This is a genomic window from Streptomyces sp. MCA2 (assembly GCF_023544705.1).
Lineage (GTDB): Bacteria > Actinomycetota > Actinomycetes > Streptomycetales > Streptomycetaceae > Streptomyces > Streptomyces decoyicus.
In genome coordinates this window covers 1-47,293 of the sequence record NZ_JAMJFM010000067.1, presented here as the reverse complement: position 1 = coordinate 47,293, position 47,293 = coordinate 1, and the positions used below count along the sequence as shown (strand labels likewise).

Here is a 47,293-nt window from a genome sequence, read left to right as displayed (position 1 = left end):
GTGTGGACTGCTGCTCAGCAGGAAGGACGTGCTTGGCGGCGATGGCCTTCGCGGTGTCCGAGTCGGGTCCGGGCTGCGGCACGAAGACGGCCTCGCGGTAGTAGCGCAGTTCCGCGATGGATTCGCGGATGTCCGCCAGCGCCCGGTGATTGCCGTTCTTGTCCGGACTGTTGAAGTAGGCCCGCGGGTACCAGCGCCGGGCCAGTTCCTTCACGGACGAGACATCGACGATCCGGTAGTGGAGATACTCCTCCAGCGTCGGCATGTCGCGCAGCAGGAAGCCACGGTCGGTGCCGACGGAGTTGCCGCACAGCGGCGCCTTCCGCGGCTCCGGCACATGCTGCTTGATGTACGCAAGCACCTGCGCCTCGGCCGCCTCCAGCGTCGTCCCGCCGTCCAGCTCCTCCAGCAGTCCGGAGGCGGTGTGCATCTGGCGCACCACTTCCGGCATGGTGCCGAGTGCCTCGGCCGGGGGGCGGATCACCACATCCACCCCGTCGCCCAGCACATTCAGCTCCGAGTCGGTGACCAGTGCGGCCACCTCGATGAGCGCGTCATTCGCCAGCGAGAGTCCGGTCATCTCGCAGTCGATCCACACCATGCGATCGTTCATACATCTCACCCTACGGGGCGCTCGCGCTGTCCGGGCAGCACGGGGCGGGCGGCTCCCCTCCCCACCGCGGTCTCCGGCATCCGGGAGGCATAGACGTCCGACTGCGGTTTGCCCGCTTCGCCCGTTTCGGCGGAGGCCAGGCCATGGCCGGCCAGCGCGGCGGCGGAGAACCGCTCCGCACCCGCCCCCAGGGCCGCCCGCTCGCGCTCCGGCCGCTCGGCACGCTCGGCCCGCTCCGGTCTGAGCGCGGGGTCGGGTGCCCCGTTCTGCGGCCGGCGGGCGCGGTAGGCCGCCCGGTAGGCGGCGGGCGAGGCGCCCAGCTGCCTGCGGAAGTGGCCGCGCAGGGCGACCGGCGAGCGGAATCCGCAGCGCCCGGCGACCTCGTCCACCGAATAGTCGGAGGTCTCCAGCAGCCGCTGGGCCTGGAGCACCCGCTGGGTGATCAGCCACTGCAACGGAGCGCTCCCCGTAAGGGACCGGAAGCGCCGGTCGAAGGTGCGGCGGCTCATGTACGCGCGCGCGGCCAGGGTCTCCACGTCGAACTGCTCGTGGAGGTGCTCCAGCGCCCAGGCGACGACCTCGGCCAGCGGGTCGGCGCCGATCTCTTCAGGTAATGACCTGTCGAGGTAGCGCTGGTGCCCCATGTCGGACGCGGTGCGCCGGGGCGGCACGACGAGCCGGCGGGCCAGCGCGTTCGCGGCGTCCGCGCCGTGGTCGGTGCGCACGATGTGCAGACACAGATCGATGCCGGCCGCCGTTCCCGCGGACGTGAGCACATCGCCGTCGTCGACGAAGAGCTCGCGGGGGTCCACATGGACGGACGGGTAACGCTTGGCGAGCGTCGGTGCGTACATCCAATGGGTCGTGGCCGGGCGGCCGTCGAGCAGTCCGGCCGCGGCGAGGACGAACGCCCCCGTGCACAACCCGACGATTCTGGCCCCTTCTTCATGCGCGCGGCGCAGCGCGTCGAGCGCAGCGGGCGGCGGGGCCTGGGTGATGGAACGCCAGGCCGGTACGACGACCGTCCCGGCACGGGAGATCGCCTCCAGCCCGTAGGGGGCGGAAAGTTCGAGCCCCCCCGGTCGTGCGCAAAGGCGCATCTTCGCCCGCGCACACAAGTAGCCGGTACCGCGGAACGCCTGCGTCTTGGCGGTCGATGCCGAAGACCGAGAGCGGAATGGAGCTCTCGAAAATGGGGCCGCCACTGAAGAGGAGCACCGCGACTATTTCGCGGCGTCGTCGGGCGGCGAGCTTGCGTGCGGCATCTGGTACGGCAGCGGAGTCCTGGCTCATGGCACTTAAGCCCCCCTCGGTCGTCTCGCCCTCTCGGTCCTGCACAGTTCCCCCGCCGTTACTACCAAGATCGAATCTACTGTGTTCCGTGAGGATGGAGTGCCAAGTTCACCACCCGCTGGTATGTCGATATGGCAACTTGGCGCGAAGCATTCGATCACGAAGCGTTCCACTCGTCGGGCCTACATGGGAAGTACGCGTCTCGGCTCTGCCCGTTCGCAGTAGGGCACAACCATGCCCAGCGGTCCTTTCCTCCCAGCTCACACCAGGGTTGAGGGGGGTTGGGGACAAGGTGCGGACCTCGGCCGGAAGTTGGCTGAAAACGGTCGCGCGCAGACTTGCAAGCGCCTCAATCGACCGGCGTACGCCCTTCGGAGTGCCGCCCGCCCCCGTGCGCCGCAGACCCCAAATAATCCCTTCTGTCCCGGTGCCTTCCGGTCTCCCGTACGCGGATCCGCGCGGCGGTCCGTTCGGATTGCCGCAGCAGGGCGTGGCAGGCGCCGGTCACCGCGGCCAGACCGGCCGCGGTGCCCGCCGCGCCGGCCCAGGAGGCGCCGCTGATGATCAATACGAAGGGCACCAGGGCGCAACTGAAGGCTCCCCAGCGCATGACATCGCTCACTGGGTCGGGTGATCTGTCGGACGGCAACGGCACCGTGTGCTCCCCTCGGACTGGCTGCTACTACAACGCCGTCGGCGATCATGGGTCACCGCGAGGGGTACGTACGGGGGCAGGCCGGGGCATTGCCATCCGCGCCACGCTCCGGCATGCTCCGGGGAACGTTCGAGGCCCCACCCCACCTCGCACGGGCGCCCCGCGTCCGTGGTGAAGTCTGGGCAGCGGGGGACTGGCGCCGTACTCTTGGGGTATCAGGTTGGGAAGATGATTCCCAGTCTTATCGTTCCTCTTTGAACTATGGCTCCCGCACCTCGAGCGAGCCAGCTCAGTCAACTGCCGGATCAAGTCAATCGCCGTTCCCCGTTCGCCCCTCCGCAAGAGGACGTCCTCGCCGAGACACCAATGGCCGGTCACGAAATCCCCGAACCCGCGGACCGCAAGCAGGTCGCCGATCCGATGGCGGACCTCGAAGCGGCGGAAAAGACGCGCCACTCCTGCGACCCCGCCTTCCGGCACGGCGTCGTGGTCGGCTTCGACGGCTCCATGTCGAGCGAGCGAGCGTTGGCGTATGCAATCGGTATGGCCCGGCGCCTCGGCTCCGGGTTGATCATCGTCCATGTGGCCAATCGGCTGCCGACGACCGTCTGGGCGGGCTGTGAGCCCCCGGTCTTCGTGGACGTGCCGGATCACCGCACCGAAGTGCTCGGCCTGGAGCTGGCCTGTGCCGACCATCTCAGCGAGGTCTCCTGGATCCTCGTCGAGCGCGGCGGCGACATCTGCCACGAGCTGGAGGAGGTCGGCCGGGAGTACGAGGCCGACGCGATCGTGGTCGGCTCCACGCACGGCATCGTCGGCCGGATCTTCGGCTCGGTGGCCGGCCGGCTGGCCCGCCGGGCGCAGCGCCCGGTGATCGTGATTCCCTGACGCTTCCTCGGAACGGCCCGACTTCCCTCGCCGCACGACCCCTTCGTGCCTCGCGCATGATCGGCTCTTCGCGGTATGCGCACAGTTGAGGGGGCGTCATGGGGATGGCGCGCAGCTGCATTTCTCCCGGCCCGCGCAGGTGAATTGTGTGCGGGGGAAGGGTAGAAAACGGTCACGTGGGCGCGCCGCGTCACGGGCCCGGCGGCCGCGCGCACGGCAACTTCGTGCTGCCGGCCGGGAGGTGACGGTTCCCGGGGCGGTGGCATCCCGCCGGCGTATGGGCGACGCCGGCCAAGGGGAGGCGGCGGCTCCGCGCGCGTATAGGTGGCACGCGCGCGGAGCCGTCTGCCTGTTTTTTGCGGCTGAACCGCCGCCGCTTTCGCGGAGGTGGCTGGGCGCCGCGGGTGTTGCTCAATTGTCGCTGCGGTGGTGGGGTGGATCACCTTGCCGTGATCCTGGGGCCCGACTCGTGCCCCGGGCGGCCACTCCACCGCGGCGACCCATGGGTTCTACTCCACCGTCACGGACTTGGCGAGGTTGCGGGGCTTGTCGATGTCCCGGCCGAGGGCCAATGCCGTGTGGTAGGCGAGCAGTTGCAGCGGGATGCCCATGAGGATCGGGTCCAGCTCGGGCTCGTTCTTCGGGACGACGATGGTGTGGTCGGCCTTCTCCTGCTCCTGGTGCGCGACGGCCAGGATGCGGCCGCTGCGGGCCTTGATCTCCTCCAGCGCGGCGCGGTTCTTCTCCAGCAGGTCGTCGTCGGGGACGATCGCGACGGTCGGCATGGCGGGCTCGATGAGGGCCAGCGGGCCGTGCTTGAGCTCCGAGGCCGGGTAGGCCTCGGCGTGGATGTAGGAGACCTCCTTGAGCTTCAGGGAGGCCTCGCGCGCCACCGGGTAGCCGCGCACCCGGCCGATGAACATCATCGACTTGGCGTCCGCGTAGAGCTCGGCCATCTTCTTGATGTCCGCCTCGGTTTCGAGGATCTCGTCGATCTGCGCGGGCAGCTTGCGCAGGCCCTCGATGATCCGCTTGCCGTCCGCGACGGACAGGTCACGGATCCGGCCGAGGTGCAGGGCGAGCAGCGCGAAGGAGACCACCATGTTGGTGAAGCACTTGGTGGAGACCACACAGACCTCGGGGCCCGCGTGCACGTAGATGCCGCCGTCGGTCTCCCGGGCGATCGCCGAGCCGACCACGTTGACCAGGCCCAGCACCCGGGCGCCCTTGCGCTTGAGCTCCTGGACGGCCGCCAGCACGTCGTAGGTCTCGCCGGACTGGGAGACCGCCACGTAGAGCGTGTCGGGGTCCACGACCGGGTTGCGGTAGCGGAACTCGGAGGCCGGCTCGGCGTCCGAGGGGATACGGGCCAGCTCCTCGATCATCTGCGCGCCGATCTGGCCCGCGTGGTACGAGGTGCCGCAGCCCAGGATCTTCACCCGGCGGACCCCGCGCGCCTCACGGGCGTCGAGGTTCAGGCCGCCGAGGTGCACGGTGGAGAAGCGGTCGTCGATCCGGCCGCGCAGCGCGCGGTCCACCGCGTCCGCCTGCTCGGAGATCTCCTTGTGCATGTAGGTGTCGTGGCCGCCCAGGTCGTACGACTCGGCCGCGTACTCGACGGTCTCCGGGGCGGACGTGGTCCGCGAGCCCTCGGTGGTGTACGTGCGGTAGTCGTCGGCCTTGAGGGTGGCCATCTCGCCGTCGTCGAGGGTGACGACCTGGCGGGTGTGCGAGACCAGGGCGGCGACGTCCGAGGAGACGAACATCTCGTGCTCGCCGATGCCGAGCACGACCGGGGAGCCGTTGCGGGCGACGACGATCCGGTCGGGGAAGTCGGCGTGCAGCACGGCGATGCCGTACGTGCCCTCGATGTGCCGCAGCGCCTCGCGGACCTTCTCCTCCAGCTTCTCGGCCGTGGACCGGCCGATGAGGTGGGCCAGCACCTCGGTGTCGGTCTCGGAGGCGAAGGCGACGCCCTCGGCGGTCAGGCGGGCGCGCAGGTCGGAGGCGTTGTCGATGATGCCGTTGTGGACGACCGCGACCTTGCCCTCGGTGTCGAGGTGCGGGTGGGCGTTCTCGTCGGTGGGGGCGCCGTGGGTGGCCCAGCGGGTGTGCGCGATGCCCGTGGTGCCCGCGAAGCGCTTCGGCACCCGGGACTCCAGCTCACGGACCCGGCCCTTGGCCTTGGCCGTCTTCAGGCCGCCCGCGGCCTTGCCGGTGCCCTTGGCGTGGATGGCGATGCCCGCCGAGTCGTAGCCGCGGTACTCCAGGCGCTGGAGGCCCTCCAGGAGCAGCGGAGCAACATCACGTTTGCCGATATAGCCGACGATCCCGCACATACAGTGACCCTCCGAGAAAACGTTGTGGCAATGGTTCGTGCCGCCCGGCGCCCCGGGCGTGGCCGTCAGCCGTAGACGAGGCGGCGCAGCTGGCGGGCCGAGAGATCGGGCGGGGCCACGGCGCGGTGCGGCAGCTCGTGGCGGATCCGTTCGAAGATCTCCTCGTTGCGCAGTCCGTGGGACTGAAGCTCCCGGTGGCGGCGGCGGACGAATTCCTCTGTCGTCTCGTCGAAGTACGCCAGCACATCGAGCACCACCCGGGCGGCCTCACCGCGCTGAAGCGGTGTGCTGCGCACCAGGTGGTCCACCAGGTCTTCGTGCGGCGCCTCAGCGCTGCGGTTACGGCGTTCGAGCACCCGTCGATATTGCGGGGCGGCGCGAAGATACGCAAGAAATCTGCCCGGTATCGGGCACGTACCCGATTTGGCGGCCGGAAAGTGGTCTAAACCTTGACCGGAATCCAGGCTCACGGTACGCATGGTCACCGTTCGGTCGCTCCATGCCATGCACGACGTCATGCACGAGGTTCGCCGAAAGGGACCGTCGATGAGACGACGCAGACTGCTGTTCTCGCTGCTGCTGGCCGCGGCGGCGGGGCTGGGGACCGCCGCCGTACCGCCCATGGGCGGGCCCGGCGCCGCCGCCCCGGCCGCCACCCCACTGGACCAGGTGATCCCCGCGCCCGCGTCCGTACGCGGCGGCGGGGAGGCGTACACCCTCGGCGAGGGCACCCGGATCCGGGTGCCGGGCGGCTCCGGCGAGGCCAAGAAGATCGCCGGGTATCTGGCGGGCCTGCTGCGGCCCGCCACCGGCCACAGCCTTCCGGTGACCACCAAGGACGGCCGGGACGGCATCGTCCTCCGGCTCGGCGGCAGCGGCACCAAGGGCCTGGGCGCCGAGGGCTACCGGCTGACCTCCGGCGGCCGCGCGGTCACGATCAGCGCCGCCCGCCCGGCCGGCCTCTTCCACGGCGTCCAGACCCTGCGCCAGCTGCTGCCTCCCGACGCGGAGCGGCAGCGCGACCGTCCCGGGCCGTGGCGGATCGCCGGGGGCACCATCGCCGACTCCCCGCGCTACGCCTACCGCGGCGCGATGCTCGATGTCTCCCGGCACTTCTTCACCGTCGCGCAGGTCAAGCGGTATATCGACCAGCTCGCCATGTACAAGATCAACAAGCTGCATCTGCACCTCTCCGACGACCAGGGCTGGCGGATCGCCCTCAAGTCCTGGCCGCGGCTGGCGACCTACGGCGGCTCCACCCAGGTCGGCGGCGGCCCCGGCGGCTACTACACCCAGGACGACTACCGCGAGATCATCCGCTATGCCGCCGCCCACTATCTGACCGTCGTCCCCGAGATCGACATGCCGGGCCACACCAACGCCGCACTGGCCTCCTACGCCCCGCTCAACTGCAACGGCCAGGCACCGCCGCTCTACACCGGCACCCAGGTCGGCTTCAGCTCGCTGTGCGTCCCCAAGAAGGAGACGTACGAGTTCGTGGACGACGTCCTGCGCGAGCTGGCGGCCCTGACGCCGGGCCGCGCACTGCACATCGGCGGTGACGAGGCGCACTCCACCAGCCATGAGGACTACGTGACCTTCATGGACAAGGTGCAGCCTGTGGTCGCCAAGTACGGCAAGAGCGTGATCGGCTGGCACCAGCTGACCGGGGCGCACCCGGCGAAGGGCGCCACAGCCCAGTACTGGGGCTACGACAAGACCGGCACGGCGGAGCGCAACCAGGTCGTCGACGCCGCCAGGAACGGCACCAAGCTGATCCTCTCGCCGGCCGACCGCGCCTACCTCGACATGAAGTACGACAAGAACACGCCGCTGGGCCTGTCCTGGGCCGGCTATGTCGGCGTCGAGCGGTCCTACGACTGGGACCCGGGCCGTTACCTCGACGGTGCGCCCGCGGAGTCCGTCCTCGGCGTCGAGGCGCCCCTGTGGTCGGAGACCCTCTCCACCTCCGCGCACATCGAGTACATGGCCTTCCCGCGGCTGCCGGGCATCGCGGAGCTGGGCTGGTCCCCGGCGTCCACGCACGACTGGGACGACTACAAGGTGCGGCTGGCGGCCCAGGGGCCGCGCTGGGACGCACTGGGCATCAACTACTACCGCTCGCCGGAAGTGCCCTGGCCGGCGGAGTGAGCGATCCGGCCGGGCGGCCGCAGCCGCCCGGCCGGGTACCTTCCTGGACCCTGTCGGCCTAGACCCCCAGCTCCCGGGCGATCAGCATCCGCTGGACCTCGCTGGTGCCCTCGCCGATCTCCAGGATCTTGGCGTCCCGCCACATCCGGGCGACCGGGTACTCGTTCATGAAGCCGTACCCGCCGTGGATCTGGGTGGCCTCGCGGGCGTTGTCCACCGCGATCTCGGAGGAGTAGAGCTTGGCGAGGGCGGCCTCCTTCTTGAAGGGCTCGCCGTGCACCAGCCGGGACGCGGCGTCGCGCCAGGCCAGCCGGGAGGTGTGGGCGCGCATCTCCATGTCGGCGAGCTTGAACTGGATGGCCTGGTTGCTGCCGATCGCGCGGCCGAAGGCCCGCCGCTCCTTGGCGTAGCGCACCGACTCGTCCACACAGCCCTGCGCGAGGCCGGTGGCCAGTGCCGCGATGGCGATCCGGCCCTCGTCGAGGATGCGCAGGAACTGGGCGTAGCCGCGGCCCTCCTCGCCCAGCAGGTTGGCGGCCGGGACCCGGACATCGGAGAACGACAGCTCGCGGGTGTCCGAGGCGCTCCAGCCGACCTTGGAGTACGGGGCACCGACCGTGAAGCCGGGGGTGCCGGACGGCACGATGATCGAGGAGATCCGCGGGGAGCCGTCGTCCTTGCGGCCGGTGACGGCGGTGACCGTGACCAGACCGGTGATGTCCGTACCGGAGTTGGTGATGAAGCACTTGCTGCCGTTGATCACCCAGTCCCCGCCGTCCCGTACGGCAGTGGTGCGGGTGGCGCCGGCGTCCGAGCCGCCGTCCGGTTCGGTGAGGCCGAAGGCGCCGAGCACCTCACCGCTGCACAGCTTGGGCAGCCACTCGCGCTTCTGCTCCTCCGTGCCGAAGTGGTAGACCGGCATGGCGCCCAGGGAGACACCGGCCTCCAGGGTGATGGCCACCGAGGAGTCGACCCGGGCCAGCTCCTCCAGGGCGATGCCGAGGGCGAGGTAGTCGCCGCCCATCCCGCCGTACTCCTCGGGGAACGGCAGGCCGAACAGGCCCATCCGGCCCATCTCCTGCACGATCTCGTACGGGAACGCATGCTGCTCGTAGTACTCGCCGATCTTCGGGGCGACGACGTCGTGCGCGAACGCCTCGACCGTACGCCGGAGTTCTTCCAGCTCGGCGGGCAGACGGTGGTCAAGGGACATGAGGGTCACTCCTGGTGGGAGAGGGCACGGAGGGTGCGCGAGGGGCTCGGCCGGCCCAGGACCTCGGCCATCCACACACTGGTGGCGGTCAGCCGGTCCAGGTCGACCCCGGTCTCGATGCCGAGGCCGTGCAGCATCCACACGAGGTCTTCGGTGGCGAGGTTGCCGGTGGCGCTCTTGGCATACGGGCAGCCGCCGAGGCCGCCCGCCGAGGCGTCGATGGTGGTGACGCCGTGCTGAAGCGCGGCGAAGGTGTTGGCGAGGGCCTGCCCGTAGGTGTCGTGGAAGTGCACACCGATACGGGAGGTGGGGATGCCGGCCTCGTTGAGGGAGGCCAGCAGGGTCTGCACATGGCCGGGGGTGGCCACGCCGATGGTGTCGCCCAGGCTCAGTTCGTCGCAGCCCAGGTCGAGCAGCGCCCGGCAGACCCGGACGGTCTGCGCGACGGGCACCGGGCCCTCCCAGGGGTCGCCGAAGCACATCGAGAGATAGCCGCGGACCTGCACCTCGGCGTCATTGGCACGCGCGACGACCGGCGCGAACATCGCCAGCGCCTCGTCGACCGTGCGGTTGAGGTTGGCCTTGGCGAAGGACTCGGTGGCGCTGCCGAACACCGCGACCCGGCGGGCGCCCAGGGCGAGCGCACGGTCCAGACCGCGTTCGTTGGGCACCAGGACGGGCAGCCGGTGCGGGTCGAGGCCGTCCAGCAGCGGGAACAGCTGCTCCGCGTCGGCCAGTTGGGGCACCCACTTGGGGTGGACGAAGCTGGTGGCCTCGACGGTCGGCAGGCCCGCGTCGGCGAGCCGGCGGATGAACTCGGCCTTGATCTCCGTGGGCACGACGGTCTGCTCGTTCTGTAGCCCGTCGCGCGCGCCGACCTCATGGATCCGTACGCGGGTGGGCAGCCCCTCCGCGGTGACCTGCATCGGCAGTCCGGCTGCGGTCATGAGGCGCTCCCCTGCTCGTCCGCGGGTGCCGTCGCGCACGCGGCGGCCTCTTCGGGGTTCTCGTGGGGGGCGATGACGGCCAGGATCTGGTCCATGGCGACGGTGGCGCCCGCGGTGACGTCGAGTTCGGTGACGGTCCCGGCGTGCGGTGCGGAGATGACGTGTTCCATCTTCATCGCCTCGACCACCAGCAGGCCCTGGCCCGCGGCCACCTCGTCGCCGACGGCCACCTTGACGACGGTGACGGTGCCCGGCATCGGGGCGGCCAGGGTGTCCGCGCCATGCGCCCCGGCGGCTCCGCGCAGCGCCGCCGCGACCGGGTCGTACGTGGTCACCTGCCAGGAGTCGCCGTCCCGGCCGAGCCAGTCGCCGTTGTGGTGGAAGGTGTGCAGCACCCCGTCGACGGTGACCCGTACGCGGTCCGGTGCGACCTGCCCGGCCGCTTGTGCACCCGGCCGTACGTCGTGGGCGACCGGGTCGTGGCCGGGGACGCGCAGCCAGTGGCGGACGGGCGCGGGCTCGCCGCCGAGGCGGAAGCCGTCCGGCGCGGCGAACGGGTCGCGCCAGCCGCCCTCGGCCACCGCCGGCTCCAGGGCGGCCTGGCGTACCGCGGCCGCCGCCGCGTACACCTCGTCCGGCACCCCGCCGTCGACCAGACCGGCCGCCTCGCGCTCCACCAGCCCGGTGTCCAGCTCGCCGGAGACCACGTCCGGGTGGGCCAGCAGCCGCCGCAGGAAACCGGCGTTGGTGGTCACCCCGAGGGTGACCGTCCCGGCCAGCGCGGCCCGCAGCCGGCGCAGCGCGCTCGCCCGGTCCGGGCCATGGGCGATGACCTTGGAGAGCATCGGGTCGTAGCGGCTGCCGACCTCCACGCCCTGGGACAGACCGGAGTCCGTGCGCAGCCCGTCGCCCTGCACCTCGTGGAGCGTCAGCACCGTGCCGCCGGTCGGCAGGAAGTCGCGGGCCGGGTCCTCGGCGCAGATCCGCGCCTCGATGGCGTGCCCGGTGAGGGTGATGTCCTCCTGGGCGAAGGGGAGATGCTCGCCGGCCGCGACCCGCAGCTGCCACTCCACCAGGTCGATACCGGTGATGAGCTCGGTCACCGGGTGCTCGACCTGGAGGCGGGTGTTCATCTCCATGAAGAAGTACGAGGCAGGGTCCTTGCCCGGGACGATGAACTCGACGGTGCCCGCGCCCCGGTAGCCGCAGGAGCGGGCCGCCTGCACGGCCGCCTCGCCCATCGCGGCGCGGGTGGCCTCGTCCAGCAGGACCGAGGGGGCCTCCTCGATGACCTTCTGGTGGCGGCGCTGGAGGGAGCACTCGCGCTCGCCGAGGTGGATGACGTTGCCGTGGCCGTCCGCCAGCACCTGGATCTCGATGTGCCGGGGCCGGTCGATCCAGCGCTCGACGAGCAGGGTGTCGTCGCCGAAGGAGGAGCGGGCCTCGCGGCGGGCGGAAGCGATCTCGTCGGCCAGCAGCGCCTCGTCGCGGACCAGCCGCATGCCCTTGCCGCCGCCGCCCGCGGACGGCTTGAGCAGCACCGGCATGCCGATCTCACGGGCCGCGGCGGCCAGTTGGCCGTCATCCAGTCCGCTGCCCGAGGAGCCGGGGACGACCGGGACGCCGGCCTCGCGCACCGTCTCCTTGGCCCGGATCTTGTCGCCCATCAGCTCGATGGCCTCGGCGGACGGGCCGATGAAGACCAGCCCGGCGTCCGCGCAGGCGCGGGCGAAGGCGGCGTTCTCGGCGAGGAAGCCGTAGCCCGGGTGGACGGCCTGCGCACCGGTCCGGGCGGCCGCGTCCAGCAGCCGCTCCACGGACAGATAGCTCTCGGCGGCCGGTGCCGGACCGATCCGTACGGCCGTGTCGGCCTCCCGGACGTGCCGGGCGTCGGCGTCCGCGTCGCTGAAGACGGCGACCGAGCGGATGCCGAGGGCGCGCAGCGTACGGATGACGCGGACCGCGATCTCGCCGCGGTTGGCGATGAGCACGGTGTCGAAATTGGTGGCCATTGCTGGGGACATCCCTCTCACATCCGGAAGACGCCGTAGCCGGGCGCTGTGCTGTCCTTCTGGGGCAGTGGCGCGTTGGCGCAGGCGGTCAGCGCCAGCCCCAGCACCTGCCGGGTCTCCAGCGGGTCGATGACCCCGTCGTCCCACAGCCGCGCGGTCGCGTAGTAGGCGTTGCCCTGGGTCTCGTACTGCTCGCGGACCGGCGCCTTGAAGGCGGCCTCGTCCTCGGCGCTCCACTCCTCGCCGTGCGCCTCCAGCTGGTCGCGCTTGACGGTGGCGAGGACGGAGGCGGCCTGTTCGCCGCCCATCACCGAGATCTTGGCGTTCGGCCACATCCACAGGAAGCGGGGGGAGTAGGCCCGGCCGCACATGGAGTAGTTGCCCGCCCCGTAGGAGCCGCCGATGACGACCGTCAGCTTGGGCACGCGGGTGCAGGCCACCGCCGTCACCATCTTCGCGCCGTGCTTGGCGATACCGCCGGCCTCGTACGAACGCCCCACCATGAAGCCGGAGATGTTCTGGAGGAACAGCAGCGGGATGCCGCGCTGGTCGCACAGCTCGATGAAGTGGGCGCCCTTCTGGGCGGATTCGGAGAACAGGATGCCGTTGTTGGCGACGATGCCGACCGGGTGGCCGTGCAGATGCGCGAAGCCGGTGACCAGGGTCGTGCCGTACTCCGCCTTGAACTCCGCGAAGCGCGAGCCGTCCACGAGCCGGGCGATCACCTCCCGGACGTCATAGGGCGTACGGGAGTCCGCGGGCACCGCCCCGTACAGACCGGCCGGGTCGACCTTGGGCTCCTCGACGGTCCGCACGGTCCACGGGAGCGGCTCGCGCTCGCCGAGGGTGCCGACGATGCTGCGCACCAGGCGCAGCGCATGGGCGTCGTCCTCGGCGAGATGGTCGGTGACCCCGGAGGTCTTGGCGTGCACCTCGCCGCCGCCCAGCTCCTCGGCGGTGACGACCTCGCCGGTGGCGGCCTTCACCAGCGGCGGGCCGCCCAGGAAGATCGTGCCCTGGTTGCGGACGATCACGGCCTCGTCGCTCATCGCGGGGACGTAGGCGCCGCCCGCCGTGCACGAGCCGAGGACGGCGGCGATCTGCGGGATGCCGGCGCCGGACATCCGCGCCTGGTTGTAGAAGATCCGCCCGAAGTGCTCGCGGTCGGGGAAGACCTCGTCCTGCATCGGCAGGAAGGCGCCGCCGGAGTCGACGAGGTAGAGACAGGGGAGGCGGTTCTCCAGGGCGATCTCCTGCGCCCGCAGATGCTTCTTGACCGTCATCGGGTAGTAGGTGCCGCCCTTGACCGTGGCGTCATTGGCGACGATCACCGTCTCGCGGCCGGAGACCCGGCCGATGCCGGCGATCACGCCGGCGGCCGGTGCGGCCCCGCCGTACATCCCCTCCGCGGCCAGCGGCGCCAGCTCCAGGAACGGCGAACCGGGGTCCAGCAGGGCGTCCACGCGGTCGCGGGGCAGCAGCTTGCCGCGCGCGGTGTGCCGCGCCCTGGCCTTCTCGCCGCCGCCCAGCCGGGCCGTCGCGAGCTTCTCGCGCAGCTCCGCGGCCAGCTCGCGGTGCGCGGCCTCGTTGGTCCGCCAGGAGTCGGACGCCGGATCGGCGGTACTCCCCAGCACCGGTGCCTGCTCCATCAGTACGAGCCCCCTTGCTCGGTCGGCTGTCCCGGTGCCGCGGTCCGCGGCTGCCGGGCCATCCGGGTTAATGGGCGTTAACCACTTTGCCTTCAGGTTAACGAGCACTAACCCGGCTGTCTACAATCGACGGCATGAGTAATGCGCAGGCCTCCGCCCCGACCAGCCGCCGCGAGCAGATCCTCAAGGAGGCGGCCCGGCTCTTCGCGGAGCGCGGCTTCCACGGCGTCGGAGTGGACGAGATAGGGGCGGCCGTGGGCATCTCAGGGCCCGGCCTCTACCGGCACTTCGCCGGCAAGGACGCGATGCTCGCCGAGCTGCTGGTCGGCATCAGCGAGCGACTGCTGGCGGGCGGCCGGATGCGGGTGGCGGAGGGCGGGGGGAGCCCCGAGGCGGTGCTGCATGCGCTGATCGACGGCCATATCGACTTCGCGCTGGACGACCGGCCGCTGATCACCCTGCACGACCGCGAGCTGGACCGGCTGAGGGAGACCGACCGCAAGCGGGTCCGCCAGCTCCAGCGGCAGTATGTGGAGCTGTGGGTGGAGGTCGTCCGGCGGGTCCACCCGGTCCCCTCCGAGTCCCAGGCCCGCGCCGCGGTGCATGCCGTCTTCGGCCTGCTCAACTCCACCCCGCACCTCGGCCGTCCGGGCGCCCTCCCGGGCCGTACGGAGATGGCGGAACTGCTGCACCGGCTGGCGCTCGGCGCGTTCGGCGCGGTGGCGGGGGAGTCCGTGGTGGCGGGGGTGCCGGGGGTGTAGCGCGTACGGGGCGGGGCGCGGCGTGTAGGGGGCGAGGTGTGGCGTCGCCCACCGGACTCGTTCGCCTCTGGACAGCTTTAGTGACTGGCGGGTAGCTTTCGCTTCGGAGAGAAGCTGAGCAAGCGCTTAGCCAGACGCGGCGGTCTAAGGAGGCCATGGCATGCGCCGTACGGTGTTCAACGAGGATCACGAGGCGTTCCGGGAGACCCTGCGCGCCTTCATCGAGGCCGAGGTCGTACCGGTGTACGACGAGTGGTTCGCGGCCGGCCAGACCCCGCGCGACTTCTACTACAAGCTCGCCGAGCTGGGCGTCTTCGGCATCCGTGTCGACGAGGAGTACGGCGGCGCGGGCATAGACTCGTACAAGTTCGAGGCCGTGATGTACGAGGAGACCTCGCGCGCGGGTGTCTCCTTCGGCGGCTCCGGCGTGCACGTCCTGCTCGGTCTGCCCTACATCAAGATGCTCGCCACCGACGAGCAGAAGAAGCGCTTCCTGCCGAAGTTCGTCTCCGGCGAGGAGATGTGGGCCCTCGCGATGACCGAGCCGGGCACCGGCTCCGACCTCGCGGGCATGAAGACCACCGCGAAGCTCTCCGACGACGGCACGCACTACGTGCTCAACGGCGCCAAGACCTTCATCACCGGCGGCGTGCACGCCGACCGCGTGATCGTCTGCGCCCGTACCGCCGCGCCGAAGGAGGACGACCGCCGCTTCGGTATCTCCCTGTTCGCCGTCGACACCACGTCCGCGGGCTACTCCGTCGGCCGCAAGCTGGACAAGCTCGGCCTGAAGGTCTCCGACACCGCCGAGCTGGCGTTCGTCGACGTGAAGGTGCCCGTCGAGGACCTGCTCGGCGAGGAGAACAAGGGCTTCTCCTACCTGGGCCTGAACCTCGCCTCGGAGCGCTGGGGCATCGCCTTCGGCGCGTACGCGCAGGCCGCGGCGGCCGTCCGGTTCGCCAAGGAGTACGTGCAGGAGCGCACGATCTTCGGCAAGACCGTCGCCTCCTTCCAGAACACCAAGTTCGAGCTGGCCGCCTGCCAGGCCGAGGTGGACGCCGCGCAGGCCGTCGCCGACCGCACCCTGGAGGCCCTCGACGCGGGCGAGCTGTCCCCGGCCGAGGCCGCGAGCGCCAAGCTCTTCTGCACCGAGGTCGCCCACCGCGTCATCGACAAGTGCCTCCAGCTGCACGGCGGTTACGGCTACATGAACGAGTACCCGATCGCCCGCCTCTACGCCGACAACCGCGTCAACCGCATCTACGGCGGCACCAGCGAGGTCATGAAGTCGATCATCGCCAAGTCCATGGGCCTCTAGGCCGTAAGGGCCGCACGCACGTGAACGACGCACTGGAGTCCCTGCTCGGTCTGCTCGCGCTGGAGCGGATCGAGCAGGACATCTTCCGAGGCCAGAGCCGTCCCTCGGTCGTGCCCCGGGTCTTCGGCGGCCAGGTCGCCGCCCAGGCCCTGGTCGCGGCCGGGCGGACGGTCCCCGCCGACCGTCCGCCGCACTCCCTGCACGCCTACTTCCTGCGTCCCGGGGACCCCGGCGCACCGATCGTCTACACCGTCGACCGCATCCGCGACGGCCGGTCCTTCACCACCCGCCGGGTCGTCGCCGTCCAGCACGGCCAGCCGATCTTCCACCTCTCGGCCTCCTTCCAGGTGACCGAGGACGGGCTGGAGCACCAGGAACCGATGCCGCCGGCGCCGGACCCGCTGGAGCTGCCCACCGCCGCGGAGATGCTGCCGCGCTACGCCGACCGGTTCGTCGACCCGGGCGTTGCCGAGCGGCTGCTGGAGTCCCGGGCCGCGATCGATCTGCGGTACGTGGACGCGCCGCCGTTCGGCACCGTCGGTGAGGTACGCGAGCCCCGGTCCCAGGTCTGGTTCCGCACCCAGGGCAAGCTCGCCGACGACGGCGAGATCCCCCGCCCGCTGCTGGACATCTGCCTGGTCACCTATGTCTCCGACATGACCCTGCTGGACTCGATCCTGCTCGCGCACGGCCGGGGCGGCTGGGCGGTCGGCGATGTGGTCGGCGCCAGTCTGGACCACGCGATGTGGTTCCACCGCCCGCCGCGCGCCGACGAATGGCTGCTCTACGACCAGGAGTCCCCCACCGCCCAGGGCGGCCGGGGACTGGGCAAGGGCCGGATCTTCACGGCGGAGGGGCAGCTGGCGGTGTCGGTGATTCAGGAGGGGGTTATCCGGGTGCCGCGGGGGTAGGCGGTGGGCCAGCTCCGGGGCATTGCGTCGCACGGCTGTGGGGGTGCCACCACCCAATCCACCCGTAGCCCGTCGGGAGCGAATTCGCCGAGCGGGCCGGATCGCCGGTATGGCCGCCGAGGCGTGACCCGCGCAGCAAGCAGCCCCCGCGGACATCCGACGGGGGTCGCTTGCTGCTCGTATTCGTCAGGCCGGGATTGCCCCGGTACGCGCCGCGAACTGCCGCACGCCAGGCACGCGGGCCGGGGCGTACAGCAGATTGGCGGTCAGGGCTCGTAGCGCCGGGCGCCGCACCTCCTGCGGTGCCTCCTTCTCGACCCGCTGTAGCGCCGCGAACGTCTGCGGGCCGTCACCCAGGGCGTGCCACATGCGGGCGGTGTCCGTCCAGGCGCGGGCCCGCCGTTCCGGTGTCGACATCATGTCGATGTCGATCCGCCGTGCAACGCTCACGCCCTCGTCCGGGGTACCGAGCGCGTTGAAGACCCCAATGCGGTAGACGTCGACCTGCGTGCGCGTCGCGTCGACGGTGAACAGGCCCGCCACGGTCGCGCGGCGGTCGGCCTCCTCCTCGGCCGCGTTGAGGAGGTCCAGCGCCGTCATACGGTCCCCGCCCGTCGCCGCGCTGTACGCGCCCGTGAGCATCAGCGTCGTACGGACCGCCCCGGTTTGCTCCTGGCTGGCGTCAAGGTCGGCGGCCTCCTGGGTGAGGAGCCGTACGGCGGACGGGCAGCTTCCCGAGCGGCGCATCGTGATCGCCAGCACGCGCGATGACTCCCCGATCGGCACTGGATGGCCGCTGGCCCGGGCCGCGGTCAAGGCGCGGTCGGCGGCGGCCCAGGCCGCGTCGCTGTGCTGCTTGAGCGCCAGCTCGGCGGCTAGGACGTACGTCCGCGCGAGGACGATGCTCGCCTTCTCCCGTGCCCGCCCGGTCGACGCGTCCCGCGTCGCCAACGCCGCGGCGAGGAGGCCGGGAAGGACACGGCCGAGGACGGTATACCGGGCTGCGCGGAAGTCCGCCCGCGCGCCGGCCGCCTCCTGCACGAGACGCGCCAACGGGACGGGCGCGGCGGAGGGGAGACGGAACAGAACGTCCTCAAGGCAGGCGGCCGGATCACCTGCACCCGAAACGGCACTGGCCGGTGAGGCGCCGAAGGCAGCCGTTGCTCCGGCGGCCAACGCTCCGGTGAGCAGGTTCCTACGACGCACCGCATCCTCCTCGTCCGCTGGGCGCTCCACCGTATCGAGTGCGACCCCACCTGGCACAGGAGTCCCGGTCAGCCTGTCGGGCGGGATGCTCAAGAACGCAGCGAACCGCATAAGCCGGTCGAGCTCCAGCCGCATTCGTCCGGCCTCGATCCGGGAGACGGCCGACGGCGAGTAGCCGACCGCGTTGCCGACCTGCGCCTGTGTGAGCCGAGCGCGGCACCGCGCGCCCCGGAGCTCGGCCCCGATCTCTCGCGCTGGTCTGATGACGTCCATAGGCGCCTCCTACGGAACGGCGGGAGGGACGACGGTAGCGCCAACTCCTTTGTGTCGGGAGGGCGTACGGAAGCACACGGTGTGCGGCCCTCGCACACCGTATGCCGACCTGCCCCGGGAGCCTCCAGCCCCCTGGCCCGGGCCGAGATGGTGATGGCGCCCGGCAGTGAGCCGGGCCGCTTCCGACGGCGCGGTCAACGCCGGCGCCGTCTCCTCTCTCCAGGAGGCATCCCATGGAACACCTGCTCGTGACCGGCGGGGCCGGCTTCATCGGCTCGCACTTCGTCAAGCGCATCCTGGCGGCCGAGGACGTCGCCAGCGTTACCGTGCTCGACGCCCTCACCTACGCCGGACACATCGAGAACCTGGGGACTGCGTTCCTCAGTCCGAAGTTGACGTTTGTTCAGGGCAACATCCTCGACGCGGAGCTCGTCGACACCCTCATGCCCCGGCACACCGCGGTCGTGCACTTCGCGGCCGAGTCCCACGTCGACCGCTCGTTCTTCGCCGCTGGCGCGTTCCTCGCGACGAACGTGCACGGTACGCAGGTCCTCCTCGACGCCGCGATGCGGCACGACGTCCAGCGGTTCGTTCACGTCTCGACGGACGAGGTGTACGGGCCGCTCCTGGAAGGGGCGGCGACGGAGGAGGATCCGCTCCGCCCGAGCGTCCCCTACGCCGCGTCGAAGGCTGCCGGTGACCTCGTCGCGCTCTCGTACTTCCGGACCTACGGCCTGCCGGTGTGCGTGACCCGTTCCTCGAACAACTACGGCCCGTACCAGCACCCGGAGAAGATCATCCCCCTGTTCGTCACCCGGCTCCTCAGCGGTAAGCCGGTCCCCCTCCACGGCCGCGGGGAGCACGTGCGCAACTGGCTCCATGTCGAAGACAACTGCCAGGGCGTGGAACTCGTCCTCCGCGGCGGTGTCCCGGGCGAGGTCTACAACATCGGCGGCGGCACCGACCGCACCAACCGCGAACTGACCGACTCCCTGCTGCGCGTGTTCGGCGCGACCTGGGACTCCGTCACCTACATCCCCGACCGGCAGGCGAACGACATCCGGTATTCGATGGTCTGGGACAAGATCGCGAACAGCCTTGAGTACCGGCCCGTCCACGATTTCGAGGAGGGGCTGGCCGAGACCGCCCACTGGTACCGCCGCAACCCGGACCGGTGGGCTCCGCTCATGCGCAACCCGAAGGCCGCCCCGCCGGCCCGATCCGCCGCCGCGGTCCCGGCCGGGAGGTGACCGCCGTGACGAAACGCATCCTCGTCACCGGCGTCGGCGGCGCCCCCGGCTTCGACCTCGCCCGGTCTCTGATCCGCCTCGGCTGCCGTGTCATCACCGCCGACGCGGACCCATACGCGCCCGGGCTCCTCCTCCCGGAGACCACCCCGCACGTCACCGTGCCGGCGACGGACCTCGGCTACCGCGCCGGCATGCTCCGCCTCTGTGCGAAGGCGAGGCCCGACGCCGTCCTCTCGACCGTGGAACGGGAGCTACCGCAGCTCCTCAGCCTCCGCCGGCCCCTCGCCGACCTAGGCGTCACCACCTGGCTCCCGGACCCGCCCGCGGTCGAAGCGTGCGGTGACAAGGCACGGTTCGCCGAGGTGCTCACCGAGCGCGGCATCCCAACCCCGCGCACCGTCCTCCCGCACGAGATCGACCAAGCCCCGGACGGCCTTCTTATCGTCAAGCCGCGGCACGGGCAGGGCGCGCGCGGCGTGCACGTCTGCCGCACGCGGGAGCAGGCCCGCGTCCTCTGCGAGCTCATCCCGGAACCGATCGTCCAGGAGCACGTTAGCGGCCGGGAGTTCACCGCAGACTGCCTCGTCGACCGCGCCGGCCATGCGTCGGTGATCCTCCGGTACCGGCTGCTGGTCAAGGGCGGGCTGTCCGTCGTCTCCCGCACCTTCAACGACCCCCATGCGGAGGAGTGCGTCCGCGCGACGCTCGCCGCCACCGGCGTCACCGGGGCGTGCTGCGTGCAGGGCTTCATCCGGGAGGGCGGCCCTGACCGCGTCGTCGTGACGGAAGCGAACGCCCGGGTTGGCGGCGGGTTCCCGGCCGCCGTCGCGGCCGGCGCCGACTACGTCGGGCAGCTCCTCCGCGGCCTCTTCCGCCAGGACGTCAACCACGACCGGCTCACGTACAAGCCGGACGTCACCCTCACGAAGTACGTCGAGACCCTGACTACCAGCGAAGGGAAGAGCCGATGATCCTCACGGCACCGGCGGGCGCCGCGCACAACGCGCGCCCGTACCTCTACAGCGGCGCGGAGGCCGCCCTCGCGGAGGCCCTGCGCAGCGGCCGGTACAACCACAGCGCGGTCACGGACGAGTTCGAGAACGCCGCCGCCGGCTTCCTCGGCGTGTCGGACACCGTCGCGGTCGCCTCTGGCACGGCCGCGCTGCACGTCGCGCTCCTCGCCGCTGGCGTCGGCCCCGGGCATGAGGTGATCGTTCCCTCCTTCACCTTCTGCGCGACCGTGCAAGCCGTCCTCGCCACCGGCGCCCGGCCCCGCTTCATCGAGATCAACCCGGCCACGCTCTGCGTCGAGCCCGCGGAAGTCTTGGACGCCCTCACCTCGCACACCCGCGCGGTCCTCCCCGTCCTCTACGGGGGCCGGGCCGTCGACCTCACAGCCGCCCGGCCCGCGCTCGACGAGCATGGCGTCACCGTCGTCGAGGACGCTGCGCACGCGTTCGGCTCCTACGAAAGAACCCACCGCGTCGGCGCTACCGGCGCCCTGACCTGCTTCTCCTTTGGCCCGATCAAGAACCTCACCTGCGGCCAGGGTGGCATGGTCGTACCGCGCACGCCGCTGGAGGCCGACACCTGCCGGCGGCTGCGTGGGCTCGGCATCGTCGAATCGGCGGCCTGGCGCGCGGAGGCGACGACGTACACAGTCGACGGGTTCGGGATGCGCGTCCAGATGTCGTCGCTGAACGCCGCGATCGGTCTCGTCCAGCTCCGGCACTTCGCGGAGGCGGAGGCCAAGCGCCGGGACCTCTGGCGCGCGTATGCCGCCGCCCTCGACGGGATCCACGACGTCGCCCTGGTCGACGTCGATGTTGACCGCTCCGTCCCGCACCTGTGCGCCGTGCGCGTCCTCCGCGACCGTGAACGGGTGTTCCGCACCCTCCGGGAGCACGGCATCGGCGTCGGCACGCACTACCCGCCGAACCACACGCAACCGGCCTTCGCCGAGTGGCACCGGCCGCTGCCGGTGACCGATCGGGTAGGCCAGCAGGCCATGACTCTCCCGTTCCACCAGCACCTCACGGAGGCTGATGTCGACCGCGTCGCCGGCGAGCTGCGGCGGGCTCTCACGGCGGGGGCGGCGCGGTGACCGCCGGGCCACGGCGCCTGCTCACCGTCTGCCTCGGCAACCACTGCCGCTCACCGCTGGCGGCCGTCGTGCTCGCCGAGCTCGGGGGCCCGGCCGTTGAGGTGCGGTCGGCCGGTACCCGCGACAAGTGGGTCGGGCACCCGGCCCACCGGGAGATGGTCACTGCCGCGGCGGCCCGCGGCTATGACCTCACCGCCCACCGCGGTGTGCGCATCAGCCGCGACCTACTGGAGTGGGCGGACACCATCCTCGCGATGGACACCGGCAACCTCAGCGCCCTCCGCACCCTGGCCGATGAGCGCACCGCGCCGAAGCTCGGCCTGTACCTCACCGACCGGGGCGTCCCCGACCCGTGGGGCAAGGGGCAGGAGGCGTTCGCCGCCGTCGTCACCCTGGTCGAGGACGGCGCCGCCCGGCACCTCCCGTAACCCCGCGGCTCGCGCCCGGGTCAGCCGGACGCGGCGGACAGGAGCACGTCGACGAGCCTGTCCGCTGCGTCTGGCCGTCCGTGCTCCCGGGCCCGCTCCGCCATCGCGGCCCGCCGCGCCGGGTCGGTCAACAGCGGGCCGAGAGCGTCCTGCAGCCGCTCCGCGGTGACGTTCCCGAGGAGCGCGACGGCCGCGCCCGTCTCCTCCAGGTGCCGGGCGTTGTGCGCCTGCTCATTCCCCGCCGAGGAAGCGAGCGGCACGAACACGGCTGGCTTGCCGAGGGCGGTGAGCTCGGCAAGCGTGCCGGCGCCGCTACGGGAGACCACGATGTCGGCGAGCGCCAGGACGTCGGGGAGCTCCGGGCCGACAAACGGGGTGAGGTAGTAGCGGCCCGCGAGCTCGGCGGGCAGCGCCGCCGTGTGCCCGCGCAGAGCCTCGACGTTCGCCGGCCCGCACTGGTGCACCACGTTCGCGCGCTCCAGCAGCCACGGCAGGGCGTCCCGGATCACGTCGTTGATCTGCTGGGCACCCTGGGCACCGCCGGTGACGTAGAGGGTCGGGAGCCGCCGGTCGAAACCGGTCACCCCCAGCGTCGCGACCGCCTTGTCCGCATGCCCCGTCAGCACCTCCGGCCGCACCGGGTTACCGGTGACGACCGCGGAGGAGCGCACGGACTCCGGCAGAAGCGGCAATGTCGACTTCGACGACACAGCGATACGCGCAGCCGAGCCCGCCAGCTTCCGGTTCGCCAGCCCGAGACGCACCGTCTGCTCGTGCAGAACCAGCGGGCGCCGGCACATCCGCGTGGCGAGCCCGGCCGGGACGGCAACGTACCCGCCCGTGGCCAGCACGACATCCGGCCGGAACTCGCTGATGATCTTCCGTGCCTGGGCGATACCGAGCGGCACCCGCGCCATGTCCTTGACGTTGGCCGGGCTGACCATCTTGAGCGGGTTCGCGGCGCGGCGGATCTTGCCCGTCGCAACTGTCTTGAAGGGGATGCCCTCGGCCGGGGCGACGCGTGCCTCCAGCCCATCGGGGGTGCCGATCCAGAGCACGTCGAGCGCGCGGCCGTCCGCCGCCAACCGGGCCTGCAACGCGCGGACCGCGGTCAAGGCGGGGTAGGTGTGGCCACCAGTACCTCCCCCAGTGACGCTCAGGCGGAAGGCGCGCGGGAGACGGGAAGCAGGTTCATTCACCCCGCGCACCCTACTGGCTCCCTACCAGCGCCGGCGTGGATCCCGGCCGGGCACCCGTGCCGGCGCCCGTTGCCGCCCCGGACTCGGTGTGCGCTGTCCGGACATGCCGCGTCCCGGCCTGGTGTGGATGCTGGCGAAGACGGGGCTGCGTGACGACGGCCTTGTATGCCCCGTTGGGTTGGGAGGCCCCTCAGCCCAGCCCCGCCGCGTCCAGCAGATAGGCGGTCAGTGGGTCGTAGTGGCGCGGGCTCAGGACGTGGTCGTCCAGGGGGATCGTCACCTGGAGGGTGCCCTCGGCCTCGGCCAGGAAGAGGGCCGGGTCGTTGCAGTCCGCGAAGCCCACCGCGTCGATACCGCGCTGGCCGGCGCAGCCCGCCCAGCCGTGGTCGGCCATCACCAGGTCCGGCAGCGGCCGCCCTTCCCGCTCCAGCCCGTCCAGGATCGCGGCCATCGGCTCGGGGGAGTGGGTGTGCCACAGCGTCGCACCGCGCTCCAGCATCGCCACGTCGGCGAACTGGAAGACCATCCCGTCGTCCGCCCGGAGCCCGTCCGGGATGACCATGATCTCGCAGTCCTGGGCGCGCAGCGCCTCGGCCGTCGCCCGGTGCACATCGAGCAGCCCGCCCGGGTGGCCGGTCGCGAACAGCACCCGCTGCCCGTCGGCGGCCGCCTTGCGCAGCACCGCGGCCGCCCGGTCCAGCGCATCCACCGTCAGCTCGGGGTCGATGGTGTCCTGCCCCTGCCGGTGGTGCGGATCGTCGATCACCCCACAGCGCTCCGCCATCACGGCCAGCACATCCTGCTCGTCCGTCCAGCGGTCGCCGAACTCCAGGCCGAACCAGTAGTGGCGCTCGCCGTTGGCGAGTCTGCGGTAGTGGGAGAGGTTGTTCTCGCGGGGGGTGGCGACCTCACCGGCGATCCGGGTCCGGACGAGATGATCGACGAGTTCGGCGCGCGACGGGGCGGTGGCAGCAGAGGCTATCGGCATAGCGCCCATTGTGCCCGTACGCCTGTTCCGGGGCCGGGGAGTTCCGCAGCCCGGACACCGGAGTGCGGATGCCGGAGCGGCGGCACCGGGGTGCGGACACCGGGAGGCACCGGGGTGCGGACACCGGGAGGCACCGGGGTGCGGACACCGAGAGGCACCGGGGTCGCGGACCCGAGAGAAGCCCTGGCCACCGCCCGTCCCCTAAGGCCGGTGGCCAAAATGTCCAACGCCGCCGGCCGCATCTCCGCAAATGTCCATGGGCCCCGCGCCCGGCCCTCCCTACTCTCACCCTCATGACCACCGCAGCCAGCGCATCCAACGGGCCCGTGGGCCCCGTCGACTCCTCCCGCATCCCGCGTTACGCCGGGCCCGCGACCTTCGCCCGACTGCCCCGTCTCGACGAGGTCGGCGGCCGGGCCGATGTGGCCGTCGTCGGTGTCCCCTTCGACAGCGGTGTCTCCTACCGCCCCGGTGCCCGCTTCGGTGGCAACGCCATCCGCGAGGCGTCCCGCCTTCTGCGCCCCTACAACCCGGCCCAGGACGCGTCCCCCTTCGCGCTCGCGCAGGTCGCCGACGCCGGTGACATCGCCGCCAACCCGTTCAACATCAACGAGGCCGTGGAGACGGTCGAGGCCGCGGCGGACGACCTGCTCGCCACCGGCGCCCGCATGATGACCCTCGGCGGCGACCACACCATCGCCCTGCCCCTCCTCCGCTCGGTCGCCAAGAAGCACGGCCCGGTCGCGCTGCTGCACTTCGACGCCCACCTGGACACCTGGGACACCTACTTCGGCGCCGAGTACACCCACGGCACCCCGTTCCGCCGCGCCGTCGAGGAGGGCATCCTCGACACCTCCGCGCTCTCCCACGTCGGCACCCGCGGTCCGCTCTACGGCAAGAAGGACCTCGACGAGGACGAGAAGATGGGCTTCGGCATCGTCACCTCGGCGGACGTCATGCGCCGCGGTGTCGACGAGGTCGCCGACCAGCTCCGCCAGCGCATCGGCGACCGCCCGCTCTACATCTCCATCGACATCGACGTCCTGGACCCGGCCCACGCCCCCGGCACCGGCACCCCCGAGGCCGGCGGCCTCACCTCCCGCGAACTCCTGGAGATCGTGCGCGGGCTGTCCTCCTGCAACCTGGTCTCGGCGGACCTGGTGGAGGTGGCGCCCGCCTACGACCACGCGGAGATGACCTCGGTCGCCGCCTCCCACACGGCGTACGAGCTGACGACGATCATGTCGCGGCAGATCGCCGCCGCGCGCGGCTGAGCACAGCACCTGGCGACGACGCCGGCCCGCCACAAAGACACCGTGGCGGGCCGGCGGCGCCTGTGCGGTCAGCCGGCGTCGTCGTACAGCACGTCGGTCCAGGCCGCGGACTCCGCGCCCTCTTCGTCGACCGCCGCCAGATCGAGTTCGATGAGGTCCCGGATGCGCTTGCGCTCGGCGAGGCTCGACGCCATGGGGAGCAGACAGCGCCCGACCAGATAGCCCTGGAGCATCGCCACGAAGGCGGGCAGGCTCCCGGCCACCAGCGGCTGTTCGTAGCCGTGGCCGTCCTCGCCGGGTACGACGTAGACGCCCCCGCCCTCGCCGTCGAGGACGAGCGGCTCGCCGCCCCAGATGCCCAGCCGGTAGTACGCCCCCTGGCCGGCCGACTCGGGAACGTCCTCCTCCTCGGTGAACTCCCAGACGTCGTCCGCCGACAGCTCGGCGAGCGGCTCCTCATCGAGGGCCGTCAGGCGCATCTCCGCACCACGGAACGCCGGCAGCCCGGTCCCGGTCAGCAGCGCGCGGGCCTCTTCGTCGGCCAGCCCCGCCGGCAGGTCCTCGGCCGCCAGGCGCCGCACGGTGCCGGGCCCGAACAGCTCCTCCAGGACCGCGCGGTCGGGGGCGTCCCAGTCCGTTCCGCCGTCGACCCGGCCGAACTCCGCGAGGAACGGCTCACCGTGGAGGTCCCCCAGACCGTCGAAACGGTCCGGGGACGCGGGCTCGACGGCGAACAGGCCGCCCAGGCCGCCGACCACCACCAGGCCGTCCAGGCGCAGCGTCTCGGTCAGCAGGTCCGGTGCGACCCCGTAGTTCGTCAGCTGCACCCACGGCTGGGTGATCTGCGGGTCGTGGTCCCGCGGCCAGAGCGGTTCCGCCTGCCCCGGCTGCGGGACGCCGTCGCTCCAGGGGCCGCCGAGCTGTTCGCCGGTCTGCGCGTCCCAGATCCGTACGCGGCGGTCCCAGGCACCCTGACCGGCCACGATGCGACGCCCGGCGGCCGGCACCCCGGCAGTCGCATCGAAGAGGGTCAGCAGCGGACCGGGCCGGAGGTACGAGAGGTCCCAGCCGCCCGGCGGGCGCCAGTTCGCCCAGCGGACCTTCCACGGGAGGGACACCCCGGAACGCTCGATGCCGGCGGCGAACTCCGTGTCGCCCCGGACGGTGCTCATCAGGTGCAGCCAGGCCGCCCAGGTCCCTTGCGGGAGGGAGTCGACCCCGCTCAGCCACAGACCGGCCGCGTCGCCCGCGGGCGTGTTCCGGCCGAGGGAGCGTGGGGCGTGGCAGCACGCCGCATCGAGCAGCGCCACCTGGTCGAGGTGCGCCACCAGCTCGCCGTTGTGCTGCATCTCGTCGAACCGGCCGGCCTGCACCGCATGCAGGGGCAGGGCGTGGGCGGCGTACTCCGCGACCGGCCCCGCGGAGTGACCCGGCAGCCAGTCCGTCAACCGGTCCCCGGCGCGGTGGAATTGCTCCGGGCCGAGGCCGCGGCGGATGCGACGGGCGAGGTATTCGTCCTGGAAGGAGACCCATTCCCCGTCGCTCGATTCCCCGTGGCTCCCTTCTCCGTCGTTCCCTCCCCCGTGGCTCCCTTCCGCGTCGCCGTCGACCGTGAGCAACTCCGGGTACTGCCGGGCGAATTCCAGAGGGGAGGCGGCGTCGGGGAACGGCGCACCCAGTGCGTCCGCCAGTTCACGCCATACGGCCACCGGGGTGCGGGGCAATTCGGCCAGGGCGAGGGCCTGTAGCTCACGGGGTACGGGCCGGTGCTCCGGCGGGCCGTCGGATACCAGGCGCAGCGCCAACAGGTTCAGCAGCCAGCGCTCTTCGGCCGGCGGATCGGCCTCCACGACGACCTTGGTGCCGGCCGTCACCGCGAGATCGAGCGCCAAGGTGCGGACCACCCGGTCCGGCTGGGCCGATCTGCGGGTGCGGCCCGCGCGGTGCGCATTGGCGAGAAACACCGGCCGGTCGCCGAGGCCCGCTTTTCCCAGTTCGCCGCGCCAGCCCGCGCGCCAGTGCGGCGGGGATTCCACGCCTGCCGCGGACAGCACACGTTGCAGGACTTCTTCGGCGGTGAGCCCGGTGGCATCCACCCATATTCCGGCGGGCAGGGAATCATGTACCCGTCGCAGCACCTGAGTTCTGCCCGATTCCGGGGGCCCGACGAGTTCGGTGACCGGCTCGCGGTGATCGTCGCGCCACCATTGGAGGATCCGTTCGACGGCGTCGTCGGCGCGGATGTCCTCATAGGAGGTGCTGGGGCTCGACATCATGTCCTTTCAGAAGCTGACGATCCGCTGAGCCGGCGGCCCTCCCCGGAGCTCTCGGCTTCGTCCGGCCAGGGGCCTCCGAGCGGCGCCGAGCCTACACCTGGGTGGCAATCGTGGCCCACACATTCCGCACCCGGTCCACCCGGTCCTCGAACTGGCGCTCCTGGGCCACCATTGCCGGTGAATCCGGGACGCGTTGGTGTACGGCCTCGTCGATCTGCTTCAGCGTTTCCCTGGGGAGTTTCCTGACTCCCAGGGCGTCGCGGGCCTGTTTCATCAGTTCCTGGCGGGCTTTGCTCCGCTCCTGGACGACCTCCGCGTCAGTCCGGTACGACGTACTGTAATAGACCGGGACATCGTGTCCCTTCCCCTGTTCCTTCGCCATTTTGATGAGGTAGTCCGAGCAGTTGTGCTTGCCGAGCGCGCCCTTTTTGTTTCCGCACGGCTCGCGTTCCGTATACAGGGCGGACAGCGTGTATTTGTCGCCGGATACCTTGTTCGCTTCCTTCAGCCAGTTGCCCAGGTTCTCCTCCGAGTGCATCTTTTTCGTATCGCCTTCCTTCGGGTGTGAGGAATCGACGACATACTCGGTCCCATTGGGCCCTTCGATTTCGATGACCGCGAAATTGCGTCCGGTGAGGTCCGGGCCGTGCGAGGTGGCATGGGGCCCCTGCGGATCCACGCCCTTGAGCAGCCCACTGAGATTCCGGTCGACGTTGCGCTGGTGGAGACTGGCGCCCACCGATTCCTTACCGTCGCTCACCGGGTTCGAGTGGACTCCGTACTCCTTGTGGAAGGTGTGGCTGAGGCGGCCGAGCGAGGCGACCACCGCCATCCGCTCACCACGGTTCAGGTCGTGGAAACCTGCGAGATGCTGGGCCAGTTGATCGGAGTTGAGCCGTCGCGGCCCGTCCGGGTCAGGGCCGTGCCCGGCCGCGATCTGCAAGACGCGGGCGAGGCTCCCGTCGTTGGCCCACTGCCGCATCTGCTGGTCCAGGACATCGTGCTGGATCTGGTGCACCGGTGTCTGTTCGTTCGCGCGCAGCCGGTCCTGGGCGTCGTCCGGCGGCAGGCCGTCCTGATGGGTGTCGGGCCGCTCGCCGTGGACCGGGTGCCGCTGATCGTCGCGTTCGATGTCCCTGGCTTCGCCCGGGTGTGTGCGCTTCTCCCCGGCGCCTGCTGGTTCGGCGGCGGGGCGGCGGTCCCCGTCGGTGTCGTGGTTGTTGTTGGTGGGGTTGGTGGGGAGGGGGTGGCGGTTGGGGTCGAGGGGGATGGCGTGGACGCCGTTGGTGCCGTCGTGGAGGGGGGTGTTGCTGCGTTGGCCGGTCTGGGCGTCGAGGTAGGTGATTTTGCCGTGGTGGTTGACGACGTTCCAGGCGTGGGCGCGGCCGTTGTGGTCTTGGGTGACGATGACGGCTTGTGAGCCGTGGCCGGTGTTGCGGAGGTCGTTTTCGAGGCGGTGGAAGGCGTCTTTGCCGTTGCCGTAGTCGTGGAAGCGGGTGCCGAGGGTGTTTTCGATGCGGTCGCGGCCGTTGTTCTCGCCGCGGTCGGAGGGGGTGCCGTCGGGGTGGGTGTCGGGGGTGCGGTGGGCGGCGGCGGTGGGGTTGCCGGAGTAGGTGTCGGCGGCGGCGAGGGCGGCGTCGACGCAGTTGTTGTTGCGGCCGGGGGTGTCGGGGCCGGGGTCGTTGAGGGAGGTGAGCCAGTTGCCGTGGTCGGGGTCGGGGTGGCGTTGGGGCTCGCCGTTCTCGTCCCTGGGGATGGAGTTCTCGACGTGTTGCTGGTGTTCGTCGGTGGGGCCGTCGAGGCCGCCGGGGCGTTCGCGGTTGCGGGTCTCGGAGGCGGGGGCGGGGGCGTGCTGGTCGGACTGCTCCGCTTGCTCCGCGTCCTTGGGGTGACCCGAGGGGTGATCCGAGTGGTCCGAGGGCTCCGACGGGGCGTCCTGGTCGCGCCGTTCGGTGTGTGCGGCCTGGTCGGTGGTCTCGGAATCCGCCCTGGGCGCCGAGGGAGTGCCGTTGCCTTCCGTGTTCTCCATGGGACGGGAGGAGTGGTCGGAGCCATCGGGGCGTGGGGAGGTGCTGGCCGCGTCCGCCGTAGTGCGGCTGTGGGAGGGCGCGGAGTTCGGCTTCGGTGAGCCGCCGGCTGAGGTGTTGGGCGCAGCAGGACGTTGCGGATTGTGCGGTGCCTGCGGGTTGTGCGGTGCCTGCGGGTTGGGCTGTTGTTGCGGAGCAGGTTGGGGCTGCTGGTACGGGTTGGGGTTGTGGTTCTGCTGCTGGGGCTGCTGGGGCTGCTGGGTGTAGGGCCCCGGCTGCGGCTGTGTGTAGGGGTTTTGCTGCTGTGGCTGGGCGTACGGGTTTGGCTGCTGTTGTGGCTGGGTGTACGGACCAGGCTGTTGCTGTGCGTATGGGCCGGGCTGCTGCGATTGCTGCTGGGTGTACGGGTTTTGCTGCTGCTGTGCGTACGGGCCTGGCTGCGGCTGGGCATACGGGCCGGGCTGCTGTTGGTGGGGCTGCTGGTACGGGCCGGGTTGCTGCGACTGCTGTTGGGCGTATGGGTTTGGCTGCGGCTGGGCGTGCGGCTGCTGCTGTTGGTGCGGCTGGGCGTACGGGCCAGGCTGTTGCTGGTATGGGCCGGGCTGCTGCTGGTGAGGCTGCTGGGCGTGCGGCTGCGGCTGGGGCTGTGCGTACGGGCCGGGCTGCTGGTGGTGCGGGGTGGGCTGCGGCTGGGCGTGGGGGCCCGGCTGCTGCTGCGGTTGGGGGGTCTGGTGCTGCGGCTGGGCCTGGTTGTGCTGAGGGGTCTGTGCCTGGGGGTGAGGCTGCTGTTGTTGTGCCTGTGCTTGCGCCTGAGCCTGCTGCTGGTTCTGCTGTGCCTGGGCCTGTTGCTGTTGCTGTTGGTTTTGGGGCTGGGTTTGCGGGGTTTGTTGCTGGGGGGTCTGGTTCTGGGCCGTGGCGGGGTCGAACGGCTTGCGGTTGGCGTCCAGAACTAGATGCCAGACGTTCTTGGCCTGGGTGTTGATGGGCTGTTCGCTGACCTTGCCGGTCTGGCTGTCGACCCAGATGACCTTGCCGTCGTGGTTGACGGCGTTGAAGACGTGCGCGCCGCCGGAGTCGCCGTTGGGCTTGTCCGGCCAGGTGACCAGCACCGCTGCCGCTGCGCCGGGGCCGGCCGCGCGGAGATCGTCGGCTATTCGGGCGTAACCGTCCTGGGAGTTCGGGCCGGAGTTCCGGAACGTGGTGCCCGCATACTGCTCGATGTTGGCAGTGCCGTTCCGTTCGCCGGATGCGCGGTCGATGCCGCCCTGGCCGTCCGGGTCGTAGGTGCGGGGTGCGGACACCTGCGGGTTGCCGAACCAGGACTCCATGAAGGAGCGGGTGCAGTCGGCGCAGTTGTTGGACCGGCCGAGGACGGTGTGGCCGCCGTCGTTCTGGAGCTGGGCCCAGGGCTGGAACGGGTCGTTGAAGGCCCGCGGAGTGCCGTCCGGGTTCCGCGGGAAGCTCGCCTCCAGCGCCTGCTGGTCGTGCGGGAACGGCGAATACAGACCGTTCGGCTGCACATTGAGGCCGATGCGTACACCGGTGTGACTTTGCAGGTTCGGCGGCTGCGGGACAGGTGCCTGCTGTTGCTGCGGCGGGACGGGCTGGGTTTGGTTGGGGTCCTGGTTCTGGGTCTGGTGGTGCGGCGCAGGCTGGTGGTGCGGAGCCGGTTGCTGCTGAACGGGCTGCTGCTGGTGGTGTTGGGGCTGTTGCTGCTGAGGCGCTTGCTGCTGCGGGTTCTGCTGCTGAGGGGGCGTGGTGCTTTGCAGGGTGGGCTGCGTCTGCTGTGGCTGCTGGTTGTTCTGTGGGTGCTGCTGTGCGTATGGCTGTTGTTGTGCGTACGGCTGCTGCTGCGGGTGCGGGAGGTTCGGGTTTGGTGCGCCGGGGGTCTGGGCCCCCGAGCGCGACGGGGGCTGGTTGGTTCCGTCAGCCTGGGGCCGGTCCGAGCGCGTGACGGCAGGCTGCTGGGCGGTGTCCGAACGGGACGAATCGGGACGCGTTGCGTCGGGGCGCGACCCGTCCGGGCTGGTGGCGTTGGCGTGTGTGGTGTCCGGGGCGGCCGTGTCCGGGCGTGCGGAGTCGGGATGCGTCGCGTCGGGGCGGCCGCTGTCGGGACGGCTCCTGTCGGCTCGGTTCGCGTCGGGGCGTGTTGAGTCGCCGCTCGGGTTCGCGGGGGCCTGTGGAGCCTGGCGGGGAGAGTCCGGCCGGGTGTTGTCGGCGTTCTCGGGCCGGGAGTCGTTGTGGGGTGCGGGGCCGTCGAGGCGTGGGTTGTGCGGGGGGCGCTCGGGGCTTGGCTGTTGGGTGTGGTCGTGGACGATCTGGGAGCCGTCGGGGCGGCGGTTGTTGCCGGGGGGTGTGGTGGGGGTGTCGCGGCGGGGGCCGTCCAGCCGGGGGTTGTAAGCGGGGCGGTCCGGTGTGGGCTGCTGGGTGACGTCGCGGATGGCCTGGGAGCCGTCGGGGCGCCGGTTGGTGGGGCGTGCGGCAGGGGCGCCGTTTCCGGTGGGCGGGGTGCCGCCGCGGGGTGTGGCGGTGCCGGGGCCGCCCTGGGGTGGGATGGCGCCCGTCATCATCGGGCCGGCCGCCTGGGGGCTGTTGGGCTGGGCCTGTTGCGGGGTGGGGGTGGAGGGTGCGCTGCCGGTGTCGGGGGCGTGCTGGGTGGGCGGGGGGAGGGTTGCGCTGCCCGCGGACTGGGTGGTGACGGTGGTGTCGTCGGCGTCGTCCACGGTGGGCATGGGATCGCCGGGTGCCGGGTCGCGCTGCTGGATGGGCTGGCCGGACGACGGGGTGTGCTGTACGGGGGCGCCCTGGGGTGGGAGGCCGGCATGCGGCATCGAGGCGCGGCCGCCGCCGGTGGCCGAGTTGTCCCCGTTGGGGGTGCCGTTGCCCGTGCCGTTGCCGTTGCTGTTGCCGGTTCCGTCGGGGGTGCCGTCGGAGCCGTGGGAGTTGTCGCTGTAGGAGGGCGGGTTGCCGGCTACGGGGTCGGGCGTCGGCGAGGGAGCCGGAGACGGCTGGGAGGTGTCGGGGTGTGAAGGCCCGGCCCCCTGGGGCGCGTCCGGGTGCGAAGGCCCGGCCTGCTGGGGGGAGTGGTCCGGTGCGGGCTGGGTGCTGATGGGGTCCGGGGCGGGTGTGGGACGGGCCCCTTCGGGGGTGTTGTCGTGGGCCGGCTGGGTGCTGACCGTGTCCGCGTCCGGTCGCGCGGCGTCGGGGGTGTGGTCCGGCGCCGGTTGGGTGCTGATGCCGTCTGGCCGGACGGCATCCGGCGTGTTGTCGGGCGCGGGCCGGGTGGTGACCGAGTCAGGGTCCGGGCGGGCCGAGTCAGGGGTGTTGTCCGGCGCGGGCTGGGTGGTGACCGAGTCAGGGTCCGGGCGGGCCGAGTCAGGGGTGTTGTCGGGCGCGGGCTGGGTGGTGACCGAGTCAGGGTCCGGGCGGGCCGAGTCAGGGGTGTTGTCCGGCGCGGGCTGGGTGGTGACCGAGTCGGGGTCGGGGCGGGCCGAGTCGGGGGTGTTGTCCGGCGCGGGCTGGGTGCTCGGCGTGTCCGAGTCCGGGCGGGAGGTGTCCGGGGCGGAGCCCGCGTCGGGGGTGTGCCCGGAATCGGGGGTGGGGCCCGCGTCGGGGGTGGGGCCGCCGTCCGGGGAGTGTGCGGAGTCGGGGGTGGGGGATGACCCGTACGGGCTGTCGTTGCCGCCTTGGAAGCCCTCGTCGAAGGGGGAGCGCTGCTCCGGGGGCGGCAGGGGCTGGGCTTCGGGGGTGTTGCGTGCAGGGGCCGAGCCGTTGGAGGGGGTGTCGGAGGAGGACGGGTTGTTGCCGGCACCGCCGCTGTCCGGTCCGCCCGCCGCGCCCGCGTTGTCCGAGGCGCGGGGGCTGTGGGTGGTGGAGCCGCCGCCGTCCGAGCCGCCGCGGTTGCCGCTGTTACTGCCGCTGGAGTCGTTGGAGGTGCCGGCAGAGCCGCCGTCGGAGCCGCTGCCGGACGTGCTCCCTGAGCCGCCGTCGGAGCCGCTGCCCGAGCCACTGCCCGAGCTGGTTCCGGAACCGCCGTCGGAGCCCGACCCATTACCGGATCCCGACCCGGTACCCGAGCCGCCCCCATCGGAGCTGCTGCCGGATCCGCTGCCCGAACCACTGCCGGACCTGCTCCCCGAACCGTCGCCGTTGTCGCCGTCGCCGTCGCCGCCGTCGCCGCCGTCTCCGGAGCCGCCGTCGTCGCTTCCGTGCCCCGCCGCGGAGTCCAGGCCATGGCGGGCGCGGCGTCCGGCGCGGCCGCCGGCGCCGTCGCGGAGGCTTTCGCCGAGGCTCTCGCCGGTGTTCTTCACGGCGTCCTTGCCGGCGGCGTAGCCCTCCTTAGCGGTCCGGCCCAGGTCGTAGCCCTTCTGGGCGCCGAAGTTCTGGTTGACGGTCTGGGCGATGAGGTCGGAGACCATCGCTTCCAGCGCGGAGATCACCGGTTCCTTGGCCGCCTCAACGATCGCCTCGAGCAGCTGCTTGGCGACCTCCTTGAGGATCTTGCGGACCATCTCACGGGTGGCCAGCGTGGCGGCCGCGCCACCGATTTCGGACAGTCCGAGGGTGAACGGGGCCGCCGCCTGCGCGGCGATGATCTCGGCGGCCAGGATCGCCAACTGGACAATGACGGCGATCTTCATGCCGATGACCAGGGCGGCGGCGGCCTCCAGCGTGAAGGCGATGACCTCGGCCGCCTCACGGGCGTCGTTCAGATACCCCGAACCACCCGAGAACTTTTCCCAGGCCTTGCTGAAACCCTCGATGGAGTCGCCGGAGTTCTCACCGAGCACATTGCTCGCATAGGTGTTGCCGCGGGCCTGATGGCCTTCGATCTCCGCCGCGAAATTGCGCCAGACCTGGGCACATGCGATCAGCTTGTCTTCGTCTGCGTGCGGCCAGTTGAAGCCGAGCATGTCGAGGACCCACTCAAGAGGATCCGGCAGCATGACAGACAAGATGGAACTCCCCCGTGAAAAACGCGCATTCAGACGTGTTACGGACGCGGGGCGCGCGGAAAGGCCGACGCGTCACAAATTTCGGAACCGGCAGGTGAACTCAGTGCTGCGCGGGTCTCCACGAGGTGCGGACGACGGCGTCGTCCTCGGCCGTCGGGTCCCGCCACGCCTGCTTGTTCTCGACGTGCTGCTTGATCAGCGAGTCGTTGAAGTCCTCGTTCTCCGCATGATTCTTGGACATCGAGGTCAGTGCCTTGCCGATTTCCTGAAGCTTCGAGGAGAGATGGCCCATCGACTCGTACATACCGTCCCGCACGCCCTCATAGGCGACACCGAACTTCTCGCCGATCTCGTCATCGCCCCAGGGCGGAGCGCCGTCCTTGCTGTCGAACGTCGTCAGACCGCTCATGAACTGCTGGCCGAACGACTTGTCCGGCGGCGCCTTTTCCTGACCATTGCTGGGCGGACCCGCCCCCTGCGCATGCAGGCCGTCCATCAGCCGTGCCACCGACGAATAGAAGTCCTCGCCGAGCTTGACGAAGTTGGTGCCCTCCGCCTTGAGGCCCTCCACATCGGTCTGGAACCCACCAGCGCCTGCCACAACGTCCCCCGTGTTGGTAACGGTCACCCAATGCCATATTCAAGCCAAAGCTTAGCTTCCGGTGTTGACAGCCCACCAGGTCTATCAGCGGGACGTCGGCGCTCCCTGTGGCGGGAGACTTTCAGGGCCCGGATGCCTCAGGAGGTCCTCCGGTTGCGGGCGCTGTGATAGAGCTCCACGGCCGACTCCGGGGGGAAGTTGGGCAGGAAGGACACCTCGCCGTCGATCTTGGAGATGACGACATTGGTTCCCCCGGGCTCCGAGGGGCGGGCGGTGGGGTCTTCGGGGGCCGGCCAGCCCGCGTGGATCAGGTAGCCGATGTCGAATTCGTGGACGTACAGCTCGGACGGCCCGCCGGGTGAGCCGACCTCGGGGAAGTGCTGTCGGCCGATCACCAGCGCCTCGGCCTCGTTCGTCGGCAGGGGGTCCGGTCCGAGCTGTGGGCGGTACGGGGGTGGCGTAGGAGGCAGACCGGGAGTGCCGGCCGGCCGGTCGGAATCGGTCATGACGCTGTCTCCTTGATGCTGGTCCTGTGGATGGTGGTCAACCTAACTCACGCCGTGATGGCCGGATTGGTTCACCTCCGGGGCGGGGATGCGACCACCCGCAGCCCCCGAGCCCAGCCCCTGAGCCCAGCCCCCGAGCCCAGCCCCCGAGCCCAGCCCGTCAGCCCCTGTGCCCATATGTAATGCCGCCGCGCCCCTCCGCCGGTGCTCATCCGAACAGCACCCGTGCCAGCCAGAACTCCAGCAGTTCCGCGTCGCCGGTGATCTCGAAGGTGTCGTTGTCGGCGGGGACGCGGCCGTAGATGAGGAGCAAGAGGTCGGTCAGGGGGGCGCGGACGGAGACCGCGGCCGGTTCCTGGGCGCGGCGCCAGGCGAGGGTGTCGCCGGTGAGGTCCACGATCCAGTCGGCGGCCGCTTCCGGTGGGGTGTCCGTGGCATGGAAGTGGAGGGTGCGGCCGGGGCCGAGCAGCTCGCGTCGGTCGGGGTGGTAGTCGAACATCTCGGGGAGGGAGCCGAGTTCCATCCATTCGTCGAGGGTGTCGAGGGCGACCCGCCGGTCGATGGTGAAGGCCCTGCCGAGGGTCAGGGTCGCGTCGGCCCGGTGCATGACGGTCTCGTGGGCCATGCGGCGGGCGAAGAAGCGCGGGGAGCCGGAGGGGAGCGGGGTCCAGATCTCGGCGTCGGGGCCCGAGGAGCGCAGCGTGTCCGCCAGGAGACGGGCGCCTTCGGTGAGCCAGGCGGCGACTTCGGCCGGGCTCTGGGCGGTATCGCGGGGGAGGACGCGGAGGGCGGTGTCGGGCGGGGGCTCGGTGGCCCGGGTGCGTACGAGGTCCTCGACCCAGCGGTGGGTCTCGCCCAGATGCCGGAGCAGCTGGGCGAGATTCCAGTCGGGGCAGGAGGGGACGGTGGTCGTCAGGTCGGTGGCCTGCTCCGTGAGGCAGGACGCCAGCAGGTCGGCCTGGTGGATGATTTCGGCGCAGTGACCGTCGTAGTCCATGGCGGAGTTCGCGTCGTGATCCGTGCCGGTGTTTGTGTCGCGGTCCCTGTCCGAGTTCATGTCGCGATCTGTGCCGGAGTTGGTGTCGCGATCCACGCCGGAATTCGTGTCGTGATCCTTGCCGGAGTTCATGGCCTCACGGTAGAGCGCACCACTGACAAGGAAGCGTCACCACATGCGGGCGTCGGTCTCCAGCCGGAACCGCAGCCGGCAGATGACCGCGTCGGTGTCCCGGCGGACCGCGTGGGCGACGACCGCGCCGCGCTGGTTCTGGAGCAGACGCTGCCAGAGGCGGGCGGGTTCGGCCTCCGGGATCAGGACGGTGATGCGGGTGCCGGGGCGGCGGGTCGTGAGGCCGGTGACATACGCGGCGACGGGGCGGCCGATGGAGCGGGTGGCGGAGGGCAGTTCGAGGAGTTCCACGCCGGGGTTCCACAACTCCCAGTCGCGGCGCAGGGCCTCGGCGGCCGGGCGGTCCTCGGGGGCACCGTGGGTGACGGTGACGGCCACCACCTCGTCGCCCAGGGAGACCGCCGCGTTCAGGGCCTCGTAGGTCAGGAGGGAGAGGTGCGATACGGGGACGATGACCAGGGAACGGGTGCGGTGCGGAGGTTCGGGGACGCGGCCCAGGCCGAGGCGCTCGCCGATACGGGTGTAGGCGCGGTGCACGGCTTCGAAGAGGAGGACCAGCAGCGGCAGGGCGAGCACGATGAGCCAGGCGCCCTCGGTGAATTTGGTGGCGGTGACGACGACCGCCGAGACGCCGGTGAGCAGCGCCCCGCAGCCGTTCAGCAGAGCCTTGCCGCGCCACCCGGGGGACCGGTCGAGGCGCCAGTGCCGGACCATGCCGATCTGGCAGAGGGTGAAGCCGACGAAGACACCGATGGCGAACAGCGGGACGAGGGTGTTGACGTCGCCGCCGGAGAAGACCAGGAGGACTGCGGCGACGGCGGCGAGGGCCAGCACGCCGTGGCGGTGGACCTGGCGGTCCGCCTTGAGGCCGAAGACGTGTGGCAGGTAGTTGTCGCGGGCGAGCAGGCCCATCAAGACGGGCAGGCCGCCGAAGGAGGTGTTGGCGGCGAGGGCCAGCAGCACCATGGTGGCGAACTGGACGACGTAGAAGGCCGCGTGGTGGCCGAGGGAGGCGTCCGCGAGCTGGGCGAGGACGGTGACGCCCTCGACCGGCTGGAGGTGGAAGCGGCCGATCAGTACGGACAGGCCGATCAGCATCACGCCGAGCAGGGCGCCGAGCGCGACCTCGGTGCGCTGGGCGCGCCTGACCGCCGGCGCCCGGAAGGACGGCACCGCGTTGGCGACCGCCTCGACACCCGTCAGCGCCGAGCAGCCGGACGCGAACGCCTTGAGCAGGAGCAGGGCGCCGACCGTGGTGGCGTGCGGGGCCAGCACGGAGGTGTGCCCGTCGGCGGTGACGGTGGAGACGGGTGCGTCACGGAGGAGGCCGGCGACGATCATCGTCAGGACGGCGCCGATGAAGACGGCGGTGGGGAGGAGGAAGGCCTTGGCCGAGTCGACGATGCCGCGCAGGTTGATACCGGTGATGAGCAGCAGCACCGCCAGGCAGATCCCCGTCCGGTCGTCGTAGAGCGCCGGGAACGCCGAGGTCAGGGCCGCTACGCCGGCCGTCACGGAGACCGCGACATTGAGCACGTAGTCGAGGAGGAGGGAGGCGGCGGCGACCAGGGACGTGCGGCGGCCCAGGTGGGTCCTGGCCACCGCGTACGAGCCGCCGCCGTCGGGGTAGGCGGCGATCACCTGGCGGTACGAGGCGACCAGGACGGCCAGCAGCGCGGCGATGGCGAGCGTGACGGGGAGGGTGAAGCCGAGGCCGTAGCCGCCTGCCGCTGCCAGGACCAGCACGATCGACTCGGGGCCGTAGGCGACGGACGCCATGGCGTCTAGCGAGAGGGCGGCCAGGCCCTGGAGGGCGGTGAGGCGGTGGCGGGCGTCGGATGCGGCAGCGGGTGTGGATGCGGCAGCGGATGCGGATGCGGAAGTGGAAGCAGATGTGGATGCGGTGGCCCCGGCGGAGTCGTGGGCGGTGCCGGGGGCGGTGGTGTCTCCCGAGCCGTGGGCCGGATCCTGCCCCGACCCGTGGCCCGGCCGCCCGTGGCCCGAGCCGTGGTGCGGCCCCTGCCTCGACCCGTGGCCCGCCCCATGGCCTGACCCGCCAGCGGTATCCGGCGGTTCCTCGGGCCGGTCGTCGGGCAGGTCCTCGGTCCGGCCGTCGGTCCGGCCATCGATCCGGCCGTCGGGCCGGGAAACCCTCGACATCTGTCGTCGTACCTCCGTGCGACACCGTGCTGGACCAGCTCAGCGTGCGGGCACGACGGCCGCCGTCAGCGGGCCTTGGCGGCCCCTTGGCGGGCGGCGGTGGATTCTTCACGGGTTTTTGACGCAGGGAGCGGCCAACTCCCCTTCCCGATGCAGGTCAGAGCGCCGATGCCGGCCGTGAGAAGTCGTAGCGGATGCCGGTGAGCTCTTCCGAGGCCGCCCACAGGCGCTCGCCGTTGGCGTCCTTCTTGGTCCAGGGGGCGCGGAAGGACTGGACGGGGGCGCCGCGCAGGCCGTTGCGCGGGCCGATGAACGAGTCCGGCCGCATGTGCGGGGCGGTGGCCGCGCAGAGGGTGCCCAGGGCGCCGCCGTCCGGGGACTGGGCGATGAGGCGGGTGCCGAGGTCGATGATCCGCTCGGTGGAGGTGCGGCCCTCCATCCGGACGCCCGCGGTCATCAGATTGGTGGAGGCGTATCCGGGGTGTGCGGCGGCCGCGACGACCTGTGAGCCGGCCGCGGCCAGCCGCCGGGTCAGCTCGTGGACGAAGAGCAGATTGGCGCTCTTGGAGCGGCTGTACGCGACCCAGCGGCGGTAGGACCGCGCGCTGTTGAGATCGGTGTGATCGAGGTCGGCGAGGGCGTGCAGCATGCTGGAGACGGTGACGACCCGGGCGCCGGGCGTGGCGAGGAGCTTGGGCAGCAGCAGCCCGGTCAGCGCGAAGTGGCCGAGGTGGTTGGTGCCGAACTGCATCTCGAAGCCGTCGGCGGTGGTGCGGTACGGCAGCGCCATCACGCCCGCGTTGTTGATGAGCAGGTCGAGGCGGTCGCCGTCGAAATCGTCGAGGGTGGCGGCGAAGTCCCGTACGGAGGACAGATCGGCCAGGTCGAGCCGCCGGAACTCGGCCTCCGCCGTGGGGACTTCGGACCGCAGCCGGTCCAGGGCGGCGCGGCCCCGTGCCTCATCGCGGCAGGCCAGCAGCACGCGGGCGCCATGGCGGGCCAGTTCGCGTGCGGTGGCGTAGCCGAGACCGCTGTTGGCGCCTGTGACGACTGCCGAGCGGCCGGTCTGGTCGGGGATGTGGCTGGTGTTCCACCGGGTCACGCCTGTGCTCCTCCGTAGGGGGCGACCAGAGTACGTGGATGGGGCAGCCGGGGCCGGAGGGCCGGAGGGCCGCTGAGGCCGGAGAGCCGGAGAGGACGGTACGGGCGGTGGGCGGGCGGCCGGAGCGGCTCGCCCGGTGAGCGTCCCTCGGACGCGGGGTCACTCGCCCTCGGCGAGGCGCTTGATCGCCGAGAGGCGGGTGTCCCACGCGGCGGCCACCCGGTCCATCCACCGGGCGGTGCCCCCGAGCCGCTCCGGTATGACCCGGTAGCGCGCCTCCCGGCCCTCCCGGTGGCCGGCGACCAGCCCGGCACGGTCGAGGACCCCCAGGTGTTTGACGATGGCCTGGCGGCTGACCGGAAGTTCGGCCGCCAGGACCGTGGCGGTCGCCTCGCCGTGTGCGGCGAGGGCGTCGAGTATCCGGCGACGGGTCGGGTCGGCCAGCGCGGAGAACACCTCCGCCACGGCGTCCGCGTCCGAGCCCGGACCGGCGTCCGAGCGTGCACCGGCGTCCGCGCCCGAGCCCGGACCGGCATTCGCGTCCGCGCCCGAGCCCGGACCGGCATTCGCGCCCGCGCCCGAGCCCGGACCAGCGTTCCCGTACGTGTCCCCGTCCCCGCCCTCGCGCGGGCGGCCCGTGCCCCCGCCCGCATCCGCTCCTCCGACCATCATCGTCATGCCGCGAGCTGCTCCGCGTACCGCCGGATGTTCTCCACCTGGCCGGACCAGCCTTCGGAGTGGCTCTCGTACCCGGCGGTCTTCCTCCGCTCCTCGGGGATGACGAGACCGGTGAATCCGCTCTCCACGACGCGCAGACGGGTGCCGTCGCCCTCCGGGGTGAGGGTGAATTCGACGAGGGTGGAGTTGCCCTCGACCGCCACGTCGCCGGGGTACGCGCTGGCCCAGCGGTACGAGAAGTGGTGCGGCGGGTCCACCTTCACGATCTTGGTCGGGAACTGGCCGTACTCGCCGTGGTCGAGCTCCATGATGCCGCCCGGCCGCAGGTCGACCGGCGTCGGCTCGCCCTGGCCGAACCACGAGCCGACGTGCTCCGGCTCGGTGAGCACGGCCCAGACCCGCTCCACGGGCGCGGCGATGCTGATCTCCCGTTCGATGCGGTCCTCGGTGTCGCCCGCACCCTTGCCGCTGCCGCTGCCGCTGCCGTTGCCCTGATTGCTCTTGCTGTCAGTGCTCATGAGGTGATCCTCCTGCCGATCCTGATCCGGCTGATGCCCATGCCTTACGTGCTACCTCATGGTTGCACGTAAGGAGGGCAGGTGCAACCAATGGGTTGCACCTCAAGCTCAGGCGCGGCAGTCGGCAGCAGCCGCCAAGCGACGGATCAGCAGCCGCCCAGCCGCCGCCCGGCGGCCCCCCCAGCGACGGATCAGCAGCCCCGCCCCCCGCCCGTAGTCCGCACGCCATAGGTCGTCACCGAGACCGACGGATCGTCCAGGCAGTCCCCCGACGACAGGTCGAAACGCTGCTTGAGCAGCGGTGATGCCACGAACGTACGGCCGTCGGCCGAGCCGGTCAGGCCCCGGGAGAGGACCTGGGCGCCGGTGAACGGGTCGCGGTTGGCGATGGCGTACGCCTGGCCGGCGCGGTCGACGAAAAGGGCGGCCTGGGTGCCGTCCGGGAGGAGGGCGGCGACCCCGCGCCCCGGGGTGAGGTCGTCCAGTGTGCAGACGGCGACCCAGCCCTGCTGGGGGCAGCGGATCTCGACCGTGGCGGCCGTGGCGACGTCCTCGGGGAGGGCGAGCGGTGCGGTGGCAGTGGTCATCGGACAGAGGTCCCTTCGAGTGTGCGAACGGGCAGTGTCGGCCCGGCCAGCAGTGTGAGATCCGGCTTGACCTGGTCGCGCTCCGGTACGAAGCGCACGGACGGGTCCGGCGCGTCGGGCGCGTTGACGAACGAGACGAAGCGGGCCAGCCGTTCGGGATCGGCGAGGGTCTCGGCCCACTCGTCGCGGTAGTGGGTGACATGGGCGGCCATCAGGGCCTCCAGCTCGTCGCACAGCCCCAGGGAGTCATGGACGACGACGTCCCGCACGTGGTCGAGGCCGCCCTCGATCCGCTCCAGCCAGGCGGAGGTGCGCTCCAGCCGGTCGGCGGTGCGGATGTAGAACATCAGGAAGCGGTCGATCAGGCGGATCAGCTCGGCGTCGCTCAAGTCCTGGGCGAGCAGGTCGGCGTGGCGCGGATCGGCGCCGCCGTTTCCGCCCACGTACAGGTTCCAGCCGTTGGAGGTGGCGATGATGCCGAAGTCCTTGCCGCGGGCCTCGGCGCACTCCCGCGCGCACCCGGAGACCGCGGACTTCAGCTTGTGCGGGGAGCGCAGGCCCCGGTAGCGCAGCTCCAGTTCGATGGCCATACGGACCGAGTCCTGGACGCCATAGCGACACCAGGTCTGGCCGACGCACGACTTCACGGTGCGCAGCGCCTTGCCGTACGCATGGCCGGACTCGAAGCCGGCCGCCACCAACCTGCCCCACACTTCCGGCAGTTGGTCGACCCGGGCGCCGAAGAGATCGATCCGCTGGCCGCCGGTGATCTTGGTGTAGAGGCCGAAGTCGCGGGCCACCTCGCCGATCACGATCAGCTTCTCCGGGGTGATCTCCCCGCCGGGGATGCGCGGCACGATCGAGTACGAGCCGTTGCGCTGGAGGTTGGCGAGGAAGTGGTCGTTGGTGTCCTGGAGGGCGGCCTGCTCACCGTCCAGGACATAGCCGCCGGCGCCGACGGAGGGCGCGAGGGAGGCGATGATCGAGCCGACCGTGGGCTTGCAGACCTCGCAGCCGTCGCCGTTGCGGGCCTCCGGGCGGCCGTGCGAGTCCAGCAGCGCGGCGAAGGTCGTCAGCCGCAGCGTACGGACAATCTCGTAGAGCTCGGCGCGGGTGTGCGGGAAGCAGCCGCACAGACCGGTGTCGACGACGGCGCCGGACGCCGCCAGCTCGTCGTTCATCACGGCGGTCAGCGATTTGACGCAACTTCCGCAGCCGGTCCCGGCCTTGGTGCACTTCTTGATCTCGGGGAGGGTGCCGCAGGAGTGCTCGGTGACCGCGGCCCGGACCGTCCCCTTGGTCACGTTGTGGCAGTTGCACAGCACCGCGCTGTCCGGCAGCGCGGACGGGCCGAGCGCGCCGCCGCCCTCGCCCGTGACCCCGGCGGGCAGCACCAGCTGCTCGGGCGCCAGCGGGGGAACGGTGCCGGTCAGTGGGCGCAGCATGCCGTACGCCTCGGCGTCGCCGACCAGCACGCCGCCCAGCAGCTCGCCCGAGGCGCCGATCACCAGCTTCTTGTAGACGCCGCTGCGGGAGTCGGAGTAGACCACGTCCAGAGCGCCGTCGGCGGTGCCGTGTGCGTCCCCGAAGGAGGCGACGTCCACGCCGAGCAGCTTCAGCTTGGTGGACAGGTCGGCGCCGGTGAAGCCGGTGGGCGCTCCGGTGTCGCCGCCGAGCTGCCCGTCGAGGGTGCCGGCCGCCACCCGGGCCATGTCGTAGCCCGGCGCGACCAGCCCGTAGACCCGGCCGTCCGCGGCCAGCGCGCACTCGCCGATCGCGTACACGGCCGGGTCATCGGTGCGGCACTGCTCGTCGACGACGATGCCGCCCCGCTCGCCGACCGGCAGCCCGCAGTCCCGGGCGAGCTGGTCACGCGGGCGGACACCGGCGGAGAAGACGACCAGGTCGGTCTCGATACGGGAGTCGTCGGACAGGCCCATGGCGGTCACCGCACCGGCCCCGTCCGCGACGATCTCCTTGCCGCCGACGCCCGTGTGCACCTCCAGGCCCATCCCCTCGACGGTACGGCGCAGCGCTTGGCCGCCGCCCTCGTCGACCTGGAGGGCCATCAGCCGCGGGCTGAACTCCACGATGTGGGTGCGCAGTCCGAGCCCCTTGAGCGCACCGGCCGCCTCCAGACCGAGCAGTCCGCCGCCGACCACCACACCGGTGCGGGCGTTCTTCGCGTACTCCTCGATGGCGAGCAGGTCCTCGATGGTGCGGTAGACGAAGCAGCCCGCGCTGTCCTTGCCGGGCACCGGCGGCACGAACGGGTACGAGCCGGTGGCCAGCACCAGGGCGTCGTAGCGGACGGTCAGGCCGGAGCGGGCGGTGACCGTGCGGGTGGTGCGGTCGACGGCCGTGGCCGGGTCGCCGAGGTGCAGTTCGATGCCGTGCCGGGCCATGAAGTCCGGATCGACGAGACTCAGGTCGTCCGGGGTGCGGCCGGCGAAGTACGACGTCAGCTGGACGCGGTCGTAGGCCGGGCGGGGCTCCTCGCACAGCACCACAACCCGCGCCCGCCCGGTGACACCGCGGTCGGCCAGCTCCTCCAGGAAGCGCTGGCCGACCATGCCGTGGCCGATGAGGACGAGGGTGGGGGTGCCGGGGGCGGCGTCCGGCGTGGCATCGGGGTGCGGCGGCATCGAGGTCATGCCCGTCAGCCTGCGGTCCGGCTGTTACCCGCCCGCATCTGCTCTGTTTCCCGTGCGGAACGCTGCCCTCAGTGGCGGGTGGGCCGCCGTGTGAGGGGGGCCGCCGTGTGAGGGCCCCGCCTCGGCGGCCCGGCCCGCCCCGGCAGACCAGCCGGTCAGCCGTTCAGCTGCGCCGGGCACAGCCGCCGCGGCTGCTGGTCGCCGGACAGCTTGGCGTCGACACAGCCGCCCGGCAGCCCGCCCTGCGCCTTGCTGCCGAAGTTGGCGGTCACGGTCAGCTTGCCGCTGCCGAAGACCGTGCGCTGGACCGTACGGTCGCCGGTCAGCCACCGGAACGAGGTCATCTTCTCGGTACCCGCGGCACGGTGCAGCGGCGAGAAGTACTTCTGGAGCGCGGCCAGCTCGGGCCCGTTCCTGTCGATCGTCGGCCCGTCGAGAACATAGTTCAGCGGAGTGTTGTAGAGCATCGCGAGCAGCGCCCGGGTGGTCTTCTGCGCCGGCAGCTTCTCGTACGACAGCTCCCAGCGCTCGGTGTTGACCAGCGAGCTGTGCAGGGCGGTCTCGTAGAGCGGGACGCGGTACTTCGGGTCGTACATGGCGGTGGCCAGATCGGCGGGCAGCTGCACCGGCTTGAAGAAGACCCCCGGGGCCTTCTCCGGGAAGTAGGTGCCCCACGTCTTCCTGTCGCGCTCCAGCCGCCACAGGCCGTTGGCCACCGGGGTGCCCGAGCCGTGGTCGAAGGCCAGCACCTTGTTGGCCCAGGCCTGGGAGGACTCCGAGCCGAGGACGAGGTTCTTAGCCAGCCGCTGCATCCGGGCGAGCCGCATCGCGCGGTCGCCCGCCTTGGTCATCTGATGGCCCTTGCCGTGGTCGCGGAACAGCTCGCCGGTGGCATCCACATCGAGGAAGTAGCTGTCCGCGCCGTTGGCGACCATCGTGCGGGTGCGGTCGGCGAGGTAGTGCTTGGTGGGCTCGGCCTTCTCGAAGGCGCGCGAGCTGAGATAGCAGCCGCGGTTGCCGAAGCCCGTCTCCGGGGTGCCGTCGGCCTTGCGGACACAGAAGTCGGGATAGACCCGGCCCGGCCAGACGGAGGTGGGGCTGTCGGCGCTCTTGGGTTCCTGGCCATTGGCGAAGGTGTCGTACGGCCCGACGAGATAGCCCGCCTTCTTGGCGGCCCGCACCGCCTGTGCGTTCATCGGGTCGGGGCCGGAGTCGTAACCGAGCCACATCCGGTCCACGCCCAGCTGCTTCAGCTTGTCGACCCCGGAGGCGGTACGGGCATCGCCCCACACATAGGCGTGGAAGGCGCCGAGCAGCTTGCCGTTGGCCGGGTGCTTCCGGATCTTCTTGCGCAGACTGCCGAGCCGGCCGTGCTGGGCGAGGTAGGAGCGGTAGTCGGCGGCGGGGGCCACCGGGTTCCCGTCGGTGAGGGAGAAGGAGACGTCGTAGTCGCGGGTTCCCTCCCCGGCGTCGAAGGCATGCGCGGCCGTGGCCCGCAGCCGGCCTCCGGTGGAGGCGAAGCGCAGCGAGGTGCCGATGTCGGTGGGGGTGAGATAGCTGACGCCTGCCCCGCCGCCGGAGCCGCCCGTACCGCGGCCCATGGAGTAGCCCCACAGGGGAAGGGCCAGCTCCCCGCCCACATCCACACTGCCGCCCGCCAGACCGCCCTTCTCGGAGGCGCGGTTCCAGAACCCGTCCCGTACGGGGATGTCCAGGCCCTCACCGCGCGGCAGTTGCAGAGCGGAGGCGGCCCGGTCGGTACCGGTCACCGGCCAGTTGACCGACCCGTCGCGGTCCGCCCGCATCGTGATCCGCAGCCGCCCGCGCTCCGAACTCGCCGTGACCTCCAGCCCCTTGGCGGGGTAGCTCCAGCTCGCCCCGTCGGCCGTACGGGTCACCGGCCCCGGCGCCCCCAGCCCGCCGTCGGCCGCCGCGGACAGCACCATCTGCCGCCCGTCGTCGGTGTGTGCGCTCACGGCCAGCGAGGCGGTGTCGACGACGACCGTGCCTCCGGCCACGGGCAGTTCGAGCCGACTGCCCTCCAGCGTTCCGGCGTCGGCACTGTCACATCCGGCCACCCCGAAAGTTGTCGCGGTCAGCGCGAGTGAGGCGGCGAGCACACGGGTGGCGGTCCGGCCACGGCCGGTGTCCCGAGGGGACTTGGAAACGTCGGATGTCATGAGGACTGGATAGTCCCGGCTTTTAAGAGGGTTCTAAGAAGTCGCCTCATGCGGCGAGTCGGCGGGAGGAGATGCGGAGCCCCGCGCCGGGCCGCAGAGGCGGTATACGCAGCAGGCTCCGGGGACTTGGTCCGGCTGCGGTCATATCGCCGTCATTGGTTTGCGGCTCGTGCTCAGACCAAGGTGGAGATGCAGAACGGGTGGCCTGCGGGATCCAGCAGGACCCGCCACCGGTCGGGGTCCGGCTGGAATTCGGGCTTGACGGCCCCCAGGGCGAGCAGCCGGGCTTGGGCGGCATCCAAGTCATCGACGCCCAGTTCGATATGGGCCTGCTTTTCCTGGGAAGGGTCCGGCCAGGTGGGACGGCGGTAGTCGGACAGCCGGTTGAATCCCAGTCCCGCCGCGCCCTCCTGGCCGAGCAGGACAAAGTGGTCAGTGGAGAAGACGG

The 47,293-nt window shown here is 71.4% G+C and carries 35 protein-coding genes and 1 pseudogene; 10 read left to right on the top strand and 26 right to left on the bottom strand.

Annotated elements, in window-relative coordinates:
• The 3 genes from orn to M8I34_RS36525 form a co-directional block, all read right to left on the bottom strand.
• Window positions 1-613, bottom strand: a 613-nt coding sequence (orn, locus tag M8I34_RS36535) for an oligoribonuclease (protein WP_250057153.1), incomplete at its 3' end; no start/stop codon positions are given.
• A 5-nt stretch (window positions 614-618) separates the two neighbouring features.
• Complete coding sequence (locus M8I34_RS36530) at window positions 619-1,713, bottom strand: helix-turn-helix domain-containing protein (protein WP_374211032.1); 1,095 nt, start codon at window positions 1,711-1,713, stop codon at window positions 619-621.
• Between the two features lie 542 nt (window positions 1,714-2,255).
• The gene (locus tag M8I34_RS36525; protein WP_250057150.1) at window positions 2,256-2,516 is read right to left on the bottom strand and encodes a hypothetical protein; all 261 of its coding nucleotides are present in this window, start codon (window positions 2,514-2,516) and stop codon (window positions 2,256-2,258) included.
• Window positions 2,517-2,927: 411 nt separating this feature from the next.
• On the opposite strand from M8I34_RS36525, the gene M8I34_RS36520 reads away from it, so the two are divergent.
• Window positions 2,928-3,449: a universal stress protein gene (locus M8I34_RS36520; protein WP_030081002.1), complete on the top strand. Its 522-nt coding sequence runs from the start codon at window positions 2,928-2,930 to the stop codon at window positions 3,447-3,449.
• A gap of 509 nt (window positions 3,450-3,958) precedes the next feature.
• Here M8I34_RS36520 and glmS read toward each other — a convergent pair.
• Together glmS and M8I34_RS36510 are read right to left on the bottom strand one after the other, a co-directional pair.
• A complete protein-coding gene (glmS, locus tag M8I34_RS36515) occupies window positions 3,959-5,788 on the bottom strand; it encodes a glutamine--fructose-6-phosphate transaminase (isomerizing) (RefSeq protein WP_250057148.1) in 1,830 nt (609 codons plus the stop codon).
• A gap of 65 nt (window positions 5,789-5,853) precedes the next feature.
• Window positions 5,854-6,144: a hypothetical protein gene (locus tag M8I34_RS36510; protein ID WP_030989461.1), complete on the bottom strand. Its 291-nt coding sequence runs from the start codon at window positions 6,142-6,144 to the stop codon at window positions 5,854-5,856.
• A gap of 190 nt (window positions 6,145-6,334) precedes the next feature.
• On the opposite strand from M8I34_RS36510, the gene M8I34_RS36505 reads away from it, so the two are divergent.
• Window positions 6,335-7,939: a beta-N-acetylhexosaminidase gene (locus M8I34_RS36505; RefSeq protein WP_284051203.1), complete on the top strand. Its 1,605-nt coding sequence runs from the start codon at window positions 6,335-6,337 to the stop codon at window positions 7,937-7,939.
• Window positions 7,940-7,997: 58 nt separating this feature from the next.
• On the opposite strand, the gene M8I34_RS36500 is transcribed toward M8I34_RS36505, so the two are convergent.
• From M8I34_RS36500 to M8I34_RS36485, 4 genes are read right to left on the bottom strand one after another with little or no spacing between them, the layout of a single operon-like run.
• Window positions 7,998-9,152: an acyl-CoA dehydrogenase family protein gene (locus M8I34_RS36500; protein WP_250057146.1), complete on the bottom strand. Its 1,155-nt coding sequence runs from the start codon at window positions 9,150-9,152 to the stop codon at window positions 7,998-8,000.
• A gap of 5 nt (window positions 9,153-9,157) precedes the next feature.
• On the bottom strand, window positions 9,158-10,099 hold the full coding sequence (locus M8I34_RS36495) for a hydroxymethylglutaryl-CoA lyase (protein WP_250057144.1): 942 nt from the start codon (window positions 10,097-10,099) through the stop codon (window positions 9,158-9,160).
• A complete protein-coding gene (locus tag M8I34_RS36490; protein ID WP_250057142.1) occupies window positions 10,096-12,111 on the bottom strand; it encodes an acetyl-CoA carboxylase biotin carboxylase subunit in 2,016 nt (671 codons plus the stop codon). Before M8I34_RS36490 ends, M8I34_RS36495 begins: the two co-directional genes overlap by 4 nt.
• A gap of 17 nt (window positions 12,112-12,128) precedes the next feature.
• Window positions 12,129-13,760: a carboxyl transferase domain-containing protein gene (locus tag M8I34_RS36485; RefSeq protein WP_250057140.1), complete on the bottom strand. Its 1,632-nt coding sequence runs from the start codon at window positions 13,758-13,760 to the stop codon at window positions 12,129-12,131.
• A gap of 134 nt (window positions 13,761-13,894) precedes the next feature.
• Here M8I34_RS36485 and M8I34_RS36480 point away from each other — a divergent pair, with 134 nt between their 5' ends.
• The 3 genes from M8I34_RS36480 to M8I34_RS36470 all read left to right on the top strand — a co-directional run bounded on the left by M8I34_RS36480 (window position 13,895) and on the right by M8I34_RS36470 (window position 16,750).
• Window positions 13,895-14,521: a TetR/AcrR family transcriptional regulator gene (locus tag M8I34_RS36480; protein ID WP_250057138.1), complete on the top strand. Its 627-nt coding sequence runs from the start codon at window positions 13,895-13,897 to the stop codon at window positions 14,519-14,521.
• A 160-nt stretch (window positions 14,522-14,681) separates the two neighbouring features.
• Window positions 14,682-15,839 (top strand): acyl-CoA dehydrogenase family protein, encoded by a 1,158-nt coding sequence (locus tag M8I34_RS36475; RefSeq protein WP_030989475.1) that lies wholly within the window; start codon window positions 14,682-14,684, stop codon window positions 15,837-15,839.
• Window positions 15,840-15,859: 20 nt separating this feature from the next.
• Window positions 15,860-16,750: an acyl-CoA thioesterase II gene (locus M8I34_RS36470; RefSeq protein ID WP_250057137.1), complete on the top strand. Its 891-nt coding sequence runs from the start codon at window positions 15,860-15,862 to the stop codon at window positions 16,748-16,750.
• Window positions 16,751-16,936: 186 nt separating this feature from the next.
• Here the strand turns inward: M8I34_RS36470 and M8I34_RS36465 are convergent, their stop codons facing one another.
• Window positions 16,937-17,956: an XRE family transcriptional regulator gene (locus tag M8I34_RS36465; RefSeq protein ID WP_250057161.1), complete on the bottom strand. Its 1,020-nt coding sequence runs from the start codon at window positions 17,954-17,956 to the stop codon at window positions 16,937-16,939.
• A gap of 132 nt (window positions 17,957-18,088) precedes the next feature.
• Window positions 18,089-18,229, bottom strand: a pseudogene (locus tag M8I34_RS36460) (helix-turn-helix transcriptional regulator); the annotation flags it as partial.
• A 233-nt stretch (window positions 18,230-18,462) separates the two neighbouring features.
• Here M8I34_RS36460 and rfbB point away from each other — a divergent pair.
• The 4 genes from rfbB to M8I34_RS36440 are packed head-to-tail and all read left to right on the top strand — an operon-like array spanning window position 18,463 to window position 22,011.
• On the top strand, window positions 18,463-19,479 hold the full coding sequence (rfbB, locus tag M8I34_RS36455) for a dTDP-glucose 4,6-dehydratase (protein WP_250057135.1): 1,017 nt from the start codon (window positions 18,463-18,465) through the stop codon (window positions 19,477-19,479).
• A 5-nt stretch (window positions 19,480-19,484) separates the two neighbouring features.
• A complete protein-coding gene (locus M8I34_RS36450; RefSeq protein ID WP_250057133.1) occupies window positions 19,485-20,450 on the top strand; it encodes an ATP-grasp domain-containing protein in 966 nt (321 codons plus the stop codon).
• On the top strand, window positions 20,447-21,583 hold the full coding sequence (locus M8I34_RS36445) for a DegT/DnrJ/EryC1/StrS aminotransferase family protein (RefSeq protein WP_250057131.1): 1,137 nt from the start codon (window positions 20,447-20,449) through the stop codon (window positions 21,581-21,583). Before M8I34_RS36450 ends, M8I34_RS36445 begins: the two co-directional genes overlap by 4 nt.
• Window positions 21,580-22,011, top strand: coding sequence for a low molecular weight protein-tyrosine-phosphatase (locus M8I34_RS36440; protein ID WP_250057129.1), 432 nt, complete (start codon window positions 21,580-21,582; stop codon window positions 22,009-22,011). Before M8I34_RS36445 ends, M8I34_RS36440 begins: the two co-directional genes overlap by 4 nt.
• Window positions 22,012-22,031: 20 nt before the next feature.
• Here M8I34_RS36440 and M8I34_RS36435 read toward each other — a convergent pair whose 3' ends face one another.
• Window positions 22,032-23,210, bottom strand: a complete 1,179-nt coding sequence (locus tag M8I34_RS36435) for a UDP-N-acetylglucosamine--N-acetylmuramyl-(pentapeptide) pyrophosphoryl-undecaprenol N-acetylglucosamine transferase (protein ID WP_250057127.1) — start codon at window positions 23,208-23,210, stop codon at window positions 22,032-22,034.
• Between the two features lie 190 nt (window positions 23,211-23,400).
• The gene (locus M8I34_RS36430) at window positions 23,401-24,198 is read right to left on the bottom strand and encodes a phosphatase (protein ID WP_250057125.1); all 798 of its coding nucleotides are present in this window, start codon (window positions 24,196-24,198) and stop codon (window positions 23,401-23,403) included.
• Between the two features lie 293 nt (window positions 24,199-24,491).
• Between M8I34_RS36430 and speB the strand changes: the two genes are divergently transcribed.
• Window positions 24,492-25,472: an agmatinase gene (gene speB, locus M8I34_RS36425; RefSeq protein ID WP_250057123.1), complete on the top strand. Its 981-nt coding sequence runs from the start codon at window positions 24,492-24,494 to the stop codon at window positions 25,470-25,472.
• A gap of 68 nt (window positions 25,473-25,540) precedes the next feature.
• Here the strand turns inward: speB and M8I34_RS36420 are convergent, their stop codons facing one another.
• From M8I34_RS36420 to M8I34_RS36360, 13 genes are all read right to left on the bottom strand, one after another.
• A complete protein-coding gene (locus M8I34_RS36420) occupies window positions 25,541-27,745 on the bottom strand; it encodes an SUKH-4 family immunity protein (RefSeq protein ID WP_250057121.1) in 2,205 nt (734 codons plus the stop codon).
• Between the two features lie 94 nt (window positions 27,746-27,839).
• A complete protein-coding gene (locus M8I34_RS36415; RefSeq protein ID WP_250057159.1) occupies window positions 27,840-34,721 on the bottom strand; it encodes a toxin glutamine deamidase domain-containing protein in 6,882 nt (2,293 codons plus the stop codon).
• A 109-nt stretch (window positions 34,722-34,830) separates the two neighbouring features.
• Window positions 34,831-35,331, bottom strand: a complete 501-nt coding sequence (locus M8I34_RS36410; protein WP_250057119.1) for a hypothetical protein — start codon at window positions 35,329-35,331, stop codon at window positions 34,831-34,833.
• Between the two features lie 137 nt (window positions 35,332-35,468).
• Window positions 35,469-35,837: a hypothetical protein gene (locus M8I34_RS36405; protein WP_250057117.1), complete on the bottom strand. Its 369-nt coding sequence runs from the start codon at window positions 35,835-35,837 to the stop codon at window positions 35,469-35,471.
• Between the two features lie 208 nt (window positions 35,838-36,045).
• Complete coding sequence (locus tag M8I34_RS36400) at window positions 36,046-36,966, bottom strand: maleylpyruvate isomerase family mycothiol-dependent enzyme (RefSeq protein WP_308372762.1); 921 nt, start codon at window positions 36,964-36,966, stop codon at window positions 36,046-36,048.
• 36 nt (window positions 36,967-37,002) lie between these two features.
• Entirely contained in the window at window positions 37,003-38,745 is a 1,743-nt protein-coding gene (locus tag M8I34_RS36395; RefSeq protein WP_250057115.1) for an APC family permease, read from the bottom strand.
• A 538-nt stretch (window positions 38,746-39,283) separates the two neighbouring features.
• Window positions 39,284-40,228 (bottom strand): oxidoreductase, encoded by a 945-nt coding sequence (locus M8I34_RS36390; RefSeq protein WP_250057113.1) that lies wholly within the window; start codon window positions 40,226-40,228, stop codon window positions 39,284-39,286.
• 159 nt (window positions 40,229-40,387) lie between these two features.
• Window positions 40,388-40,693 (bottom strand): metalloregulator ArsR/SmtB family transcription factor, encoded by a 306-nt coding sequence (locus M8I34_RS36385; RefSeq protein WP_250057155.1) that lies wholly within the window; start codon window positions 40,691-40,693, stop codon window positions 40,388-40,390.
• Window positions 40,694-40,902: 209 nt separating this feature from the next.
• Complete coding sequence (locus M8I34_RS36380; RefSeq protein ID WP_250057111.1) at window positions 40,903-41,424, bottom strand: SRPBCC family protein; 522 nt, start codon at window positions 41,422-41,424, stop codon at window positions 40,903-40,905.
• A 191-nt stretch (window positions 41,425-41,615) separates the two neighbouring features.
• Window positions 41,616-42,011 carry a nitrite reductase small subunit NirD gene (nirD, locus tag M8I34_RS36375; protein WP_250057109.1) on the bottom strand — a complete coding sequence of 132 codons (396 nt, stop codon included), beginning with the start codon at window positions 42,009-42,011 and terminating at the stop codon, window positions 41,616-41,618.
• Window positions 42,008-44,665 (bottom strand): nitrite reductase large subunit NirB, encoded by a 2,658-nt coding sequence (nirB, locus tag M8I34_RS36370; protein ID WP_250057107.1) that lies wholly within the window; start codon window positions 44,663-44,665, stop codon window positions 42,008-42,010. Before nirB ends, nirD begins: the two co-directional genes overlap by 4 nt.
• 155 nt (window positions 44,666-44,820) lie before the next feature.
• Window positions 44,821-46,845 carry a glycoside hydrolase gene (locus M8I34_RS36365; RefSeq protein WP_250057105.1) on the bottom strand — a complete coding sequence of 675 codons (2,025 nt, stop codon included), beginning with the start codon at window positions 46,843-46,845 and terminating at the stop codon, window positions 44,821-44,823.
• Window positions 46,846-47,018: 173 nt separating this feature from the next.
• Window positions 47,019-47,293: VOC family protein (locus M8I34_RS36360; RefSeq protein ID WP_250056493.1), on the bottom strand; the 275-nt coding region annotated here is incomplete at its 5' end.

Coding starts and splice junctions, on each gene's coding strand:
- M8I34_RS36530 (WP_374211032.1), bottom strand. CDS start 1,713: ATGCGCCTTTGCGCACGACCGGGGGGGCTCGAACTTTCCGCCCCCTAC.
- M8I34_RS36525 (WP_250057150.1), bottom strand. CDS start 2,516: ATGCGCTGGGGAGCCTTCAGTTGCGCCCTGGTGCCCTTCGTATTGATC.
- M8I34_RS36520 (WP_030081002.1), top strand. CDS start 2,928: ATGGCCGGTCACGAAATCCCCGAACCCGCGGACCGCAAGCAGGTCGCC.
- glmS (WP_250057148.1), bottom strand. CDS start 5,788: ATGTGCGGGATCGTCGGCTATATCGGCAAACGTGATGTTGCTCCGCTG.
- M8I34_RS36505 (WP_284051203.1), top strand. CDS start 6,335: ATGAGACGACGCAGACTGCTGTTCTCGCTGCTGCTGGCCGCGGCGGCG.
- M8I34_RS36500 (WP_250057146.1), bottom strand. CDS start 9,152: ATGTCCCTTGACCACCGTCTGCCCGCCGAGCTGGAAGAACTCCGGCGT.
- M8I34_RS36495 (WP_250057144.1), bottom strand. CDS start 10,099: ATGACCGCAGCCGGACTGCCGATGCAGGTCACCGCGGAGGGGCTGCCC.
- M8I34_RS36490 (WP_250057142.1), bottom strand. CDS start 12,111: ATGGCCACCAATTTCGACACCGTGCTCATCGCCAACCGCGGCGAGATC.
- M8I34_RS36485 (WP_250057140.1), bottom strand. CDS start 13,760: ATGGAGCAGGCACCGGTGCTGGGGAGTACCGCCGATCCGGCGTCCGAC.
- M8I34_RS36480 (WP_250057138.1), top strand. CDS start 13,895: ATGAGTAATGCGCAGGCCTCCGCCCCGACCAGCCGCCGCGAGCAGATC.
- M8I34_RS36475 (WP_030989475.1), top strand. CDS start 14,682: ATGCGCCGTACGGTGTTCAACGAGGATCACGAGGCGTTCCGGGAGACC.
- rfbB (WP_250057135.1), top strand. CDS start 18,463: ATGGAACACCTGCTCGTGACCGGCGGGGCCGGCTTCATCGGCTCGCAC.
- M8I34_RS36445 (WP_250057131.1), top strand. CDS start 20,447: ATGATCCTCACGGCACCGGCGGGCGCCGCGCACAACGCGCGCCCGTAC.
- M8I34_RS36430 (WP_250057125.1), bottom strand. CDS start 24,198: ATGCCGATAGCCTCTGCTGCCACCGCCCCGTCGCGCGCCGAACTCGTC.
- speB (WP_250057123.1), top strand. CDS start 24,492: ATGACCACCGCAGCCAGCGCATCCAACGGGCCCGTGGGCCCCGTCGAC.
- M8I34_RS36420 (WP_250057121.1), bottom strand. CDS start 27,745: ATGTCGAGCCCCAGCACCTCCTATGAGGACATCCGCGCCGACGACGCC.
- M8I34_RS36415 (WP_250057159.1), bottom strand. CDS start 34,721: ATGCTGCCGGATCCTCTTGAGTGGGTCCTCGACATGCTCGGCTTCAAC.
- M8I34_RS36405 (WP_250057117.1), bottom strand. CDS start 35,837: ATGACCGATTCCGACCGGCCGGCCGGCACTCCCGGTCTGCCTCCTACG.
- M8I34_RS36400 (WP_308372762.1), bottom strand. CDS start 36,966: ATGAACTCCGGCAAGGATCACGACACGAATTCCGGCGTGGATCGCGAC.
- M8I34_RS36395 (WP_250057115.1), bottom strand. CDS start 38,745: ATGGCGTCCGTCGCCTACGGCCCCGAGTCGATCGTGCTGGTCCTGGCA.
- M8I34_RS36380 (WP_250057111.1), bottom strand. CDS start 41,424: ATGAGCACTGACAGCAAGAGCAATCAGGGCAACGGCAGCGGCAGCGGC.
- nirD (WP_250057109.1), bottom strand. CDS start 42,011: ATGACCACTGCCACCGCACCGCTCGCCCTCCCCGAGGACGTCGCCACG.
- nirB (WP_250057107.1), bottom strand. CDS start 44,665: ATGACCTCGATGCCGCCGCACCCCGATGCCACGCCGGACGCCGCCCCC.
- M8I34_RS36365 (WP_250057105.1), bottom strand. CDS start 46,845: ATGACATCCGACGTTTCCAAGTCCCCTCGGGACACCGGCCGTGGCCGG.